General features: G+C 67.2%; 40 protein-coding genes and 1 pseudogene. 34 read left to right on the forward strand and 7 right to left on the reverse strand.

Annotated features, from left to right (window positions below; translation table 11 throughout):
* The 7 genes and pseudogenes from AC1DO7_RS09555 to AC1DO7_RS09585 form a co-directional block, all read left to right on the forward strand.
* Positions 1-295: pseudogene (locus AC1DO7_RS09555) on the forward strand (lysophospholipid acyltransferase family protein); the annotation flags it as partial.
* 686 nt (positions 296-981) lie between these two features.
* The gene (locus AC1DO7_RS09560) at positions 982-1989 is read left to right on the forward strand and encodes a sulfate ABC transporter substrate-binding protein (protein WP_441613369.1); all 1008 of its coding nucleotides are present in this window, start codon (positions 982-984) and stop codon (positions 1987-1989) included.
* A 62-nt stretch (positions 1990-2051) separates the two neighbouring features.
* Positions 2052-2693: an NADPH-dependent FMN reductase gene (ssuE, locus tag AC1DO7_RS09565; protein WP_441613370.1), complete on the forward strand. Its 642-nt coding sequence runs from the start codon at positions 2052-2054 to the stop codon at positions 2691-2693.
* Positions 2694-2824: 131 nt separating this feature from the next.
* Entirely contained in the window at positions 2825-3859 is a 1035-nt protein-coding gene (locus AC1DO7_RS09570; RefSeq protein ID WP_441613371.1) for a sulfonate ABC transporter substrate-binding protein, read from the forward strand.
* A 147-nt stretch (positions 3860-4006) separates the two neighbouring features.
* The gene (ssuD, locus tag AC1DO7_RS09575; RefSeq protein ID WP_441613372.1) at positions 4007-5170 is read left to right on the forward strand and encodes an FMNH2-dependent alkanesulfonate monooxygenase; all 1164 of its coding nucleotides are present in this window, start codon (positions 4007-4009) and stop codon (positions 5168-5170) included.
* 11 nt (positions 5171-5181) lie between these two features.
* Positions 5182-5991, forward strand: coding sequence for an aliphatic sulfonate ABC transporter permease SsuC (gene ssuC, locus AC1DO7_RS09580; RefSeq protein ID WP_441613373.1), 810 nt, complete (start codon positions 5182-5184; stop codon positions 5989-5991).
* Positions 5992-6017: 26 nt separating this feature from the next.
* Positions 6018-6899 carry an ATP-binding cassette domain-containing protein gene (locus AC1DO7_RS09585; protein ID WP_441613374.1) on the forward strand — a complete coding sequence of 294 codons (882 nt, stop codon included), beginning with the start codon at positions 6018-6020 and terminating at the stop codon, positions 6897-6899.
* Here AC1DO7_RS09585 and AC1DO7_RS09590 read toward each other — a convergent pair.
* Positions 6896-7051, reverse strand: coding sequence for a hypothetical protein (locus tag AC1DO7_RS09590; RefSeq protein ID WP_441613375.1), 156 nt, complete (start codon positions 7049-7051; stop codon positions 6896-6898). The genes AC1DO7_RS09585 and AC1DO7_RS09590 overlap by 4 nt on opposite strands.
* 105 nt (positions 7052-7156) lie before the next feature.
* Here AC1DO7_RS09590 and AC1DO7_RS09595 point away from each other — a divergent pair, with 105 nt between their 5' ends.
* The 16 genes from AC1DO7_RS09595 (at position 7157) to loiP (ending at position 21816) form a co-directional block, all read left to right on the forward strand.
* A complete protein-coding gene (locus AC1DO7_RS09595; RefSeq protein WP_006161487.1) occupies positions 7157-7372 on the forward strand; it encodes a TOBE domain-containing protein in 216 nt (71 codons plus the stop codon).
* 54 nt (positions 7373-7426) lie between these two features.
* Positions 7427-8353 (forward strand): EAL domain-containing protein, encoded by a 927-nt coding sequence (locus tag AC1DO7_RS09600; protein WP_441613376.1) that lies wholly within the window; start codon positions 7427-7429, stop codon positions 8351-8353.
* On the forward strand, positions 8350-9036 hold the full coding sequence (locus tag AC1DO7_RS09605) for an RBBP9/YdeN family alpha/beta hydrolase (RefSeq protein ID WP_441613377.1): 687 nt from the start codon (positions 8350-8352) through the stop codon (positions 9034-9036). The genes AC1DO7_RS09600 and AC1DO7_RS09605 overlap by 4 nt, the downstream gene beginning before the upstream one ends.
* 217 nt (positions 9037-9253) lie before the next feature.
* Positions 9254-10198: a sulfate ABC transporter permease subunit CysT gene (cysT, locus tag AC1DO7_RS09610; protein ID WP_441613378.1), complete on the forward strand. Its 945-nt coding sequence runs from the start codon at positions 9254-9256 to the stop codon at positions 10196-10198.
* A gap of 1 nt (position 10199) precedes the next feature.
* The gene (cysW, locus tag AC1DO7_RS09615) at positions 10200-11138 is read left to right on the forward strand and encodes a sulfate ABC transporter permease subunit CysW (RefSeq protein ID WP_441613379.1); all 939 of its coding nucleotides are present in this window, start codon (positions 10200-10202) and stop codon (positions 11136-11138) included.
* Positions 11135-12259, forward strand: a complete 1125-nt coding sequence (locus AC1DO7_RS09620) for a sulfate/molybdate ABC transporter ATP-binding protein (protein WP_477116039.1) — start codon at positions 11135-11137, stop codon at positions 12257-12259. Before cysW ends, AC1DO7_RS09620 begins: the two co-directional genes overlap by 4 nt.
* Positions 12256-13203 carry a CysB family HTH-type transcriptional regulator gene (locus tag AC1DO7_RS09625; protein WP_441613381.1) on the forward strand — a complete coding sequence of 316 codons (948 nt, stop codon included), beginning with the start codon at positions 12256-12258 and terminating at the stop codon, positions 13201-13203. Before AC1DO7_RS09620 ends, AC1DO7_RS09625 begins: the two co-directional genes overlap by 4 nt.
* A 284-nt stretch (positions 13204-13487) precedes the next feature.
* Positions 13488-13694 carry a LiaI-LiaF-like domain-containing protein gene (locus AC1DO7_RS09630; protein WP_441613382.1) on the forward strand — a complete coding sequence of 69 codons (207 nt, stop codon included), beginning with the start codon at positions 13488-13490 and terminating at the stop codon, positions 13692-13694.
* Positions 13691-14116: a terminase gene (locus AC1DO7_RS09635; protein WP_441613383.1), complete on the forward strand. Its 426-nt coding sequence runs from the start codon at positions 13691-13693 to the stop codon at positions 14114-14116. The genes AC1DO7_RS09630 and AC1DO7_RS09635 overlap by 4 nt, the downstream gene beginning before the upstream one ends.
* A 118-nt stretch (positions 14117-14234) precedes the next feature.
* Entirely contained in the window at positions 14235-15425 is a 1191-nt protein-coding gene (locus AC1DO7_RS09640) for a sensor histidine kinase (RefSeq protein ID WP_477116040.1), read from the forward strand.
* Between the two features lie 65 nt (positions 15426-15490).
* Positions 15491-16324, forward strand: coding sequence for a LytR/AlgR family response regulator transcription factor (locus AC1DO7_RS09645; RefSeq protein WP_441613385.1), 834 nt, complete (start codon positions 15491-15493; stop codon positions 16322-16324).
* Positions 16325-16445: 121 nt separating this feature from the next.
* Positions 16446-17708 (forward strand): MFS transporter, encoded by a 1263-nt coding sequence (locus AC1DO7_RS09650; RefSeq protein WP_441613387.1) that lies wholly within the window; start codon positions 16446-16448, stop codon positions 17706-17708.
* Between the two features lie 101 nt (positions 17709-17809).
* Positions 17810-18307: a ribonuclease E activity regulator RraA gene (rraA, locus tag AC1DO7_RS09655; RefSeq protein ID WP_441613388.1), complete on the forward strand. Its 498-nt coding sequence runs from the start codon at positions 17810-17812 to the stop codon at positions 18305-18307.
* A 2-nt stretch (positions 18308-18309) separates the two neighbouring features.
* Entirely contained in the window at positions 18310-18732 is a 423-nt protein-coding gene (locus AC1DO7_RS09660; protein ID WP_441613389.1) for a gamma-glutamylcyclotransferase family protein, read from the forward strand.
* Between the two features lie 631 nt (positions 18733-19363).
* Entirely contained in the window at positions 19364-20656 is a 1293-nt protein-coding gene (gene aceA, locus AC1DO7_RS09665) for an isocitrate lyase (RefSeq protein ID WP_441613390.1), read from the forward strand.
* A 404-nt stretch (positions 20657-21060) separates the two neighbouring features.
* Complete coding sequence (gene loiP / locus AC1DO7_RS09670) at positions 21061-21816, forward strand: metalloprotease LoiP (protein WP_477116041.1); 756 nt, start codon at positions 21061-21063, stop codon at positions 21814-21816.
* A 155-nt stretch (positions 21817-21971) separates the two neighbouring features.
* On the opposite strand, the gene AC1DO7_RS09675 is transcribed toward loiP, so the two are convergent.
* Both AC1DO7_RS09675 and AC1DO7_RS09680 read right to left on the reverse strand, forming a co-directional pair.
* A complete protein-coding gene (locus AC1DO7_RS09675; protein WP_441613392.1) occupies positions 21972-22406 on the reverse strand; it encodes a universal stress protein in 435 nt (144 codons plus the stop codon).
* 100 nt (positions 22407-22506) lie between these two features.
* Positions 22507-23478: a LysR family transcriptional regulator gene (locus AC1DO7_RS09680; protein WP_477116042.1), complete on the reverse strand. Its 972-nt coding sequence runs from the start codon at positions 23476-23478 to the stop codon at positions 22507-22509.
* A gap of 256 nt (positions 23479-23734) precedes the next feature.
* On the opposite strand from AC1DO7_RS09680, the gene AC1DO7_RS09685 reads away from it, so the two are divergent.
* Positions 23735-24436, forward strand: coding sequence for a haloacid dehalogenase type II (locus AC1DO7_RS09685; RefSeq protein WP_477116043.1), 702 nt, complete (start codon positions 23735-23737; stop codon positions 24434-24436).
* 43 nt (positions 24437-24479) lie between these two features.
* Positions 24480-26066 (forward strand): malate synthase A, encoded by a 1587-nt coding sequence (gene aceB / locus AC1DO7_RS09690; protein WP_477116044.1) that lies wholly within the window; start codon positions 24480-24482, stop codon positions 26064-26066.
* A gap of 195 nt (positions 26067-26261) precedes the next feature.
* On the opposite strand, the gene AC1DO7_RS09695 is transcribed toward aceB, so the two are convergent.
* Complete coding sequence (locus tag AC1DO7_RS09695) at positions 26262-27158, reverse strand: LysR family transcriptional regulator (protein ID WP_441613398.1); 897 nt, start codon at positions 27156-27158, stop codon at positions 26262-26264.
* A gap of 96 nt (positions 27159-27254) precedes the next feature.
* Here AC1DO7_RS09695 and AC1DO7_RS09700 point away from each other — a divergent pair, with 96 nt between their 5' ends.
* Complete coding sequence (locus AC1DO7_RS09700; protein WP_441613399.1) at positions 27255-28178, forward strand: dihydrodipicolinate synthase family protein; 924 nt, start codon at positions 27255-27257, stop codon at positions 28176-28178.
* A 104-nt stretch (positions 28179-28282) separates the two neighbouring features.
* On the opposite strand, the gene AC1DO7_RS09705 is transcribed toward AC1DO7_RS09700, so the two are convergent.
* Positions 28283-29251 carry a Bug family tripartite tricarboxylate transporter substrate binding protein gene (locus tag AC1DO7_RS09705; protein ID WP_441613400.1) on the reverse strand — a complete coding sequence of 323 codons (969 nt, stop codon included), beginning with the start codon at positions 29249-29251 and terminating at the stop codon, positions 28283-28285.
* 68 nt (positions 29252-29319) lie between these two features.
* Positions 29320-30825, reverse strand: coding sequence for an argininosuccinate lyase (argH, locus tag AC1DO7_RS09710; RefSeq protein WP_477116045.1), 1506 nt, complete (start codon positions 30823-30825; stop codon positions 29320-29322).
* A 138-nt stretch (positions 30826-30963) separates the two neighbouring features.
* Here argH and AC1DO7_RS09715 point away from each other — a divergent pair, with 138 nt between their 5' ends.
* Positions 30964-31839 carry a LysR family transcriptional regulator gene (locus AC1DO7_RS09715; protein ID WP_441613402.1) on the forward strand — a complete coding sequence of 292 codons (876 nt, stop codon included), beginning with the start codon at positions 30964-30966 and terminating at the stop codon, positions 31837-31839.
* A gap of 210 nt (positions 31840-32049) precedes the next feature.
* Here AC1DO7_RS09715 and AC1DO7_RS09720 read toward each other — a convergent pair whose 3' ends face one another.
* Positions 32050-32994, reverse strand: coding sequence for a LysR substrate-binding domain-containing protein (locus AC1DO7_RS09720; protein ID WP_441613403.1), 945 nt, complete (start codon positions 32992-32994; stop codon positions 32050-32052).
* Between the two features lie 91 nt (positions 32995-33085).
* On the opposite strand from AC1DO7_RS09720, the gene AC1DO7_RS09725 reads away from it, so the two are divergent.
* From AC1DO7_RS09725 to AC1DO7_RS09755, 7 genes are all read left to right on the forward strand, one after another.
* Positions 33086-34183, forward strand: a complete 1098-nt coding sequence (locus tag AC1DO7_RS09725) for a tartrate dehydrogenase (RefSeq protein ID WP_441613404.1) — start codon at positions 33086-33088, stop codon at positions 34181-34183.
* Positions 34184-34707: 524 nt separating this feature from the next.
* Entirely contained in the window at positions 34708-36411 is a 1704-nt protein-coding gene (locus AC1DO7_RS09730) for a trypsin-like peptidase domain-containing protein (RefSeq protein ID WP_477116046.1), read from the forward strand.
* A gap of 20 nt (positions 36412-36431) precedes the next feature.
* Complete coding sequence (locus AC1DO7_RS09735; protein WP_477116047.1) at positions 36432-37268, forward strand: protein phosphatase 2C domain-containing protein; 837 nt, start codon at positions 36432-36434, stop codon at positions 37266-37268.
* A gap of 24 nt (positions 37269-37292) precedes the next feature.
* Positions 37293-39080, forward strand: a complete 1788-nt coding sequence (locus AC1DO7_RS09740; protein WP_477116048.1) for a protein kinase domain-containing protein — start codon at positions 37293-37295, stop codon at positions 39078-39080.
* A 55-nt stretch (positions 39081-39135) separates the two neighbouring features.
* Positions 39136-39606 carry an RT0821/Lpp0805 family surface protein gene (locus AC1DO7_RS09745; RefSeq protein WP_441613408.1) on the forward strand — a complete coding sequence of 157 codons (471 nt, stop codon included), beginning with the start codon at positions 39136-39138 and terminating at the stop codon, positions 39604-39606.
* Between the two features lie 19 nt (positions 39607-39625).
* Complete coding sequence (locus AC1DO7_RS09750; protein ID WP_441613409.1) at positions 39626-40408, forward strand: S1 family peptidase; 783 nt, start codon at positions 39626-39628, stop codon at positions 40406-40408.
* Positions 40409-40522: 114 nt separating this feature from the next.
* Positions 40523-41113: an OmpA family protein gene (locus AC1DO7_RS09755; RefSeq protein ID WP_441613410.1), complete on the forward strand. Its 591-nt coding sequence runs from the start codon at positions 40523-40525 to the stop codon at positions 41111-41113.
* The last annotated feature ends 7 nt before the right edge of the window (positions 41114-41120 follow it).

The raw sequence follows: 41120 nt of genomic DNA on the forward strand, positions 1-41120 counted from the left end.
GGCCTATACCATGACGCTGCCGGGCAAGCTGGCCGCGCAGACCGGCGTGCCGATCGTTCTTGCGGCGGGTGAGCGGCTGCCGAACGGGCGCGGCTGGCGCATGCACTATGTGCGGCTGCCCGAACCGCTGCCGCCCGATGCGCCGGCGCAGGCGGCCTTGCTGAATGCGGCGATGGAAGCATTGATCCGGCGCTTCCCGCAGCAATACCTGTGGAGCTACAACCGCTACAAGGCACCGCCCGGTGCGCCGCCCGCGCCGCTCGAGGCCGAGCCGGGCGTGCCAGAGGCGCTGTAGGGGCTGTCGCCGCTGCCATCGCGGCGGTCGCACCGGGGGCGCCGTCACGACAGAATTTTCTGCTCCTGTCGCGCGTTTGACATGGGTCAAGTGCCGCGGCATGCGGGCCCGCTAAGATGGTTTCTGTCATGGAGATGCGGGGGCGCTCTTCATGACTTGTCTACCCGTTTCCAAATACGGAAACTTGGCCCGCGCCACGCAAGTGGGGCGGGCTTTTTTCTGTGCGCCGACGCGCAGACAGAAGGCGTTGCCCAAGGATCCAGGGCCCGGCCRCGGATGTTCCGGTGGTGCCGGTGCCTGGCCCGCCGGTTCCCCGGATTCCGTTCGCGCGCCACAGGATGTCGCGCAGGACTGTTGCGATGTCCAGTCGTGCGGCGGCAAGTTTCCCTCGGTTATCGCTCCGTGCGGCGCGGCTTGCTGGCCGTGTTCGGTGAAATGCGCGACAGCGGCACGCATCGCGTCACGCTCAACCCCGGCTCATCGCAGCGCGCGCATGGCCTGCCGTGCATGTCCATATTTCCGCCAAATCTTATGCGGAAAACGTGCAAGGATCGGCGAAACCATTCGTTCCTTTCAGATAGACCGGTCGGTAGTCTTCTTCCCTGACACAAGCCTTCCCACACAAGGAGGGCCATGAAACGAGGCGCAAGCGCGCCATTTCACGACAGATGACGGGAGCAAGACACATGATTCGCAAGCTGGCCATCGGATTCGCGGCACTCGCCGTGATCGGTTCCACCCAGACCGCCTGGGCCAACACCAATCTGCTCAATGTCTCGTACGACCCCACGCGGGAACTGTACGTGGACGTCAATGCCGCCTTCGCCAAGGCCTGGAAGGCCAAGGGTGGCGATGCGCTGACCATCCGCCAGTCGCATGGCGGCTCGGGCAAGCAGGCGCGCTCCGTGATCGACGGCCTGGATGCCGACGTGGTGACGCTGGCGCTGGGCTATGACATCGACGCCATCGCCGAGAAGGGCCTGCTCAAGCCGGACTGGCAAAAACGCCTGCCGCACAATGCCTCGCCCTATACCTCCACCATCGTGTTCCTGGTGCGCAAGGGCAACCCCAAGGGCATCAAGGACTGGAACGACCTGGTCAAGCCCGGCGTGCAGGTGATCACGCCCAACCCGAAGACCTCGGGCGGCGCGCGCTGGAACTACCTGGCCGCATGGGGCTACGCGCTGCGCCAGCCGGGCGGCAATGAACAGAAGGCGAAGGAATTCGTGGGCGCGCTGCTCAAGAACGTGCCGGTGCTCGATTCCGGCGCGCGCGGCGCCACCACGACCTTCGTCGAGCGCGGCCTGGGCGACGTGCTGATCGCGTGGGAGAACGAGGCGATCCTGGCCATCAAGGAACTGGGGCCGGACAAGTTCGACATCGTCGCTCCCTCCGTCTCGATCCTGGCCGAGCCGCCGGTCGCGGTGGTCGACAAGGTGGTGGACAAGAAGGGCACGCGCAAGGTGGCCGAGGCTTACCTGCAGTTCCTGTACACCGACGAAGGCCAGGAAATCGCGGCCAAGAACTACTATCGCCCGATCTCCGAGAAGGTTGCGGCGAAGTACGCGGCCAACTTCCCCAAGGTCAAGCTGTTCACCATCGACGAAGCGTTCGGCGGCTGGCAGAAGGCGCAGAAGGCRCACTTCGCCGACGGTGGCTCGTTCGACCAGGTCTACCAGCCCGGCAAGAAATAAACAGCGGCGCGGGCGTGGCGCGAGCCGCGTCCGCCGCGCCAACCAGCCAAGAAGGAAGCCCGATGTCCATCCTGACCCTGTCCGGCAGCCCGTCCGCCCCGTCGCGTTCCGCACGCCTGCTGACGCATCTGCGCGGCGTGCTCGAAGCCGCTGGCGAGCGCACCAGCCACCTGGCCCTGCGGGAGCTTCCGCCCGCCGCGCTGCTGGCGGCCAGGGTGGACGATCCCGACATTGCCGCGGCTACCCGCGCGGTGGCGGACGCCCAGGTGGTGATTCTCGCCACGCCGGTCTACAAGGCTGCCTACAGTGGCTTGCTCAAGACCTTCCTGGACCTGCTGCCGCAATCCGGGCTGCGCGACAAGGTGGTGCTGCCGATTGCCACCGGCGGCAGCCTGGCCCATACGCTGGCCATCGACTACGCGCTGCGCCCGGTGCTGTCCGCGCTTGGAGCGCGCCATATCCTGCCCGGCATCTTCGCCGTGGACCAGCAGATCGTTTTCTCCGAGACGCACGGCCTGAGCCTCGATCCCGCCCTGGAGGCGCGCCTGGCCGAGGGCGTGCTGCGCCTGCGCGAGGCGCTGGCCCATGCACGCATCGAAGTGCCGCTGGACCTGTTGCCCGGTGCTGCCGCGGCTGCCGTCGCGCCAGCGGCATTCTCGCGCCCGGCCCCGCGCCCCGCACTGGCCGAGCGATGTTCCGCCTGAGTTGAAGCGGGCGGCGCCGCCGCCGCCCCGCACACTTGCCCGCTTCGTGATCGCGATGCCGCCCGCCGACGGGCCGGCAGGCGGGCACACGTCCGCCACGCCAGAACACAACGTCACTCAGGAAGATCGACATGACCGCACCAGTCTCCACGCTTTCCGATAAACACCAGACGCCGGCTGCCGGCACCGCGCTCAAGCGCCGCCTGCTGCTGGCCGCGCTGGTCGCCGCCACCGGGCTTGCCTACGCGCTGCTGCCCGGCCGTGCGCAGGCGCAGGACAACGCCAGCAAGGTGTTGCGCATCGGCTACCAAAAGTACGGCACGCTGACCCTGCTCAAGGCGCGCGGCACGCTGGAGAAGCGCCTCGCGCCGCAGGGCATCACGGTCAAGTGGACCGAGTTCCCGGCCGGGCCGCAGCTGCTCGAAGGCCTGAACGTGGGCGCGATCGATTTCGGCACCGTGGGCGAAGCCCCGCCGATCTTCGCGCAGGCGGCCGGCGCGCAACTGGCCTATATCGGCAACGAGCCGCCGGCGCCGACGGCCGAGGCCATCGTGGTGCCGAAGGGCTCCGCGCTCAAGTCGGTGGCCGACCTGCGCGGCAAGCGCGTGGCGCTGAACAAGGGCTCGAACGTGCACTACCTGCTGGTGCGCCTGCTGGAGAAGGCAGGGGTGCAATACAGCGAGATCCAGCCCGTCTACCTGGCCCCGGCCGACGCGCGCGCGGCCTTCGAGCGCGGCGCGGTCGATGCGTGGGTGATCTGGGACCCGTTCCTGGCTGCCGCCGAGAAGCAGCTCGACGCGCGCGTGCTGGCCGATGGCCGCGGTGCCGACGGCAAGGATGTGGTCAGCAACCACCAGTTCTACCTGGCGTCGCGCCAGTACGCGCAAAGCAGGCCTGACGTGGTCAAGCTCGTCCTCGATGAACTGGCCGCGCTGGGCGCCTGGGCCGAGAAGAACCAGAAGGAGGCGGTGGCCGTGCTGGGTCCGCAGCTCGGTCTGGACCCGGCCGTGGTGGCGCTTGCGGTGTCCCGCTTCTCGTACGGCGCCCGCGCCGTGACGCCGGCGGTGCTGGGCGAGCAGCAGCGCATTGCCGACGTGTTCTACACGCTCAAGCTGATTCCCAGGCCGGTCAAGGTAGCGGACGCTGCCTGGCAGGCTCAGCACTGAGCGCGAACGCGGCCGCCGCCCGCACACGCGACTCCGCGAGGCGGTCGCTGCGAACGGCTGGTCGCGAAGCACCGCCGGGAAGCGACAAGAAGCGACACGACAAGCGCGACAAGCACGACAAGCACGACAAGCACAAGAGGTGAAGACATGCAGGTTTTCTGGTTTATCCCCACGCACGGCGACAGCCGCTATCTCGGAACCTCGGAAGGGGCGCGCGAGGTCAATTTCGACTACCTGAAGCAGATCGCCACCGCTGCCGACAACCTCGGCTACGAGGGCGTGCTGATTCCTACCGGCCGCTCGTGCGAGGACCCGTGGGTGGCGGCTGCCATGCTGGCCGCGGTCACGCGCAGGCTGCGCTTCCTGGTGGCGGTGCGTCCCGGCCTGATGGCACCGACGCTGGCCGCGCGCATGGCGGCCACGTTCGACCGCCTGTCCGGCGGACGGCTGCTGGTGAATCTGGTGACCGGCGGCAATGCGTCGGAACTGGAAGGCGATGGCCTGTTCCTCGATCATGCCGAACGTTATGAAGCCTCGGCCGAGTTCATCCGCATCTGGCGCGAGGTGCTGGCCGCCAGCCATGAAAGCGCCGAGCTGGATTTCGAGGGCAAGCACCTCAAGGTCAAGGGGGCCAAGGTTCTGTATCCGCCGCTGCAGCGGCCGCATCCGCCGGTGTACTTCGGCGGCTCGTCGGCCGCGGCGCACGAGCTCGCCGGCGAGCAGGTAGACACCTACCTGACCTGGGGCGAACCGCCACAGGACGTGGCGCAGAAGCTGGCCGACGTGCGCGAGCGCGCGGCGCGCCACGGACGCACCGTGAAGTTCGGCATCCGCCTGCACGTGATCGTGCGCGAGACCGACGCCGCGGCCTGGGCCGCGGCCGACGAACTGATCAGCCACCTCGACGACGACACCGTGGCGCGCGCGCAGGCGGACTTCGCCCGGATGGATTCGGAAGGGCAGCGCCGCATGGCCGCGCTGCATGCCGGCGGCGGCAAGCGCTCGCGCGCGGAACTGGAGATCAGCCCCAACCTGTGGGCTGGCGTGGGACTGGTGCGCGGCGGCGCCGGCACGGCGCTGGTGGGCGACCCGCAGACCGTGGCGGCGCGCATGCAGGAGTACGCCGAGCTGGGCATCGACACCTTCGTGCTGTCCGGCTACCCGCACCTGGAAGAGGCGTACCGCTTCGCCGAACTGGTCTTCCCGCTGCTGCCGCGCTCGGTGCGCGACAAGCTGCCGGGCAAGGTGTTGTCCGGCCCGTTCGGCGAAGTGATGGCGACCGGCATCGTGCCGCGTGCGTCGCAGAGCTGAGGGGGCATGCCATGACCGCTCCCTTGACTCTCCCGCCGCGCCGCGCCGCGTGGCTGAACCAGGCCGCCGGCTCGGCCGCGCCCTGGGTGGTGCCGGTGCTGCTGGTGCTGGCATGGCAGATCGCCTCGCAGGGCGGCTGGCTGTCGAGCCGCATCCTGCCGGCGCCGCTCGACGTGCTGAAGGCCGCGTGGGGCCTGGCGGTGACGGGCGAGCTGTGGCGCCATGTGTGGGTCAGCAGCTGGCGCGCCGTGCTCGGCTTTGCCATCGGCGGCGGCTTCGGGCTGGCGCTGGGCCTGCTCACGGGCACCTTCCGCCCGGCCGCGACGCTGCTCGACAGCACCTTGCAGATGGTGCGCAACATTCCGACGCTGGCGCTGATTCCGCTGGTGATCCTGTGGTTCGGCATCGACGAGACCGCCAAGCTGTTCCTGGTCTCGCTGGGTGTGTTCTTCCCGATCTACCTCAACACCTACCACGGCATCCGCGCGGTGGACCCGGGGCTGATCGAGATGGCGCGCAGCTATGGATTGTCGGGCTGGCGGCTGTACCGCGAGGTGATCCTGCCGGGCGCCTTGCCCAACATCCTGGTGGGCGTGCGTTTCTCGCTCGGCCTGATGTGGGTGATCCTGATCGTGGCGGAGACCATCTCCGCGCAATCGGGCATCGGCTACATGACGATGAACGCGCGCGAATTCCTGCAGACCGACGTGGTGCTGGTGGGCATCCTGCTCTACGCCTTGCTGGGCAAGCTGGCGGACCTGCTGTCGCGCGGGCTGGAGCGTTTCTGGCTGCGCTGGCATCCCGGCTACCAGGCGCACTGAGCGCCACCGGCCAAGGAGAACACGATATGCAAAGCAATCCGATCGAACAGGCGGCGCTGGCGGAGGTGCCACCTGCCGGCGAGCCTGGCAAGGGCCTGGCGCTGCATGTGCAGCAGGTAGTCAAGCGCTACGGCGGGCGCGAGGTGCTGCACGGCATCGACCTGCACGCCGCGCCGGGCGAGTTCCTGGCCATCGTTGGCCGCAGCGGCTGCGGCAAGAGCACCTTGCTGCGGCTGGTTGCCGGCCTGGAGGACAGCGACGGCGGCGCGGTGAGGCTCGGCGACACGCCGGGCCGCGCGCAGCAGGACGCGGTGCGGGTGATGTTCCAGGACGCGCGCCTGCTGCCCTGGAAGAAGGTACTGGACAACGTGGCGCTGGGCTTGCCGCGCGCGCGCCGTGCCGATGCGGCTCGTGTGCTGGGGCAGGTTGGCCTGGCCGAACGCGCCGGCGAATGGCCGGCACGGTTGTCGGGCGGGCAGCGCCAGCGCGTGGCCCTGGCGCGCGCGCTGGTCCATCACCCGCGCCTGCTGTTGCTGGACGAGCCGCTGGGCGCGCTCGACGCGCTGACGCGCATCGAGATGCAAGGCCTGATCGAAGGACTGTGGCAGCGCCATGGCTTCACCGCGCTGCTGGTGACCCACGATGTGTCCGAAGCGGTGGCGCTGGCCGACCGCGTGGTGCTCATCGAGGACGGGCGCATCGCGCTGGACCAGCGTGTGGCGCTGCCGCGGCCGCGCCAGCGCGGCTCGGCGGCCTTCGCGCATCTGGAGGACGCGGTGCTGCGCCGGGTGATGCAGCGCGCAGGCGATGCGCAGGATGACGGGCAGGCGCAGGGCCAGCACGAAGCCGGCCCCGCCGTCGACTGGTCGGTGGCGCGGACCGCCGACTCGGTGCGCTGGGCGATCTAGCGCCATGTAGCAGACAAGGCAGCGAAGAACACGAAAGGCAGCACCGAAGGCAACGCAAAGGGCAGCACAAAAGGCAGCACCGAAGGCAACACAAAGGCAGCACAAAAGGCAATAACGAAGGCAGGCATCGAGGCAAAGGGCATGGCGTGCATCAAACACCCGTGCCAGGCGTGCGCGGAAGGCAGCAAACCGCCGCGAGCGCCACTCACCATCTTTTACGCAATCTTCATTTTCACTCACGCAAGGGAGCTTCTATCATGAGCATTCAAGCCATCAACGTACGCAACCAGTTCCGCGGCAAGGTCGCCGCCATCATCGAAGGCCCGGTGGTCTCGGAGGTCGACGTCGAGACGCCGGCCGGCATCGTCACCTCGGTCATCACCACCCGCTCGGTCAAGGATCTCGGCCTCACCATCGGCAGCGAAGTGGTTGCGCTGGTGAAGGCGACCGAGGTTTCGCTGGCCAAGCTTTGATGCATGGTCCGGAACGGCAGGCACAACGTAGAGGAGTCCGCAAAGGAATTCGCCATGGCAAGCGCGCATGAAACAGGCGGGGCAGGCGCGGGGCTGGCAGCCCTCGCGCATTACCTGGACGGACTGCCGCGGCAACCCGGCAGCGATCGCCAGTTGTGGCGTGACGAGCATGGCCAGGTGCAGGGCCAGTTCTTCAACTGTTCGCTGACCAGTGCCTTCGAGCCGCTCATCACCCTGTCGAGCCGCGACGTGGTGGCGCATGAAGGCACGCTGCGCACCTATGCTGGTGGCGGCGTGGGGCTGGCGGCGTGGAAGCTGTTCGCGATGGCGGCCGACGATGCCTCGCTGGTATCGCTGGATCGCCTCTCGCGCCTGGTGCATGCCATCAACTATTTCGCGGCGGATGGCGACCGCAAGCTGGTGCTCAACGTGCACAACCGGCTGCTGGCGGCGGTCGCGGACGATCACGGCGCGGCATTCCGGCGCGCGCTGCAATCGCTCGGCCTGCCGATCGATCGTTTCGTGATCCAGGTGCCGGCCAGCGCCAACGACGACCTGCCGCTGCTGCTCCATGTGGTGGGCAATTACCGGCGCAACGGCTTCGCGGTGAGCCTGCAGGCATCGGATCCGGCAGAGGCGGGCGCGCTGATGGCGCACGCACTGCCCAACTGGCTCAAGCTCGATATGCGCCGCAGCTGGACGGACCGCCAGCTCGCCGGCCTGCAGGCCAGTGCCGACAGCGCCGGCGTGACCCTGATYGGGCGCCGCCTGCAGAACGCCGAGCACGCCGAGCGGCTGCAGGCGGCCGGGATCGTGCTGGGGCAGGGGGTGTTTACCGGCGAGGCGGTGAGCGCGCGCCGGCTGCACGAAGTGCAACCGGACCACCGGGCGGCGCCCGGCGATGCCGCGCGGGATGGCGGCGGGGTGGCGCGTTCCGGTCCGGGCCGCGCGCCGCTGGAATTCAGCAAGGAGCCGATATGACGCGGACGAAGAGGCCGGCGGGCATGGCCGCACCAGCCGCCGCCGAGGTGTGGCTGAAAGTGCCGAAGGGTTTGCAGATCCTCACGGTACCCGGCCTGCACGGCAGCGGTCCCGGTCACTGGCAGAGCCGCTGGGAGCAGCGTTTCCCGGACTGGCAGCGCGTGGAGCAGCACGACTGGTCGCGCCCGAGCCTGCCGCTGTGGGCCGAGCGTGTCTCGGAGAGCATCATGCGGGCGCAGCGAGTGGCGCCGCGCGGCGCCATCCTGGTGGCGCACAGCTTCGGCTGCCTGGCCACGCTGCGCCAGGCCGCGCTGGATGCCGAGGGCATTGCCGGTGCCTTGCTGGTGGCGCCGGCCGATCCGGACAAATTCGGCGTGGCCGGATTGCTTCCCGCGCACCGGCTGCCGTTTCCGACCATCCTCGTGGCCAGCCGCAACGATCCCTGGATGCAGCAGCGCACGGCATTCAGCTGGGGCACGCTGTGGGGCAGCGAGCTGCACGACGCGGGCATGCTAGGGCACATCAACGCCGATTCGGGCCTGGATCAGTGGCCGGCAGGCCTCGCCCTGCTCGATACGCTGATCCAGCGCATCGAGGCCGACGGCAGTGCCGGCCTGGCTGGAGACCGTGCCGGGCCGTGGGATGCCGAGGTGGAAGTGTCCTCGACGTTCCCTTATATCTAAAACGTCTAAGAAAATGCGTAAAGATTCGTTCTGTTTATAAGGGCGTATCTGCAGAATTTGTCTCGTAGGCCGGTGCGTTATGCGCCGGCGTCATAAAGAGAGCCCTCCCCGTAGTCCCCCGATTCCGCTAGCCGGATGCCTGGCCGCCGTATCCGCCAGTCTTCCGGACTCTGTGCGTGGGTGGCGGGTGCGGCACAGACGGCACTGACGAGACGATATGCCACCCTCGATTTCCCTGGCGGACAACCCGCCCCCGGCCAGACCGGATGCCCCCCAGGCACGCGAAAGCGCGTCAGGCAAGGCCAGCCAGCAGCGCTTTACCGTGCTCCCCGGCTTCGGCCTGTCGCTGGGCTTCACGCTGTTCTACCTGACGCTGGTCGTCCTGATCCCGCTGTCGGCCACCTTCCTCAAGACCTTCACCATGAGCTGGGAAGCGTTCTGGGGTGCGGTGAGCGCGCCGCGCGTGGTGGCCTCGCTGCAACTGAGCTTCGGCGCCTCGCTGATCGCCGCCATCATCAATACCGTGTTCGGCCTGGTGGTGGCGTGGGTGCTGGTGCGCTACCGCTTTCCCGGCAAGCGCCTGATCGATGCGCTGGTGGACCTGCCGTTTGCCTTGCCCACCGCGGTGGCCGGCATCGCGCTGACCGCGTTGTACGCCGGCAATGGCTGGCTCGGCCGCTACCTGGAGCCGATGGGCATCAAGGTCGCCTTCACGCCGCTGGGCGTGGTGGTGGCGCTGACCTTCATCGGCTTGCCGTTCGTGGTGCGCACGGTGCAGCCGGTGCTGGAAGATGCGGAGCAGGAACTGGAAGAGGCCGCCGCCAGCCTGGGCGCCACGCGCCTGCAGACCTTTGCCCGCGTGATCCTGCCGACCATCCTGCCGGCGCTGCTGACCGGCTTCGCGCTGTCGTTCGCGCGGGCCACCGGCGAATACGGCTCGGTGGTGTTCATCTCCGGCAATATGCCGATGGTCTCCGAGATCGCGCCGCTGATGATTTATTCGAAGCTGGAGCAATACGATTACGCCGGCGCCACCGCAATGGCCGTGGTGATGCTGGTGATCTCCTTCGCGCTGCTGCTGTTGATCAACCTGCTGCAGGCATGGACGCGCCGCCACCACACGGCAGGGCGCGCCGCCGTGGCGCAGGACAAGGAGAGCTGAGATGGCCGGTATCGTTACCAAGGGCCTGGGTGGCCGCGCCGCTCCCGCGGCGCGCTTCGCGGATGCCACCGGGGAAGCGCCGTGGGTGCGCTACACGCTGATCGCGGTCGCGGTCCTGTTCCTCGCGCTGTTCCTGTTCGTGCCGCTGGCTTCGGTTTTCTACGAGGCGCTGCGCAAGGGCGTGCAGACATATTTCGCTTCGCTGGTCGAGCCCGATGCCGTGGCCGCGATCGAGCTCACACTGCTGGTGGCCGCCATCGCGGTGCCGCTCAACGTGGTGTTCGGCGTGTCGGCGGCCTGGGCCATCGCCAAGTTCGAGTTCCGTGGCAAGAGCGTGCTGACCACGCTGATCGACCTGCCGTTCTCGGTGTCGCCGGTGATCTCGGGCCTGGTCTACGTGCTGCTGTTCGGCGCGCAGGGCTGGCTGGGACCATGGCTCGAGGCGCACGACATCAAGATCATGTTCGCCGTGCCGGGCATCGTGCTGGCCACCATCTTCGTCACCTTTCCGTTCGTCGCGCGCGAGCTGATCCCGCTGATGCAGGCACAGGGCAGCGAGGAAGAGGAAGCCGCCATCGTGCTGGGCGCGTCCGGCTGGCAGACCTTCCGTCGCATCACGCTGCCCAATATCCGCTGGGGCCTGCTGTACGGCGTGATCCTGTGCAATGCGCGGGCCATGGGCGAGTTCGGCGCGGTCTCGGTGGTGTCGGGCCATATCCGCGGGCTGACCAACACCATGCCGCTGCACGTGGAGATTCTCTACAACGAATACAACTTCGCGGCGGCCTTCGCGGTGGCCTCGCTGCTGACGCTGCTGGCCCTGGTGACGCTCGGCATCAAGACGCTGGTGGAACACCGGGCGCGCCGCGAGCACGCCGACGACGAGAACTTTGCGCCGGAGAATCCGGGCGCAGGCAAATTGCAAGGACAGGCATCATGAGCATCCAGGTCAGGAATGTGCAGAAGCGCTTCGGGAATTTCGTCGCGCTCGACGACGTCTCGCTCGATTTCGATGAAGGCCAGCTGACGGCGCTGCTGGGGCCGTCGGGCTGCGGCAAGACCACGCTGCTGCGCATCATCGCGGGGCTGGAGCGCGCGGACGCGGGCCAGGTCCTGCTCGAGGGCCGTGACGCGTCCAACCAGCATGTGCGCCAGCGCCAGGTGGGCTTCGTGTTCCAGCACTATGCGCTGTTCAAGCACATGACGGTGTTCGAGAACGTGGCCTTCGGCCTGCGCGTGAAGCCGCGCGCGGAGCGCCCGAGCGAGGCGCAGATCCGCGAGAAGGTGCGCTCGCTGCTGGAACTGGTGCAACTCGACTGGCTGGYCGACCGTTATCCGCCGCAGCTCTCGGGCGGGCAGCGCCAGYGTATCGCGCTGGCCCGCGCGCTGGCGGTGGRGCCGCGCGTGCTGCTGCTCGACGAACCGTTCGGCGCGCTCGACGCCAAGGTGCGCAAGGAGCTGCGCCGCTGGCTGCGCCGCCTGCACGACGAACTGCACGTCACCAGCGTGTTCGTCACGCACGACCAGGAAGAGGCGCTGGAAGTGGCCGACCAGGTGGTGCTGATGAACCGCGGCCACGTCGAACAAGCCGGCACGCCGGAAGCGGTCTACAACCATCCGGCTACGCCGTTCGTGTTCGGCTTTCTTGGCAACGTCAACCTGTTCCACGGCCGGCTCGAGGTCGGCGAGCTCGGCGGCCTGCTGCATACCGGCGAGGCGATACTGCCGGTRGTCGGCAACGGCCACGAGACGGCCGGCGATGCGGTGGCCTACGTGCGCCCGCACGACCTCGATCTCGAACGCTATGCGCCGGGCGCCGACGGCATCGCCGTTACGCTGCGCCGTGCGCTCACGCTCGGTCCCGTGGCCCAGCTCGAACTCGAGCGCGAGGACAACCAGGAGGTGATCGAGGTGGCGTTGCCGCTGGAGCGCTTCCGCCACCAGGGCTTCCGCGAGGGCGAACTGCTCGCCGTGCGGCCGCGTCAGTTGCGCGTCTTCGTCCAACCCAATTCATCAGCCCGCGCCCAGCCCAAGGCGGCGCCGGCAGGAGCCGCACAATGAACTTCCAGCAACTGCGTTCGATCCGCGAGGCGGTGCGCCGCCAGTTCAACCTGACCGAGGTCGCCAACGCGCTCTACACTTCGCAGCCCGGCGTATCGCGCCAGATCCGCGAGCTCGAAGAGGAGCTTGGCGTCGAGATCTTCGAGCGCTATGGCAAGCGCCTCACGGGCCTCACCGAGCCCGGCCGCGAGATCGTGCGGATCGTGGAGCGCCTGCTGCTCGAGGCCGAGAACCTGCGCCAGGCCGGTGACGAATTCGCCGGGCGGCATACCGGCCGCCTGACCGTGGCGACCACCCATACCCAGGCACGCTACGCGCTGCCCAAGGTAGTGCAGAGCTTCCGCCGCGCCTATCCGCATGTGACGCTGGCGCTGCAGGAAGCGTCGCCGGCGCATATCGTGGAACTGCTGCTGACCGGGCAGGCGGATATCGGCATCGCCACCGAGGCCGTGGCCAGCGAGGCCGGGCTGACTTCGTTCGAGGCCTATAGCTGGCAACACGTGCTGGTGGTCTCGCCGGAGCACCCGCTGACCCGCCTGCCCGAGCCGACGCTGGAAGACATCGCCGGCTTTCCGATCATCACCTACGACGCGGGCTTTACCGGCCGCCGCAAGATCGACGGCGCGTTCGCCGCCGCCGGGCTGCAGCCGGAGATCGTGCTGACCGCCATGGACGCCGACGTGATCAAGACCTACGCGGAACTGGATCTGGGCGTGGGCATCATCGCCTCGATGGCCTATGACGAGCGCAAGGATGCCGGCCTGGTCAGGATCTCGGCCGACCATCTGTTCGAGGCCAATACCACCAGCGTGGCCGTGCGCCGCGGTGCCTACCTGCGCGGCTATGCGCATGCCTTCATCAATATGTTCGCGCCGCATTTGTCGCGCGACACCGTCAGCAGTGCCTTGTCCGAGCCGGCCGGCGGGCAGGTGGTCGAGGCCTGATTTGCGCTGTTCCAGCGCAAGCTGGCATGCTCTTCCGGGCACATTCGCCGCCGGGATTCCGGCGGCGGGCTGCCATGCGGCGGTGCCGGTGGCACCGCATCCTCGCGTTTCGCGCCGCTCACTCCCCGTTCGTCGCACGCTGCTTCCGTCTCGCGCGGGGCAGGCGTAAAGTTCGTCCAGTACGTGGCGGATCACCTCGGTGCCGTCACATGGCGTGATGCGCCGCATCAGACGGCGTGCCGGCGATGGCGAGCGGAGCGACAAGGCTGCGAGGAGAGCGCAACATGAAACAAGGCCGTAGCGGCAGGGGGCTCCTGGCCCCGATCATCCTTATTGCGCTGGGCGGGTTGTTCCTGGCGCACAACGCCGGCGTCCTGCCCGCGTATATCACCCGCGAGGGCTGGCCTCTCATCCTGATCGCGCTCGGCGCCGTGCTGCTGGTGCGCCGACTGGCGATCCGCCGTGCGACGCAGCGGGGGCCGCGGCCATGAGCCCGCGCCCTGATGGCCTGCTGGCCTGGCAATGGCGCGGCTACGCCCGCAATCACACCGACCCGCGCAGCCTGCTGCTGCATATCGTGGCCGTGCCGATATTCATGGCAGGCAATGTGCTGCTGGTCTACGGCGTGCTGACGCTGTCCGTGCCGGCGGTGGGGCTGGGCGTGCTCTGCATGGGCGTATCGATGATGCTGCAGGGCCGGGGCCACCGGCTCGAGGCCGAGCGACCGGAGCCGTTTGCCGGCCCGCTCGATATCGCCGGGCGCATCCTGGCCGAGCAGTGGATCACATTTCCGCGCTTTGTGCTGTCGGGGCAATGGTGGGCGGCGCTGCACGGCAGGCCGGCCGGGGAAGGCGGGGCCGCAAAGGTGGCCCAGCGCACATGCGAGCCGGCCGACGGCCGTCCGAGCCGATGAGCGGCCTTTACAATAGCCCGTCAGGCAGCCGCCCGATGTCCGCGCGTGTCCAGCACATGGCGCGCCTGCCACTTTTGCCTTTCAAGACGCATCTGCCCTGTACGGAGCTTCCGTCCCTATGAAATCGCTGGGCCGCTGTCCCGCCGCCATTCCCTCGCGCCTCACGATTCTCGGGCGCGACCTCGTGTTCGTGCTGTGCATGAACACCGTGATTGCCRTCAGTCTCAACTATGGCTTCCGCACCGGCGGCTCGATGTGGCACAACTTCGTCTACAGCCACCTCATCGGCTTGTCGATCTGGCTGTTGATCGATGTTGCCCGCGTGGTGATCTGGTGGAACGAGCGGCCCACGCGCTGGCCGTTCATCTGCCTGGCCGCGATCGCCGTGCCGCTCGGGGTCATCATGGGTAGCTGGGCCACCCGGGTGGTGCTGAACGAGCCGGCGAAGTCCTTCGAAGAGGCCACCGACATGCTGCGCATGTGCCTGGTGGTGGGCATGCTTGCCTCGGCCAGCATGATCTACTTCTACTGGTCGCGCGAGAAGCTGGCGCACCTGGAGCGGCAGGCCGCGCTGGATGCGCTGCAACGCGAGGAAGCCGAGAAGCAACTGGTGCGCGCGCAGCTGATGGCGCTGCAGGCGCAGATCGAGCCGCACTTCCTGTTCAATTCGCTGGCCAACCTGGACTGCCTGATCGCCACTGACCAGCAGGCCGCGCGGCGCCTGCTGCAGCGGCTGATCGGCTTCCTGCGGATGTCGCTGGCGCACACGCGCGCCGAGCAGTGCACACTGCGCCAGGAGTTCGAACTGTTGCGCAGCTACCTCGATATCCAGTGCCTGCGCTTCGGCACCCGGCTCAGCTACAGCGTCGACCTGCCGCCGGAACTGGCTGAAGTGGAGATCCCGCCAATGCTGATCCAGCCGCTGGTGGAAAACGCGGTCAGCCATGGCATCGAGCCGTGCATGCACGGCGGCAGCATCGTGTTGTCGGCGCGCGCGCTGGGCGACGCGGCGGTGCAGGTGGTGATCGCCGATACCGGCGTGGGCTTCGGCCATGCCGTGACGAAGGGGTCGGGCCTGGGCCTGACCCATGTGCGCGAGCGCCTCGCACGCATCTTTGGCGCCGCGGCAAGCATGCAGATGGAAGAAAATTCGCCGCGCGGCGTGGTCGTGCGGCTGACGCTGCCGGTCATGCGTCCTACGGTGACCGCCATCATCGCGCGTACGGCGGCACCGGCGGGCACGATCCCGGCGGGGATCGGCATCGCCCCGGTTGCCAGTGCCGCCGCGCATGGCGCCCCGCAAGCCTGACGCAGCGCTGAGCGCTGCGGCAATCCCTGCCGTCCCGACTGTCCCGACCGTCCACTACCGTTCCCATGTCCCCGACCTTGTTGATCGCCGACGATGAGCCGTTGCTTGCGCGCGCCCTGCATGCAGAACTGAGCAGCCTGTGGCCGGAGGCGCAGGTCGTGTCCGTGGTGCATGACGGCGTGTCCGCGCTGGAGGCGGCACGCCAGCATGCGCCGCAAGTGGCCTTCCTCGATATCCGCATGCCGGGCATGAGCGGCATGGACGTGGCGCGTGAACTGATGGAGTTCGATCATCCGCCGCTGGTGGTGTTCGTCACCGCCTATGACCAGTTCGCGCTGGAAGCCTTCGAGCGCGAGGCGGTCGACTATGTGCTCAAGCCGGTGCAGCCGGAGCGGCTGGAGGCCACCGTGCAACGCCTCAAGGGGCGGCTGGCCGAGCATGCCCAGGCTGGCGAAGAGGGTGGCGCGGCGCTCGATACCGGCCGCCTGGCGCAACTGCTGGCGCGGCTCGAGACGCTGGAGCCGCCAGGCGGCGGCGCCCCGCAGCAGCCGGCCGCGGGCGCGGGCCAGCAYGGCTACCTGCGKTTCATCAAGGCGCTGGTCGGGCAGGARATCCGCATCATCCCGGTGGAYGARGTGATCTACCTMGAGGCRACCGACAAGTACGTCAACGTRGTGTCTACCAGCGGCGAGGCGCTGATCCGCACCAGCCTGCGCGAGCTGTCCCAGCAGCTCGACCCGGAACGCTTCTGGCAGATCCATCGCGGCACGGTGGTGAACATCGACTGCGTGGCCAGCGCCGTGAACCAGTCGCTCGGGCGGCTCGCGCTGAAGCTGCGCAACCGCGCCGAGACCCTGCCGGTGGCACGCCAGTACGCCTATCTGTTCAAGCAGATGTAGCGCTCGGGCCACGCCAGCCGGGCGTGGTTTTCCTCTATGATGCGATATTCGCAGCGCGCGTCCCATGCCAGGCAGCAGCGGCAGGCGCGCCCATGCACCGCACTGTACGGATAGCCGCCCGATGACCGCCGCCACTCTCGATCCCGTCCGTAATCCGCTGCGCCACGACGCCCAGGTCATCGGCCTGGTGGGGCTCGCGCACGGGGTTTCCCATTTCTACCACCTGCTGCTGGCACCGCTGTTCCCGTGGATCAAGGCCGAGTTCGGCCTGAGCTATGCCGAGCTGGGTTTGCTGATGACGGTGTTCTTTGCCGTCTCGGCCTTGGTGCAGACCGCTTCGGGCTTCGTGGTGGACCGCTTCGGCGCTTCGCCCGTGCTGTTCGGCGGCCTGGCGCTGCTGGGTTCGGCGGCCTTGCTGCTGTCATTCAGCCCCAGCTACGCCATGCTGCTGTTCGGCGCCGGCGTGGCCGGCATCGGCAACGGCGTGTTCCATCCCGCCGATTTCACCCTGCTCAACAAGCATGTGTCGCAGCCGCGGCTGGGACATGCGTTCTCGGTGCACGGCATCTCCGGCAACCTCGGCTGGGCCGCGGCCCCGGTATTCCTGGTCACGCTGGCCGAACTGAGCAGCTGGCGCACGGCGCTGGCCTGCGCGGCGGTGGTGGCGTTCGGCGTGCTGGCCGTGCTGCTGGTGTTTCGCCGGGTGCTCGATCCCCGCACCGCCATGGCGGCGAAGGCGGGCGCGCCGGCAGGCAAGGCGGCCGGCGGCGGCATGCTGGCCTTCCTCAGGCTGCCGCAGGTCTGGATCTGCTGGGCCTTTTTCCTGGTCACCACGTTTTCGTTCTCGGGCATCCAGAGCTTCGCGCCGACCGCGCTGACCCAGCTCTACGGCATGCCGCTGGCGCTGGCCACGGCTTCCTACACGGTCTACATGCTGTGCAGCGCCGGGGGCATGATCGTGGGCGGCTTCGCCGCCGGGCGCACCAGCAACCATGACCGCCTGATCGCGATGAGCTTCACGCTGTCCGGCTTGGTCGCCATCGTGGTGGGGCTGGGCGTCTTGCCGGCCGTGATGGTGCCGGTGCTGATGGGGGTGATCGGCTTCGGCGCGGGCACCGCCGGGCCCTCGCGCGACCTGCTGGTGCGCGCGGCCGCGCCGGCGGGCGCCACCGGCCGGGTCTATGGGGTGGTCTATTCCGGCCTGGACATCGGGCTGGCCAGCGGCCCGCTGTTCTTCGGCGCGCTGATGGACGCGCGCTGGCCGAGCTGGGTCTTCTTCATGATCGGTGCCTTCCAGATGCTGGCGATCTTCACCGCCGTCACCGTCGGCAACGGCAACCGCTCGCGCCGCGAGGCCGGGGCGCGGGGCGCGCCCGCCGGCTGAGAGCGGGCGCTCCCCGGCAGGTGGCTGGCGGTGCATGCGCGGGCGCCGAATCTCACCGGATTTCACCGGATTCTTTCCCTCTCATGATTCAGGAGTCATCCATGAACTTTGCCACCGCCGACCTCTGCGATGCCAACGAAGCACGGCTGGCCGACGGCACGCTGCGCGTGCTGGCGCCGGTGTTCCGCCATTTCGGCAAGCGCGCGGCCTTTGCCGGCCCGGCGGCGACGCTGAAGGTGTTCGAGGACAACTCGCTGGTGCGCGAAGCGGTGGAGTCGCCCGGCAACGGCCGCGTGCTGGTGGTGGACGGCGGTGGCTCGCTGCGCTGCGCGCTGGTGGGCGGCAACCTCGGCGTGCTGGCGGAAAAGAACGGCTGGGCTGGCATTGTCGTCAACGGCTGCGTGCGCGACAGCGCCGAGCTGGATGTGTGCGATATCGGCGTGCGCGCGCTGGCGCTGCATCCGCAGAGAAGCCAGAGGCGCAATGTGGGCGAACGCGAAGTCACGGTGCAGATGCCCGGCGCGGTGGTGCGTCCTGGCGACTGGATCTACGCCGATGCCGATGGCGTGCTGGTGGCCGATACCAAGCTGGGGAGCTGAGCATGCCGGTGGTATTCGTCTACGGCACGCTGCGTGCCGGCGAAGTCAACGACCTCAACGCCGCCGCGCGCAAGCACGGCATCGCGACACCGCGCCTGCTGGGCAGCGCCACGGTGCCTGGCCGGCTCTATGACTTCGGCACCTATCCCGGCCTGGTGCTGGATGCCGGCGCGCCTGGCGTGGCCGGCGATCTCTACGAGGTGGATGCCGCGCTGGTGCCGGTGCTCGACGAGATCGAGGAGGTCTACCCCGGCCAGGCATCGTTGTTCGTGCGCGAGGAGCGCAGCATTGTCGCCGGCGGGCAGTCCCTCAGTTGCCTGCTCTATCCGGTTGGGCAGGACGCGGTGGCCGGCCTGCCACGTATCGCCTCCGGCGACTGGGTGGCCTACCGGCGCGAGCGCGAGGCCGGGCTGTCGCCGGCCTGAGCGATCCGGTTCGCCCCGGGCATCGTCCCGGACATCGCCGCCGGCGCAGCGCCGGCATTCCCTCAGGTATTTCAAGCGGCATGACCGATGCCCGCCGCGCAACGACGCCTGGCGGAGCATCGGCAACCATGCCATCACCCAGTGTCCTGGGTTCGCGCATGCCTTGCCGATGGCGCTCCGGAGTGACAAGCGCTGCAACGCGCACGCAGGCCAGACGGGCAGGGCGCGAGAGCGCCGGCAGCCCGGCAGGGATACGTGTCACCCCTTATATTTCACGATGTGGAATGTTGTTTTGAGCCACAAAAAATGTAACTGCGAAGCACAAGGGGCATCTCTCATGATGGGGTATAACTTGCCGCATTGTGAAATTAACGCAGTAACTATATGATTTTGTTGAATAAAAAAACTAAGCGACGACTGCATTCCGGGCTGTTGCGACGCGGAACGCTTCCCTACACTCTTATATAAGACACATGACCCGAGGCGCGAAAAACAGGGCCACCGGGAAGCAGGCAACTGCCTCCGGAAATCACCCCGACAGCGCCTCGGTCGGCTGCCCGGCAGCACGTTCCGGCAAGCCAGCCGCAAGCTTTCTTACGCCATATCCGTCTCAATCACCAGGAGAGTGCACATGTCCCGCGAACAAGAAATCCAGAAGCTGCAAAAGGAATGGGAAACCAACCCGCGCTGGAAGGGCGTGAAGCGCAACTACACGGCGGAAGACGTGGTCCGCCTGCGGGGCTCCGTGCAGATCGAGCACACCCTGGCCCGCCGCGGCGCTGAAAAGCTGTGGCACCTCCTGAACACCGAGCCGTTCGTCAACACGCTGGGCGCGCTGACCGGCAACCAGGCCATGCAGCAGGTCAAGGCCGGCCTGAAGGCCATCTACCTGTCGGGCTGGCAAGTCGCGGGCGACGCCAACCTGGCCGGCGAAATGTACCCCGACCAGTCGCTGTACCCGGCCAACTCGGTGCCGATGGTGGTCAAGCGCATCAACAACACCTTCCAGCGCGCCGACCAGATCCAGTGGAGCGAAGGCAAGGGCGACACCGACTTCTTCGCGCCGATCGTGGCTGACGCGGAAGCCGGCTTCGGCGGCGTGCTGAACGCCTTCGAACTGATGAAGTCCATGATCGAAGCGGGCGCCGCCGGCGTGCACTTCGAAGATCAGCTGGCTTCGGTCAAGAAGTGCGGCCACATGGGTGGCAAGGTGCTGGTGCCGACGCGCGAAGCCGTCGCCAAGCTGACCGCGGCGCGCCTGGCCGCCGACGTGTCCGGCGTGCCGACCCTGGTGATCGCCCGTACCGACGCCGAAGCCGCCGACCTGCTGACCTCGGACGTGGATGACAACGACAAGCCGTTCTGCACCGGCGAGCGCACCGTCGAAGGTTTCTACCGCGTGCGCAACGGCCTGGATCAGTCGATCTCGCGTGCCCTGGCTTACGCCGAAGTGGCTGACCTGGTGTGGTGCGAAACCGGCAAGCCGGAYCTGGAGTTCGCCAARAAGTTYGCYGARGCCGTSCACGCCAAGTTCCCGGGCAAGATGCTGGCCTACAAYTGCTCGCCGTCGTTCAACTGGAAGAAGAACCTGGACGACGCCACCATCGCCAAGTTCCAGAGGGAACTGGGCGCGATGGGCTACAAGTTCCAGTTCATCACGCTGGCCGGCTTCCATTCGCTGAACTACTCGATGTTCAACCTGGCCTACGGCTATGCCCGCAACCAGATGAGCGCCTTCGTCGAACTGCAGGAAAACGAATTCGCCGCGGCCGAGAAGGGCTTCACCGCCGTCAAGCACCAGCGCGAAGTCGGTACCGGCTACTTCGACGCCGTGACCCAGGCCATCGAAGGCGGCCAGTCGTCCACGACCGCCCTCAAGGGTTCGACCGAAGACGAGCAGTTCTTCGACAAGAAAGTAGCCTGAGGCTCCGGCATCCCCGGATCTCCGGACTTCAGATAGACAGGATAGCCAGATCGACTCCTGGTCATCGTGAAGGGCGTGCGACCATCGCGCCCTTCAATTAGGCGCCGCGCCGTCTCCCGCAGGGACGGCGCGGTTTTTTGCTTTCTGGCGGGCCACGTAGGCGTAGGCGAGGGCGGCAGGCTAGGAATCCGGGAGGGGCGCGAGAAATTTCCGGTAAATGTCAAAAATAATGTCTGTATTGATTCGGATATTTCGCGATCATTTTGGATGATTTCGACGATATGATTTCCCGGTGTGTGCCAGAAACGGTACATCGAGAACCGCCGGTGAGCCACCGGCACATGTCCATGCGAGCCCACTGGCGGACGTTCCTGGCCGGTGCTCATCCGATAAGAAATACATTCATGAAGCGCAAATTCTCCCTGGCGGCTGCCATCGGCCTCTCTGCCCTCGCGGTCGGCTGCGCCGGCACCAATGTCGACGGCATGGTGGGTGCCGGTAGCTCGATGCTCAAGGCGGCCTCGCTCAGCGACGCGGACGTCAAGTCCATGTCCGACCAGGCCTGCGCCGAGTCCGACAAGACCAACAAGATTGCGGCGGCCAACAGCGCCTATGGCAAACGCCTGACCAAGATCATGGCCGGCCTGCAATCCATCGACGTCTCCAACATCAACGCCAAGGTCTACCTGAGCAAGGACGTCAATGCCTGGGCCATGGCCAACGGCTGTGTGCGCGTGCTCAGCGGCCTGATGGACATGATGACCGACGACGAAGTGCGCGGCGTGGTGGGCCACGAACTGGGCCATGTGGCGCTGGGCCACACCAGGAACAAGATGCAGGTGGCCTATGCCGCCATGGCGGCACGCGGCGCGCTGGTTGCCAGCGGCAACGGCACCGTGGCCGCGCTGTCGTCCTCGCAACTGGGAGAGCTCGGCGAACAGCTGATCAACGCGCAGTTCTCGCAGACACAGGAGAGCGCCGCCGACGACTACTCCTTCGACGTGCTCGCCAGGAACAAGGCCAACACGCGCGGCCTGGTAACGGCTTTCCAGAAGCTGGCCAAGCTCGACGGCGGCRAGTCCAGCATGTTCTCCTCGCACCCGGGCTCGGCCGACCGCGCCAAGCACATCGAGGACCGCATCAAGAATAGCGCCAGCTAAGCGGCCCGAGCCTGCGCTCGCCGGCATCGGCCGTGCATGCAAGGAAAGGCTGGCATCCCGCGGGGGCGGCCAGCCTTTTCCTTATTCTTTTTCTTATCCTTGCTTTCCTGCCCGGCATCCGAATGCAGATGCGAGCGCGGCAGCGCGATACACCGTCAGCGATACACGATGACCGGAATGTCGGTATGGGTGAGCACCTTCTGCGTCTCGCTGCCCAGCAGCAGGCCCGAGAGGCCGCGCCGGCCATGCGAGGCCATGAAGATGACGTCGCAGCCATGGCGCTCGGCGGCATCGATGATGCCCAGGTAGGGCACGGCGAACGTCGACATGTCCGCATCGAAGGAAATGCCGTCGGCCAGGGCAGCGGCTTCCACTTCCTTCAGGTACAGCCGGGCCTGGCTCTCGATGCGGTCCTTGAACGCCTGCGGGGCTTCCACCACGATCTCGCTGAAGGGCGTGTAGGGATATTCCTCCAGGCACACATAGCCGGTGACACGCGCATTGATTGTCTTGGCCAGTTCCAGCGCGCCGTCGATGGCTTTCTTGGACAGTTCCGAACCGTCGGTGGGTAGCAGGATGTGCTTGAACATGCTGGACTCCTTTGGGGCAAAGAGGCAGTGGATGGCGATGCGCCAGAGGCGGGCCGGACAGCGCCCGCCTGATTCATTGTAGGCAGGGGTGGCGCATGCGTCATTGGCTTAAATCAAATTCCTCTCCTGCGGGCGCGCGTTCCGGCGCGTGCGCGCGCGCCTGCTCGGCCCTTCGCCAGTAGCCCGGATTGCCATACRTGTTCTTGAGGTGATCGATAAACAGCCGCACGCGCAGCGGCAGGTGCTTGCGCTGGGGAAATACGGCATGGATGCCGATCGGCGGCGCCTGGAACTCGTCGAGCACCGTGACCAGCCGGCCGCTGGCGATCTCCTGCCCGACTTCCCACCAGGAACGCCACGCCAGCCCGTGCCCGTGCAGGCACCAGGCATGCAGCACCGCGCCGTCCGTGCACTCCATCGAGCCGCCGACCTTGACCGTGACCGGGCGCCCGTCCTGCTGGAAGGCCCAGCCGCGCTGCACATTGGCGCTGGCGCCGAACGCCAGGCAGTTGTGCCGGGCCAGGTCCTCGGGCACGGCCGGGGTGCCGGCGCGGGCCAGGTACGCTGGGGCGGCGACCACCACGCGGCGGTTCTCGGCCAGGCGGATGGACACCAGGCTGGAATCGGGCAGATCGCCCAGGCGGATGGCGCAGTCGAAGCCCTCGTTGACCAGGTCCACCACGCGGTCGGACAGGTCCAGCGTGATGGTCACGTCGGGGTGCGACTCGATGAACAACGGCACCAGCGGCGCCACGTGCTTGCGCCCGAAGCCGGCCGGCGCCGTCACGCGCAGGTGGCCGCTGGCCTTGACGCCACCAGCCGAAACACTGGCCTCGGCGTTGTGCAGGTCGTTGAGGATGCGCTGGCAGTCCTCCAGGAAGGCCGAGCCCTCGAAGGTCAGGCTGATCTTGCGGGTGGTACGCAGCAGCAGCTTCACGCCGAGGCGCTCTTCGAGCGCGTCGATGCGGCGCCCGATGATCGCGGGCGCCACGCCCTCGGCGGTTGCGGCGGCAGACAGGCTGCCGCGTGCCGCCACCGACACAAAGGTCTCCAGTTGCTTGAAATGATCCACGAATCTCGCCGGTTTGTGCCTCATGCCGCCCTTGCCAGCAAGCGTGCAGGGCAATGGAGTGGATTTGGTGTCTATTCTCTTGAGCGTTAGCGAAGATTAGTGGGGTAAAAGTAAAAGATCAAGTGACCCGCAACGGCTTTGCCGCACTGCAACGTCTACCTACAATGCATGCATTCATTGGTGTACAGGCCCACGCATTGGCAGACCTGCGATGCACGCGGGCCTGCAGGATTCACCCTGAGGAATTTCCTGGCTCATGCAAAAGATCCGCGCAGTCGTCTTCGATGCCTACGGCACGCTGTTCGACGTGTATTCCGTCACCGCGCGCGCAGAACAGCTCTTTCCCGGCAAGGGCGAGGCGCTGGCGATGCTGTGGCGCGAGCGCCRGATCGACTACACCCGCATCCGCTCCCTGGCCGGTCCCGACGGCGCATACTACAAATCGTTCTGGGCGATCACGGTGGATGCGCTGCGCTACGCCGCCGAGCGGCTGCAACTGGATCTTGGCCCGGCCACGGAAGCGCAGTTGCTCAAGGAATACGCCTGCCTGTCGGCCTTCCCGGAGAACCTCGGTGCGCTCAAGCGCCTGCGCGCCGCAGGGCTGCCGCTGGGCATCCTCTCCAACGGCAACCCGGAGATGCTCGATATCTCGGTCAAGAGCGCCGGCATGCACGGCCTGTTCGACCATGTGCTGTCGGTGGACCCGGTGCGCCTCTACAAGACCGCGCCGGCCGCCTACGCGATGGCGCCGCAGGCGTTCGGCTTGCCGGCGGGCGAGATTCTGTTCGTCTCGTCCAACGGCTGGGACGCATGCGGGGCAACGTGGTACGGCTTCACGACTTTCTGGATCAATCGTGCCGGTCATCCGGCGGAGCGGCTCGATGTGAGCCCTGCCGGCACCGGGCACGACATGAACGACCTGCTGCAATTCGCCCGCGCCCGCGGCGCGGCGCTCTGACAGCGGGTAACCCAAACCAACCATCGAACACAGGAGAACACAGATGGCCATCACGCTGCCTGCGGGCATGAAGATCACCGGCGAAATCCTGCCGGCCTACGAAGACATCCTCACGCCGGCGGCCCTGGCCCTGGTGGACAAGCTGCATCGCGCCTTCGAGCCGCGCCGCCAGGAGCTGCTGGCGGCCCGCGTCGAGCGCACCAAGCGCCTGGACGCCGGCGAGCTGCCCGACTTCCTRCCGCAGACCAAGAGCGTGCGCGAAGGCGACTGGAAGGTCGCGCCGGTGCCCCCCGCGCTGCATTGCCGCCGCGTGGAAATCACCGGCCCGGTCGAAGCCAAGATGGTCATCAACGCGTTCAACTCGGGCGCGGACAGCTACATGACCGACTTCGAGGACTCCAACACTCCCAACTGGCACAACCAGTTGCAGGGTCAGGTCAACCTCAAGGCCGCCGTGCGCCGCACGCTGACGCTGGACTCCAACGGCAAGCACTACAAGCTGGCCGACAAGATCGCCACGCTGCAGGTGCGCCCGCGCGGCTGGCACCTCGACGAAAAGCACGTCACCATCGACGGCCAGCGCGTCTCCGGCGGCATCTTCGACTTCGCGCTGTTCCTGTTCCATAACGCCCGCGAACAGATCGCGCGCGRCGCCGGCCCCTTCTTCTACCTGCCGAAGATGGAGAGCCACCTCGAAGCCCGCCTGTGGAACGACGTCTTCGTCATGGCCCAGAACGAAATCGGCCTGCCGCAGGGCACCGTCAAGGCGACCGTGCTGATCGAGACGATCCTGGCCGCATTCGAGATGGAAGAAATCCTGTATGAGCTGCGCGAGCACAGCGCCGGCCTGAACGCCGGCCGCTGGGACTACATCTTCTCGTGCATCAAGAAGTTCAAGGTCGACAAGAACTTCTGCCTGGCCGACCGCGCCAAGGTCACCATGACCGCGCCGTTCATGCGCTCGTACGCGCTGCTGCTGCTCAAGACCTGCCACAAGCGCGGCGCGCCCGCCATCGGCGGCATGAGCGCACTGATCCCGATCAAGAACGATCCGGAGAAGAACGCCATCGCCATGCAGGGCATCATCAACGACAAGAAGCGCGACGCCACCGACGGCTACGACGGCGGCTGGGTGGCCCACCCGGGCCTGGTCGAGCCGGCCATGAAGGAATTCGTGGCAGTGCTGGGCGACGCGCCCAACCAGTTCGGCAAGCAGCGCGACGACGTCAACGTGGCGGCCAAGGACCTGCTGGACTTCCAGCCGGAAACCCCGATCACCGAAGCCGGCCTGCGCATGAACATCAACGTCGGCATCCACTACCTCGGCTCCTGGCTGGCCGGCAACGGCTGCGTGCCCATCCACAACCTGATGGAAGACGCCGCCACCGCCGAGATCTCGCGCTCGCAGGTGTGGCAGTGGATCCGCTCGCCCAAGGGCAAGCTGGAAGACGGCCGCAAGGTGACCGCCGAGATGGTGCGTGGCCTGATCCCGGAAGAACTGGGCAAGATCAAGGAGTTCGTCGGTGGCGACACCAGGACCTATGACCGTGCCGCCGAGATCTTCGAGCAGATGTCGACGTCGGAAGACTTCGCTGAATTCCTGACGCTACCGCTATACGAAGAGATCTGACAGTTCCCATGCGCGGAGAGCACCCGGGCCTGCCCGGGTGCTCGCCGCCGCGGGTCGCCGTCATGAAGCCGTCATGAAGCCGCGCCGCCTCTTGCAGAAGAGGCGGCGCGGTTTTTTTGGGGGCTTGCGTATGCGTGTGCGCGTGCGCGGCGCGGCGTGCAGAGGAAAGAGGCGAGGGCGGCGAACCCGCGACGGCTAGGCCGAGGCCGGGAAGGTCTCTTGCAACAGCGTGCGCACGGTGTCCGCGACGCCGTGCTGGCTGCCGCGGCGCCACGCCAGATGCAACTCGACATCCAGCCCGGCGGCCTTCTCGAGCGGGCGGAAGGCAACACCCGCGTACCCCAGCCTGTGCGCGGACTGGGGGACCAGCGCGACGCCCATGCCTGCGTCGACGAGCGACAGGATGGAATGCGTGTGGCTCAGCGTCTGGACGGTCTCGGGCGCCACGCCTTCGGCACGCAGCCGGCCCGCCACGATCTCGTACAGGTAGCGGGATTCCGACGGGCAGAACTCGATGAAGGGCTGCGCCTCCAGGGACTGGAGGGTCAGCGAACTGCAGCGCATCAAGGGATGCCCGGCCGGCGCCGCAAGCACAAACGGTTCGCGCAGCAGCGGCGCGGACAGCGCAAAGCTGCGTGGCGCGAACGGCCGGACGATGCCAAGCTCGATGCGGTCGGCGCCAATGGCTTCGAGCTGGGCATCCGTCTGCATTTCGCGCAGTGCCACGTGGACCTCCGGGTACCTGGTGCCGATCGCGGCCAGGATCTGCGGCAGCAAGGTGAAGCTGGCGGCAGGGATGAACCCCATCGTCACGGTGCCCGCGTCCGCCCGCATGGCGCGTCGTGCCGCAAGCGTCGCGGCCTGGCTGCGGCGCAGGATGTCCTCCGCTTCGCGCAAGAACGTGGCGCCGGCCAGGGTCAGGCGCACGTTTCCGCCCGAGCGCTCCAGCAGGCGGACCCCGACCTCATGTTCGAGCAGCTGGATCTGCCGGGTAAGCGGCGGTTGCGTCATGTTCAGCAACGCGGCGGCCCGGCCGAAATGCAGTTCCGTGGCCACCGCCACGAAGCTGCGAAGATGCGAGAGCTGAAGCACGATTCAATTCTTGTATTGCGGCATCGCCTGTTTGGATTGGACGCTGCGGCCGGTTCCTCCTTAGAGTGGCACCTCTTGTGTCTTTTCCCCGGGGAGATGAAGGTGGCTACTTTCGAAGGTTCCGCGCTGCGCACCGCGCTTGATGGCATTTCCGGCATCCTGGTCACGCCATTCGATGCAGATGATACCGTCTCGCCGGCACCGCTCGCGCCCGTCGTGGACCGCGCGGTCAAGGCCGGCGTGCATGTGCTGGTTGCCAACGGCAACACCAGCGAGTTCTACGGCCTGCGCGAGCAGGAGGCCGTGCGGATGGTGCACGTGGCCGCCGAATGCGTGGCCGGCCGCGTGCCGCTGCTTGCCGGCGTGGGCCGCAGCGTGCACGAAGCCTGCGCGCTGGCGCGCGCCTCGCGCCGCGCCGGCGCCGATGCGCTGATGGTGCACCAGCCGCCCGATCCGTTCGTGGCGCCGCGCGGGGTGTCGGCCTACGTGCGCAAGATCGCGGAGGCCGGCGAGGGCCTGCCGCTGGTGCTCTACCTGCGCAACGAGAACATCGGGCTGGCTGCCATCGAGGAACTGTGCCGCATCCCTGAGGTGATCGGCGTGAAATGGGCCTCACCCACGCCGCTGGTGCTGGCGCAGGCGATGCGCCGCACGGCCGATCTCGGCCTGGCCTGGGTGGGCGGGCTTGCGGAAGTGTGGGCGCCGCCCCTCTACGCGGTCGGGGCACGCGGCTTTACCTCGGGCCTGATCAACGTGATGCCCGAGCGCTCGGTTGCCATTCATGCCGCACTCGAAGCCGCCGACTACGCCAGGGCGATGCGCCTCATCGACGAGATGCTTCCCTTCGAGGAACTGCGCGCGCAAGAGAACAACGGCGCCAATGTCACGGTCGTGAAAGCCGCGCTGCAGATGATGGGCAACGACTGCGGTGCCACGCGGCCGCCATCGGCGTGGCCCTTGACCCAGCACCAGCATGCGCAACTGCACACCTTGATGTCGGGCTGGGGGCTGGTGCGCTGAAGCCGCGCCGCCGATCCCGCGGCCGCCCTGCTTAACTGACGGGGATCAATTGCCGGGTCCCGGCGGACCGGGGAGATCCGCTGCCGGCACTGCCATCCGTGGCCTCAGTCGATGGCCGCGCCGGAATCCTTGACGAGCTTCGACCACTTGTCGGTGTCGCGGTGGATCAGCACGGCAAACTGCTCCGGCGTCGATGTCAGCGGCGACGCGCCTTGCCGGATCAGCTTGTCGCGCATCGGCTTGTCCTGCGCGATGCGCGAGATCTCGGCCGAGAGCTTTGCGACGACGCTTGCAGGCAGGCCTTTCGGCCCGACCACGCCGAACCAGACGTCTGCCTCATAGCCGGCGATGCCGGCTTCGGCCATGGTGGGGACGTCGGGGAGTGCGGGGGATCGCGTGGCGCTGGTCACCGCCAGGGCGCGCAGCCTGCCGGCTTTGACATGCGGCAGCGAGCCGGGCAGGTTGTCGAACATCAGTTGCACCTGATTGGCCAGCAGGTCTGCCATGGCGGGGCCGCTCCCCTTGTACGGCACGTGGACGATCTGCACGCCGGCCATCGACTTGAACAGTTCGCCCGAGAGATGGTTGGTCGTGCCGTTGCCTGCCGATCCCATATTGAGCGCGTTGGGGTGGCTCTTGGCGTAGTCCACGAGTTCCTTCACGGACTTGACAGGCACCTTGGGGTTGACGACCAGGATGTTGGGCACCCCGGCGAACAGTGCTACCGGCGTGAAGTCCTTTTGCGCGTCGAACGGCAGCCGCTTGTAGAGCGAGGTGTTGATGGATTGCGTGCCCACCGTGCCGAACAGCAGCGTATAGCCGTCCGCGGGTGCCTTGGCGACGACATCCGAGCCGATCGTGCCGCCGGCGCCGGGCCGGTTGTCGACGATGACTTGCTGGCCCAGGGTTTCCGACAGGCGGTTTGCCAGCACCCGGCCAAGCAGGTCGGTGGTGCCGCCCGGCGGAAAGGGCACGACCAGCCTGATCGGCTTGTCGGGAAAGGGGCCGGCCAGCGCCAGGGTGGTCCCCAGCGATAGACAGGCGGCGGCGAGCATGCGCGCAATCGGTTTCATGGGCAGATATCTCCGTCGGACAAGGATACGGTATCGAGGGGAGGGCAGGCCGCGGATGGCGGCCACGGCTAGTGCAGGCCGGCGAGGCCGGCCACAGCCTGTTTCAAGGCGGCGCGGCCGCCGACAACGCCCTGGCGCAAGATGTCGAGCGCTTCCCCGGCCGATGCCAGCTCGCGGCGCTGCGCGGCAGCGTTGTCGCGCACCAGCGAGGGCGAAGGGCCGCCGGCGGCGGTCCTGGCCGCGACGCCCTGTTCTGGATCCAGGCAGCGAGCGACTACGGCAGGCGCGAGTACGATGGCCCGGCCGGTATGGCGCAGCGCCGCGGCGCAAACCATGTCTGTGTCGATCTCGTCGGCAGGAATGCGCTTGTCGAGTGCTTCGCGCACGACGGCGCCCACGATGTGGTGCGCCTCGCGGAAGGACACGCCGGCCTCGCGCACCAGCGCGTCCGCGAGATCGGTCGCCGCGGAGAAGTCACGGCGCGCGCGCGCCACCATGTTCGCCCGCAACGGCGTCGCGTGCTCGAGCACCAGCCGCAGCAGCGCGATGCAGCGCTGGCACTCGTCCATGGACTCCCAGAATCCACGCATGCTCTCGCGATTGCCGTCGCCGGTATGCGTGAAGTGGCTGCCCTTGACCGCCGCGAGCGACGCGGTGAGCAGTCCCAGCATATGGCCGCCCTTGCCCTTGAGATACTCAAGTACGACCGGATTCTTCTTCTGCGGCATGATGCTCGAGGTGCCCGCCACGCTGTCCGGGAACTCGATCAGGCCGAACTCCGGCGTGGACCAGACGAACAGGTCCTGCGCAAACCGGCCCCAGGTGACAGTTGCGATGGTGATGGCGGACTGGATCTCCCACGCAAAGTCGCGCGAGGCCACAGCGTCGAGGGAGTTGGCCACGTAGCTGGAGAAGCCGAGCCAGCGCGCCGTGGCATCGCGGTCGATCGGGAAGGCCGTGCCGGCCAGCGCGCCGGCGCCCAGCGGGCAAGCGTCCAGTCCCGCCAATGCCTGGCGCAGGCGGGTGATGTCGCGGCCAAGCGCCTCCGCCACGCCGGCAAGGTAGTAGCCGTACGTGATGGGCTGGGCGGCTTGCAGGTGGGTGTAGCCGGGCATCACCACGTCGGCGTACTCGGCGGCCTTGTCCAGCACCACGCCGCGTGTGGCCAGCAGGCCCTCCAGGATCGCCATGGCCTTGTCGCGCGCCCGCAGGCGGTCGTGGGTGGCCAGGATGTCGTTGCGGCTGCGCGCCACGTGCAGCCTGCCGCCGGCGTCGGCGCCGGCAACCGCCATCAGGTGCGCCTCGTAGTTGAAGTAGGCATCTTCGCGCGCCGGGTCCAGGGGAACGGCGTCCGGCCCCRCCGACTCGATCCGCATCAGGGCCCGCGCCAGCACGGCGGCTACCTCCGACGGTATCAGGCCTGCGCCGTGCAGCATCAGCAGGTGTGCCTGGTTGATTTCGGTGAGATAGGGAAAGCCGCTGCCGAACTCGCGCATCAGTCGGGGCAGGTAGATGTGCTCGCATACTTCCGCGGCCGTGGGCTGCGTCAGGCGGCGGCTGACTTTGGATTCCATACGTGTTTCTCCAGGGGCGTTGAACACAGTATGGGAATCTCGACGATATATCGTCAAATCAGTAGTTTGGCCGTGAGCATGCAGATTTGATATACCATCGACGGCACGCCCATCCGGGCCGAAAGCACTCCCAAAGGCATGAACTTCAAACAGATCGAAGCGTTCCGGGCGGTGATGCTGAGCCGCTCCATGACGGTCACCGCGGCGCAGCTCCACACATCGCAGCCCAATATCAGCCGCGTGATCGGCCAGCTGGAGCGGGAAGTCGGCTTCCGCCTGTTTGCTCGCATCGGGGGCCGGCTCACGCCGACGACGGAAGCCGAAGCCTTGTTCAAGGACGTGGAGCGATCATTTGCGGGCCTCGACAGCCTGCGCGCCTCCGCTCGCGCGATACGCGAACTCGGGGTGGGCACGCTGCGCATCGGCACGGTGCCTTCCATTGCCATGACGGTCATGCCGGAGGCGATCCTGGCCTTCCGCGAGCAGTACCCCGACGTGCCCATCGCGGTGCATACCAATGACTCGCCGACAGTTGCCAAGTGGACGGCCACCCAGTTCTGCGATTTCGGGCTGGTCTCCTACGTGGTGGAGACCTCGGGCATCGAGAGCGCGCTGCTGCGGCAGGAAGACGGCGTGTGCATCGTGCCGGCCACGCACCGGCTGGCGAAGAAGCGCCGGATTCGGGCCAGCGACCTCGACGGTGAGCGGTTTATCTCGCTGACGCACGGGGATGGCACGCGCGCCACCGTCGACGCGGCATTCGTGCCCGACGGACGCGTCCTGACACTGGAGACGCCCTATGCGGCCACCATCTGCACCATGGTGGGCATGGGCCTGGGGGTCAGCGTGGTCAATCCCGTGGTCGTCCGCAGCCTGAAGCTGCCCGCGGTGAAGGCCATCCCGTTCGAGCCGGCGATCGCGTTCCAGAGCTACGTCCTGCACAACCAGCAACGCGCGGTGCCGGCGCTTGCCCAGGCGTTTCTGGACTGCCTCCATGGCGCGGGCCGCTATTGAAGAGGCCATGAAGCATGGCCGGATCGGACAGGCAAAACGGTCCGAGTGCGAGTGCGGCCGCCAGGCCAGCAGACCTTGCGTTCCGGCGGGGTTTGCCCATGGCGCGCGTGCTTGCCAGGCTTGCGCTGCCTTCGTGGCAGTGAGGCGATGACACGCGTCGCAGGCAAAGCCCGCAGCGGCGCATCCATTGCGGACGACGCCGCGCTTGTCCTACGAGAGGCAGGAGCCGCCGCGCCGGTGCTGCTCGACCAGCGCAGGCAGGGCCGCGTGCAGCCACTCGACGCACACCCGCGTCTTGGCCGTGGCGGGCAGCTTGGACGGGTACACGGCGTAGACGTTGGCCTCCTGTGTCAGCGCGGGCAGGACCTGCACGAGCTTGCCGGTGCGCAACAGATGGCCGACGTCCCATAGCGAGCGCAGCACGATGCCCCGGCCGTCAATGGCCCACTGCGTGGCCACTTCGCCGTTGTTCGCCGAGAGCGGCCCGGTGACCTTTACCGAAAGGACCTCGGCAGCCGCATTTCGCAGGCGCCACAGCCCGAAGGGATGGTCACGTTCCTTGATCACGAGGCAATCGTGGCGGGCAAGGTCCGCCGCCGACCTCGGCATGCCCCGGGCCGCCAGATAGGCCGGCGCCGCGCACAGCACGCGGCTGTTCGGCAGCAGCTTGCGGGCGATCAGGCTGGGCGCGATCTCGTCGCCGACGCGGATATCGAGGTCGAAGCCTTCGGCAGCCACGTCCACCAGCCTGTCGAAGATCTCGAAGCGCACCTGCAGTTCCGGATAGCGGGCCACCAGCCCGGAGATCGCCGGCCCCACGATATTGCGGCCGAAGCCGAAGCTGCTGCAGATCCGAATCAATCCGCGCGGCGCGGCACTGGTCTCGCGCACATCGTCCAGCAGGCGGTCGACCGCATCCAGCACGGTCAGTGCCGACTGGTAGACGCGCTCGCCCTGCTCGGTGACCGCGACCGTGCGCGTACTGCGTAGCAGCAGCTGGACCCCCAGCGTCGCCTCCAGGGCCTTGACGCGTTTGGTGACGTAGGCCGGCGACACGCCGAGCGCCTGGGCTGCCCGCGCGAAGCTGGCCTGGCGGGTGACGGCGACGAAGACGCGCAGGTCTTCATGGAGGGGGGCACTACCCGTACTGTGCATGATTCGTAAATTCTGGATTCACGTAAGGCATAAATATTCACGTATAGGCAATGCTAGCATCGTCCGGGACATCGTTTGGAGAGAATCAGCCATGACACAACGCTTCAAGATCGCCGCCATCCCCGGCGACGGCATCGGCAAGGAAGTGCTTCCGGAAGGCATGAAGGTACTGGCCGCGGCGTCGCGCCGCTTCGGCTTCGAACTGACGGTGAGCGAGCACGAGTGGGCCAGCTGCGACTACTACGCCCGTACCGGCGAGATGATGCCGCCAGACTGGAAGGCGCAGCTCGGCTCGCAGGATGCGATCTATTTCGGCGCCGTCGGCTGGCCGGCGACCGTGCCCGACCACGTGTCGCTGTGGGGCTCGCTGCTCAAGTTCCGCCGCGAGTTCGACCAGTACATCAACCTGCGGCCGGTGCGCCTGTTCGAGGGCGTGCCGTGCCCGCTCGCCAACCGCAAGCCGGGCGACATCGACTTCTTCGTGGTGCGGGAAAACACCGAAGGCGAGTACACCAACCTGGGCGGCCGCATCTTCGAAGGCACCGAGCGCGAGATCGTGATCCAGGAGTCGGTGTTCTCGCGGCACGGCACCGACCGCGTGCTGAAGTTCGCGCTGGAGCTGGCGAACGCGCGCCCGCGCAAGCATCTCACCGTGGCCACCAAGTCCAACGGCATCGCCATCAGCATGCCGTGGTGGGACGAGCGCGCCGACGCCGTGGCCAAGGACTACCCGGAGGTGACGGTGGACAAGCAGCACATCGATATCCTGACCGCGCGTTTCGTGCTGCAGCCCAACCGCTTCGACGTGGTGGTGGCCACCAACCTGTTCGGCGACATCCTGTCGGACCTCGGCCCTGCCTGTACCGGCACCATCGGCCTGGCTCCCTCGGCCAACCTCAACCCGGGCCGCAGCTTCCCGTCGCTGTTCGAACCGGTGCACGGCTCGGCACCGGACATCTACGGCAAGGGCATCGCCAATCCCATCGCCATGATCTGGTCCGGCGCGCTGATGCTCGACTTCCTGGCCGGCGCGGCGCAGGACCCCGCACCGCTGCGGCAGGCGCATGACGCCATCGTGGCCGCCATCGAGCACGTGCTGCGCGACGGCCCGCGTACGCCGGACCTCGGCGGTACGGCCAGCACGGCGGCATTGGGCGACGCCATCGCGGCGCATGTGACGCAGGGCTGACCCGCCGGCCTGCCGGGCGGCCGCTGCCGGGCGGCCGTTGTAGCAAGCCGCAGGAGCGGGCAGAGGCAGGGCCGGGCATGGCCAGGCACCGCCGGGAGGCTTTCATTCCACCTCGCGGTCAGTGGCTTTCCGGGGTGGCTTGCGGGGCGGTTCGCGCTTTTGCGAAGCCATTGCGCATTACCTATACTCTTTCGAGAAGAACCACTTTAGCGTCACATCCAGCGCCAAAAAGCGCATTTCGAGTGCCCGGGGGGAAGGCTGCCAGCAGTGCGCTCGGACGAGGCGCGCCGGCACCGTTCAGGGGCGCATATGCGTTGGCGGTCCTCGCGTTTGTCCATGTTTCGCCTGCGTTCCATTGCCATGGGGCGGGGCGAGGCTTTGCCGCCTCCCGCCGTGCGTGCACGGGCGCCAGCCGGTGTGGCCGAACGCAGGCAGAGAAAAACAAGAGCCAGCTCCGGCCCCGGCCATCCTCGCGATATCGATGGCCTTGGAAACGCTACCCGGGCACCAGCAGGGAGACCGGGATGACCCGCATCATCATCACGCATCTGTCCGGCTCGAAGGCGCACCAGATCGAGCAGTTCGAGGCAGACCGTTTCGACAAGCTGATCCTTGGCCGCGATCCGGCCGCTACCGTCGCCTTCGACCCGCAGCGCGACGACCTGGTCAGCCGCCAGCACGCCGCCATCGAGATCAGGAAAGAGGGGCCGGCCCGCTATATGCTGGTCGACCTGGGCAGCAGCAACGGCACGTTCCATAACGGCCACCCGGTCAAGGACGAGGCGCAGCTGGCGCCGGGCGACACCATCGAACTGGGCGAAGGCGGACCGCGCCTGACATTCGACCTGGAGCCCCGGCCCACGTCGGCTCCCGCGCCGACACGCCTGAACGCGAAAGCGGTAGCTGAAACGCGCATGGCCCAGCCCGCGGCCGCGCCTGCCGCCGCGGTCCCCTCGACGGGGCGCGCCAGCGCGCACGACGGTGCGATGCAGGAAGCCCGGGGTGGCCAGCCGCCGGCGGGCCCGGCCCGGGCCACGGATGATCGCGTGGGCAAAGAAACCGTGCTGCGGATGATGAATCAGGAACGGCGCTCCATCGGACGCAGGGTGATCATCGGCGCGGGCGCCGTGGCCCTGCTGGCAGCCATCGTGGTCGGCGCGTTTGCGCATTTCGGAATCCTGTTCGGCAAAAGCCCCGAGGCAATCATCGCGGAATTCGGCGGAGCGACGGTGGTCGTGGAGGCCCGCTGGCACATCGTGGACAAGAGTACGGGCCGCCAGGTCTATCAGCGCATCTGCATCGTCGAAAACCTGCGGCTTCCGTGCTTTATCCAGATCGACAGCAATCCCGTCCAGCGCTGGCTGACGACGGACGACGATGACCATCGTGGCATCCCGATCGAGGTGGGCGGACGCGGCAGTGGCTTCGTGGTCAAGGACCAGGGTTTCATCCTGACCAACAAGCACGTCGCGCAAGGATGGAAGGTGCCGGGCTGGATGGACTTCGACGCGAGCGGCGGCATCCTGATCCGGATCTCCACGGGCGGCCAGGGCGAAGTCAGCATGGCGCGCATCAACCCGAAGGCCTACCGCCATCTCAATGGCTGGGACTTCGACCACCCGGTGCGCTTGATCAGGCCGAACTTCGCCGTGCCGGGGGRCATGGCGCTTGGCCCCATGTCCCTGGCCGTTCTCGAAGGGCGCAACGAAAGCCTGGCGGTGCGCTTCCCCGACACGCGGGAAAGCATCGAGGCGCGACTGGTCAAGTCTTCCGCCGAAGCAGATGTAGCGGAGATCAAGATCGACGCGACACGGAAATTGCCCACGATCAACCTTGCCTCGGTCGGTTCGCGGCCGCGCGTGGGCGAGCGGGTGACCGTGCTCGGCTATCCGGGCATATCCGAGGAAAAGCACGCCATCGTTCAGTCGAGCGAAGGCGGGAATATCGCCAATTTCGTTGAACTGATTCCGCAGCCCACGGTGACGGAGGGCATCATCGCGAAGGTCGGCGACACGGTCAAGTCCGAGAAGAACGTCCAGACTTACGATGACCTGGGCGATGTCTACCAGCTCACGGTCACCGCGACCGGCCATGGCAACAGCGGCGGCCCCGTGTTCGACCGCGACGGCAAGGTGATCGGGCTGTTCACCTATTCCCGCTCGATGGGCGATGAGCGCGTGACATTCGCGGTCCCGATCAAGTACGGACTTGACCTGCTGCTTAACTGAGTCCAACGGGGAAGCTCGCCATGTGCGCCGACCAGGCTCGCCAAGAAGATCGATCCCGGCTGATGGTCAGGTGCGCGATGCTCAGCGACGCAGGATGCGTGCGCAGCCTGAACGAGGACGCGGTCGGCTGCATGATTCCACGCGAGGACGATCCCTATGCGCGTGCCGGTGCGCTTGCCGTCGTGGCGGATGGCATGGGCGGGCACGCGGCAGGTGAAGTGGCGAGCCAGATCGCGCTGCGTACGGTGCTTCGCGAGTACTACCGCAATCCGGGCCCGCCCACGGATGCGCTGAAAAACGCCTTTGTCATCGCCAATCGGGCGATCGGGGAACATGCCGCCGCCGACCCGAGCTGCAATGGCATGGGAACCACCTGCAGCGCGCTTGCCATCGTCAACGACCTCGCCTATATCGCCCACGTCGGCGATAGCCGGATCTACCTCCTTCGCCAGGGGGAATTCCGGCAATTGACGGAGGACGACTCCCTGGTCCGCGAGATGTACCGTGAAGGGCTGCTCAYGGCGGAAGAGGCAAGCAGGCACCCCGACAAGAATGTACTTTTGCGGGCGCTGGGAACGCCGGGCCAGGAGCCGGTCGTTTCACCGGATGGCTTTCCGCTGGCGCACGACGATGTCCTGGTGCTGTGCACCGACGGCATTAGCGATCAGATCGACGACGCGACGATTGCATCGGTGATCATGACGCTCGAGCCGGTCGACGCCTGCCAGAAACTGATAGAGCTGGCCCGCATGGCGGGAGGGGTGGATAACGCATCGGTCGCGATCTGTCGCGTGCAGCAGCAACCGGCCGCGGGCGGCGCGCCGGTTCGCTCGACGCGCGAGACCAGCGCTTTCTGAACGCAATGGGTTGATGGATTCGCCATGTCAGTCCGGCAGATAGGCCACTACGAAATCCGCACCCTGCTTGGACGTGGCGGGATCGGCGAAGTCTATGGCGCTTTCGATACCGAGCTCGAACGCGAGGTGGCCATCAAGACCCTGAGGCCCGAGTTCAGCCTCGACAGGGGATTCCTGGAGCGCTTTCGCGCAGAGGCGACCAGCCTTGCCAAGCTGAACCATCCCAACATCACCACGCTGTATGCGCTGTTCAAGGATGGCGACACCATGTGCATGGTGATGGAGCTGGTGCACGGGCACACGCTCGAGACGATCCTGCAGCGCATTGGCAAGTTTCCCGTGCGCGACAGCCTCGCGGTGGTCATCCAGGCCATCATGGGCCTGCGCTATGCGCACAAGATGGGCGTGATTCACCGGGATATCAAGCCGTCCAACCTGATGCTCACGGACAGCGGCACGCTGAAGATCATGGATTTCGGCATTGCGCGCATCCAGGGTTCGCAACGCCTCACGCAACAAGGCGATGTCGTCGGCACGCTCGCATACGCCTCGCCGGAGCAACTGCGCGGCCACGAAGGCGACGGCCGCAGTGACCTGTACAGCCTGGCGACGGTGCTGTACGAACTCATCTCCGGGCGACTGCCGTTCAACGCGACCAGCGACTATGAGCTGATCCGCGCACAGGTGGAGACGGTACCGCCGCCACTGGCCGCATGGTGCCCGGACCTCGACCCCGGCATCGAGCGCGCGCTGATGCAGGCGCTTGCCAAGGCTCCTGATGAACGGTTCTTCACGGCAGAAGACTTTGGCCGCGCATTGGGGGCTTCGCCGCTGCTTGCGGATGCGCCCGACATCGTGCGCGACGGCGTGCTTCAGACCTACAGCGCGCTCGATCTTCAGGAAACCCTTGTCGCAGGCGCGATATATACAGGCACGAGCACGAGCACGAGCACGAGCACCAGCACCAGCACGAGCGCCAACCCGAACCCGGACCCGGGCGTCAGCACGATCGCGAATCCCAGCATGAGCACGCGGGCGAACCCGAGCCTGCTCCCGGGAGCGCGGCTGCCCGGCCATGCCGATTCCGCGCAAGGCACCGCGCGCGCCGCGGCACCGCCGGTACCTCCGCCGGCCGCTTTCGCCTCGCAGTCCCGGCCAGCCGCGCATGCTCCGGCGCCCGGCACGGCCATCAGGCCGGAGCCGCCGCCGGCGCGCCCGCGCTCGCGCGTCATCGGCCTCGGCGCGGCTGCCGCCGGGCTGGTCATCGGCGCGGGCATCCTCCTCATGGCACTGACGCGACATTCGCAAGACCAGCCCCAGTCGCCCCCGCCGGCGGCGAGCGCGAGGCCGCAGGTATCCGTACCCGAGCCGCCGGCGCAGGAGCAGCCGATCAATCTCCCGCCGATCGCCCTGGTTCCGACGCCGCCGGCCCCGGCGAACCCGGCATCCCCCCCGGCAGGACAGAACGGTGGCAGTCCGGCATCGCAAGCCAGGCCGGACCTCGAGGGAACGGTCGCCCAGGTGCTCGATTCGGGCGCGCTGATCGTCTCCGGGAAGATCGTCAACCTGTCCTCCATACACGGCGAAGACGGCAAGCCGGCCCAGGCCATGCAGCGGTACCTCAAAGGCAAGGGCAACCAGCTTCAGTGTTTTGCAAAAGACAAGGCCTTCCAGTGCTTCGCGGGCGGAGAAGACATCGGCGAGCACGCCCTCAGAAATGGCTGGGCTCGCACAAGGGACGGCGCGCCGGCGCGCTATGCCACTGCCGAGCAGGAGGCACGACGTGCTCGCGCCGGGGTCTGGRCAATGTAGTCATTGGGGCGATCGCGCCTGATCGTCAAAGGGAGATGCGATGAACAGATGGACTATGGCGATCGGCTGCGCCGCGGTGGCCAGCGCGATCGCGGGGTGTGCGACGGGCGATTCGAGCGGCATGAACAAGACCACGTCGGGCGCGCTCATCGGTGCCGGCACGGGCGCGGCGCTCGGTGGGCTTTTCAGCCATGGCAACGCGGGCGCCATTGTCGCCGGCGGCATGGCCGGTGCGCTGCTTGGCGGCATCATTGGCCGGGAGATGGACGAGCGCGACCGCGAAGCGCGCCAGGCCGCGCTCAAGCAAGCCCTGCAGACCAGCGAGAACAACCAGCCCAAGACCTGGCGCAACGCGAAGACGGGGAACTCCGGCACCATCAAGCCGCTCTCCGGGTACACGAAGTCACCGACTGCCCAGACGTGCCGGAAATTCAACGAGACCTATGTGAAGGAAGGAAAGACATACGAGCAGTCTTCGCGGGCATGCCGTAACGCAAACGGGGAGTGGGAGCTTGCCAACCCCTAGCGATTTCCCGGATCTGACCATGGACCGACGCGAACGCGCCCTGCGCTTGTGCCTGCTGCTGGCCTTGGCCCTGGCCCTGACGCTGACCGGCATCTGGCCTGCGTGCGCGCAAGCGCAGCGCACCGGATCGGTCGACATCGGGCATCTCGGCGGCGACATGAAAGCCGCGGGTGCCGGCAAGCATGCCGGTGCAAAGGGCAAGGGCCACGAGGGGATGCTGCGCAGCGGTACGGCGTTCTTCGTGACCCAGTCAGGCGACATGCTCACCAGCGCGCACGTCGTTCGCGGCTGCCAGCGGATCAACGTCTGGCCGCGCGACATGGCGAGCATGCCCGCCTCCCTGGTGGCGATCGACGACCAGCTGGACGTGGCACTGCTCGCAACCAACCGTGCCGTGAAGATGGCTGCGCGGCCTCTCGCCGTTTCCGTCCATCAAGGCATGTCGGTCTATACGATCGGCTTCGGTCTCACGCCGTCGTCGCCGCTCGTGCCTGTCATGACGCGCGGAGACGTGCGCGGCACCGCCCAGCCTAGGGGCCACCGGCTGCTGGTGCTGCGCGCGGCCTTGCATGAGGGCAACAGCGGAGGCCCGGTCGTCGACGCACAGGGGGCGCTGCTCGGCATGATCGTGGGGCGGTACACGGACAACCCGGAACTCAGCGTTGCGGTCTGCGCGCAGGATCTTGCCCGGTTCGTCGATGCGAGGCCGGGCGCGCCGGCGCCTGTCGTGCCCCAGGCGCCGGAAATGAAGCCGGGCGCAAGGCTGCGCCAGATTTCGGCTCTCGTCCAATGCCTGGAATAGGCGTGCTCTGGCGGGGGGCGACGGATATGGAAACTGGAAACCGATGAGGACTGGCGGCGATCGCGACGGCGAGCCGCACCGGCGTGGAAACGCGCAAATCTCTGGAGATCCAACATGGCAAAGACTACGCAAGTCACGATCGCAATGCATTGCTTGCTGCGCTTGTCGCTCACTGCGCTCTGCATCCTGGCTGCCTGGCCTGTCGCCCACGCCGGCGACAACCTTATGCGGGAGCAGGACATCAGCGTGGAAGCCATCACCAATGCCTTGACGCCGCAGGATGCCAGCGCCAGGACCGAGACGCTCGGCATCACGCATCGCGATGTCTATGCGGCGCAGGAGGCCGCCAGCCCGGCGAAAGATCCGTCCGCCCAGCTGCTGATCACATTCAACAGCAATTCATCGAGACTGACCGACAGTGCGCGTGCCGCGCTAGGCAAGGTCGCCCGCGGACTGCAGTCGGCAAAACTCTCGCCGTACAAGTTTCGTGTCGAAGGGCATGCGGACCCGCGCGGACCGGCAAATGCCAACCTGAAGCTCTCCGAGAGCCGTGCCGCGGCAGTGGTGGAGTACCTCACGCTGGAGGGGCGCATTGCCGCCGACCGGCTGACGCCGGTCGGCAAGGGCTCCGCCGAACCGATGAATCTGCAGAATCCCTCAGCGCCGGAGAATCGGCGCGTGACCATCGTCACGGTGAAGGACTGAGCGCCGC

Source organism: Cupriavidus sp. 05N40, from assembly GCF_056397305.1.

What these genes read in the sequence shown, in the direction of transcription:
- ssuE (WP_441613370.1), top strand. Translation starts at nt 2,052, where the DNA reads ATGTCCATCCTGACCCTGTCCGGCAGCCCGTCCGCCCCGTCGCGTTCC.
- AC1DO7_RS09570 (WP_441613371.1), top strand. Translation starts at nt 2,825, where the DNA reads ATGACCGCACCAGTCTCCACGCTTTCCGATAAACACCAGACGCCGGCT.
- ssuD (WP_441613372.1), top strand. Translation starts at nt 4,007, where the DNA reads ATGCAGGTTTTCTGGTTTATCCCCACGCACGGCGACAGCCGCTATCTC.
- ssuC (WP_441613373.1), top strand. Translation starts at nt 5,182, where the DNA reads ATGACCGCTCCCTTGACTCTCCCGCCGCGCCGCGCCGCGTGGCTGAAC.
- AC1DO7_RS09585 (WP_441613374.1), top strand. Translation starts at nt 6,018, where the DNA reads ATGCAAAGCAATCCGATCGAACAGGCGGCGCTGGCGGAGGTGCCACCT.
- AC1DO7_RS09590 (WP_441613375.1), bottom strand. Translation starts at nt 7,051, where the DNA reads ATGCACGCCATGCCCTTTGCCTCGATGCCTGCCTTCGTTATTGCCTTT.
- AC1DO7_RS09595 (WP_006161487.1), top strand. Translation starts at nt 7,157, where the DNA reads ATGAGCATTCAAGCCATCAACGTACGCAACCAGTTCCGCGGCAAGGTC.
- AC1DO7_RS09605 (WP_441613377.1), top strand. Translation starts at nt 8,350, where the DNA reads ATGACGCGGACGAAGAGGCCGGCGGGCATGGCCGCACCAGCCGCCGCC.
- cysT (WP_441613378.1), top strand. Translation starts at nt 9,254, where the DNA reads ATGCCACCCTCGATTTCCCTGGCGGACAACCCGCCCCCGGCCAGACCG.
- cysW (WP_441613379.1), top strand. Translation starts at nt 10,200, where the DNA reads ATGGCCGGTATCGTTACCAAGGGCCTGGGTGGCCGCGCCGCTCCCGCG.
- AC1DO7_RS09625 (WP_441613381.1), top strand. Translation starts at nt 12,256, where the DNA reads ATGAACTTCCAGCAACTGCGTTCGATCCGCGAGGCGGTGCGCCGCCAG.
- AC1DO7_RS09630 (WP_441613382.1), top strand. Translation starts at nt 13,488, where the DNA reads ATGAAACAAGGCCGTAGCGGCAGGGGGCTCCTGGCCCCGATCATCCTT.
- AC1DO7_RS09635 (WP_441613383.1), top strand. Translation starts at nt 13,691, where the DNA reads ATGAGCCCGCGCCCTGATGGCCTGCTGGCCTGGCAATGGCGCGGCTAC.
- AC1DO7_RS09650 (WP_441613387.1), top strand. Translation starts at nt 16,446, where the DNA reads ATGACCGCCGCCACTCTCGATCCCGTCCGTAATCCGCTGCGCCACGAC.
- rraA (WP_441613388.1), top strand. Translation starts at nt 17,810, where the DNA reads ATGAACTTTGCCACCGCCGACCTCTGCGATGCCAACGAAGCACGGCTG.
- AC1DO7_RS09660 (WP_441613389.1), top strand. Translation starts at nt 18,310, where the DNA reads ATGCCGGTGGTATTCGTCTACGGCACGCTGCGTGCCGGCGAAGTCAAC.
- AC1DO7_RS09675 (WP_441613392.1), bottom strand. Translation starts at nt 22,406, where the DNA reads ATGTTCAAGCACATCCTGCTACCCACCGACGGTTCGGAACTGTCCAAG.
- AC1DO7_RS09700 (WP_441613399.1), top strand. Translation starts at nt 27,255, where the DNA reads ATGAAGGTGGCTACTTTCGAAGGTTCCGCGCTGCGCACCGCGCTTGAT.
- AC1DO7_RS09705 (WP_441613400.1), bottom strand. Translation starts at nt 29,251, where the DNA reads ATGAAACCGATTGCGCGCATGCTCGCCGCCGCCTGTCTATCGCTGGGG.
- AC1DO7_RS09715 (WP_441613402.1), top strand. Translation starts at nt 30,964, where the DNA reads ATGAACTTCAAACAGATCGAAGCGTTCCGGGCGGTGATGCTGAGCCGC.
- AC1DO7_RS09720 (WP_441613403.1), bottom strand. Translation starts at nt 32,994, where the DNA reads ATGCACAGTACGGGTAGTGCCCCCCTCCATGAAGACCTGCGCGTCTTC.
- AC1DO7_RS09725 (WP_441613404.1), top strand. Translation starts at nt 33,086, where the DNA reads ATGACACAACGCTTCAAGATCGCCGCCATCCCCGGCGACGGCATCGGC.
- AC1DO7_RS09745 (WP_441613408.1), top strand. Translation starts at nt 39,136, where the DNA reads ATGGCGATCGGCTGCGCCGCGGTGGCCAGCGCGATCGCGGGGTGTGCG.
- AC1DO7_RS09750 (WP_441613409.1), top strand. Translation starts at nt 39,626, where the DNA reads ATGGACCGACGCGAACGCGCCCTGCGCTTGTGCCTGCTGCTGGCCTTG.
- AC1DO7_RS09755 (WP_441613410.1), top strand. Translation starts at nt 40,523, where the DNA reads ATGGCAAAGACTACGCAAGTCACGATCGCAATGCATTGCTTGCTGCGC.